This is a genomic window from uncultured Caulobacter sp. (assembly GCF_947036865.1).
Lineage (GTDB): Bacteria > Pseudomonadota > Alphaproteobacteria > Caulobacterales > Caulobacteraceae > Caulobacter.
On sequence record NZ_CAMQSF010000019.1, the window covers coordinates 1 to 54730 of the forward strand.

Genomic DNA, 54730 nt, shown 5'->3' on the forward strand with positions numbered 1-54730 from the left:
CCGGCGCGGCCGGAGCGGCGGCCACTCGGACCGGCGGCGGCGCGGCCTTGGCGGCCACGAACACGACGCGCGAGCCCTGGCAGGTCCCGGCGTTATAGAGGCCCTTCAGATAGCCGCGCCGCACGAAGCCAGCCTTGATCGCCTCGCGGACGTCCTGGTCGTGACGCTCGGCCCCGGTCAGGCGGCGCACCCAGCCGCGCATCGGGATCACGTCGGTGATCGTGCTGGCCACCACGCCGAGGACGGGCTTGGACATGCCCTCCCCGGCCTTCTTGTCGGCCTTTGGCTCGTCGTAGTCGTCGCCAAGCACCGCGTCGAGCCGCTCGATCTCGGCCTTCAAGGGCGCGCATCCGGCGGACGGCGGGGCGTAGGGATCGGCGACGGCCGCCTTCAGCAGGTCGGGGATGTCCGAACGGACCACATTGATGTCGCGCAGCGGCGCGGCCATGGCCGAGCCGAGACTGTCGGTATTGGCCTCCGCCGAGGTCTGGGGCGTCTTCTGCTGACGCTCGGCCATCGCGACGCCGGCGACGCCCAGACCCAGGCACAGGGCCAGGGTCGCCACCGCGCGATGAGAGGTCCTGGGGGCAAACGACGACATGGTCCGAGCTCGCGGGGTTTATCGATCTCCATTCAATTCGGGAATCGCGTCGGCCGTTCCCGGCGGGCGCGCGATCGTGATCGGCGGCGGAAGCGGAACCTCGCCCTTCGACAGGCTCAGGGTGAGGCTCCGGAGAAACGCGGCGGCGAAATTCGTCCTCACCCTGAGCTTGTCGAAGGGCGAGGACGCCCCCCTCAGATCCGCTCCAGCCCGTCCATGATCGCCGTCAGCGCCAGCACCGTCTGGCCTTCCATGGCGCTGTGGCCCGCGTCGGTGCGCACATAGGTCGCCGGCGGCAGGCCGGCGGCTTCCAGCGCCTCGACCAGGCGCGAGCCTTGGGTCAGCGGACAGACCTGATCGAACCGGCCATGGACGATGTGGACCGGCACGCCCTTCAGCGCCGCGACGCCATCGGTGATCTCGTCCGGCTTCAGGAACAGGTCGTGGGCGAAGAAGTGCGCCTCGATCTGGGCGAAGCTCAGGGCGAACTCGGCCTCGCCGAACTTGCCCGGGTCGCTAGCGGCCGGGATCATGTTCGAGATCGTCCCCTCCCACACCGACCAGGCCAGGGCCGCCCGCAGCTGCAGGGCGCGCTCGGCGTCGGTCGTCGGCGTCATGTCGAAGATCGCCTTGTAGGCGCCCATCATGTCGCCCCGCCGCTCGGGCGGAATGACCTCGACGAACGCCCTCCACTCGTCGGGATAGGCGATATAGGCCCCCGGCGCGGTCAGGGCGTAGGGCTGGGTCTCGAACGTCGCGGCGTTGCCCTGGTACATGTAGAGCAGGTCCTCGGTCCGCCCCAGGAAGATGCCGCGCAGGATCAGCGAGGCCACCTTCTCAGGATTTCGGATCGCGTAGACCAGGGCCAGCGTGCTGCCCCAGCTGCCGCCGAACACGTGCATCCTGCCGGTGATCCCGAGCGCGTCCCGCAGGGCGTTGATGTCGGCGACGAGGTAGTCGGTCGTGTTATGCGCCAGGGCCTTCTTAGGCCCATCGGCGGCCACGGTCGGCCGGCTCTTGCCGCAGCCGCGCTGGTCGAACAGGATCACCCGGTAGCGATCGGGATCGAAGAAGCGCGACATCACCGGCGCGCAGGCCCCGCCCGGCCCCCCGTGCAGGAACATCACCGGCTCGCCGTCGGCGCGGCCGTATTCCTCCCAATAGAGCTCGTGATCCGGCGCGGTGTCGACCCGCAGCCAGCCCGTGCGCAGCGGCTCGCCTTGCGGATATTTCCACTCGTCGGTGACCTTGCTGGTCGTGCGCAGGCGGGAGAAGTCCATGGTCGAATCCTGTCGAAAGCGGCGGCGCACTCTCGCGCTGAAAGATGGGAATCTCTAGGCTCGAAACTCACGCTTTTCCGTGTCATCCCGGCCGGAGGCCCGCTTGCGGGCCGCGGAGCCGGGACCCAGGGGCCGGCGCACCGCGGTTCCCCCTGGGTCCCGGCTCTCCGCTACGCTGCGGCCGGGATGACACGAGATTTGGAACGACCCATGACCATCGAGATCGAAGACCGCCACGCCGCCGCCGCCTTCCGCCGCCTGGTCGAGCACCTGCAGATGCGCGCCGACGCCCAGAACATCGACCTGATGGGCCTGGCCGGCTTCTGCCGCAACTGCCTGGGCGACTGGGTCAGCGAGGCCTCGGACGGGGCGATCAGCAAGGAAGCCGCTCGCGAGGCGGTCCACGGCATGCCCGCCGCCGAATGGAAGGCCAAGCATCAGACGCCCGCCACGCCGGAACAGCTCGCGCGGATGGAGGCGAGCCTGGCGCTGAACGAGAAACTCAGAGCCGAACGCGCTTAAAGGGACGGGATAAAAACCCTTCTCCCCTTGCGGGAGAAGGTGGCCGCCATAGGCGGTCGGATGAGGGGTCGCGCGAGCTAACCGCCTGTAGCGCGGGGACAACCAGTCGCCTTCATCAACCCCTCATCCGGCCCTCCGGGCCACCTTCTCCCGCAAGGGGAGAAGGGAAAATCACGAGCGTTACCGCCTCTTCATCCCCCCTCTCCCAACCGCCCCTATCCTCTCCCCACCTCGAAGCACTGGGGAGGGCGCGCGGCCAGCGACCTTCGCGGCTTCGGGGGGCGGTCGAGCGGGCGCGCTCGTCGGCGCGGGGAAAACCCGCAACCGCATCTCTCCTACGGCGGTCGGCCCTGGAACACAGAAGCGACGGGAGATGTGGGCTGGCGAGGCGACAGGAGCGCTGAAAGGCGCTTGTCCGGGACCAGACTTCGCGGTCTGGCCCGCCCGTCGGAGGCTTCAACGGCGTTCGGGCGCTAACAGCGTCAGGGAGCCACGCTTCCGGAAAACGATCGCGCGGGGCGCTGCGCTTCGTCGAAACGGTAGTTCTCACTCTGCTCCGGGCGAGGTCCCGGCGCCCCGCTCCCTCCCCGCACCTCCGTCGCGCCGCGTCGGAGCGCATCGCCCTGCCTGGAAGGAGGTCTCATGGCGCGACATCCCTGCCCTCACCCGCCCGATCCCGCTTGGCCGCCGGCCCGCAAGGCGCAACTTCGCCGGACGGTCTGGAAGAAGATGCGAAAATTCCGCGCCTCGGCCGAGTTCGCGCGACTGGAGACCCTCGCCAACGAAAAAGCCCCCGACCTTTCGGCCGAGGGCTTCTCGTCATTCTTGGCGGATGAGGCGGACTAGCGGATGACCCGCGCGCCCTTGCCCTTCATCACGGCCTCGACCTCTTCCTTGCGCACCATCGAGGTGTCGCCGGGGGTGGTCATGGCCAGGGCGCCGTGCGCCGCGCCGTACTCGACGGCGGCCTGCGGGCCCTTGCCTTCCATGAAGCCGAAGGCGAGGCCCGAGGCGAAGCCGTCGCCGCCGCCGACGCGGTCGTAGATCTCGAGGTTCTCGCGCATCATCGAGGCGTAGAATTCTCCGCCGGCGTACAGGATCGCCGACCAGTCGTTAACCGAGGCGGTCTTGGCGTTGCGCAGCGTCGTGGCGGCGACCTTGAAGTTCGGGAACGCCTTCACGGCCGTCTGGATCATCTTCTTGAAGTTGGCCGGGTCGATCGCGCTGATGTGCTCGTCGAGGCCTTCCACTTCGAAGCCCAGGCAGGCGGTGAAGTCTTCCTCGTTGCCGATCATCACGTCGACGTACTGGGCGATGTGGCGGTTGACCTTCTGGGCGCCTTCCTTGCCGCCCTGCGACTTCCACAGGCTGGCGCGGTAGTTCAGGTCGTAGGAGACGACGGTGCCGTACTTGCGGGCCACTTCCACCGCTTCGATCACGGCTTCGGCGGTGTTGCTGGCCAGGGCCGCGAAGATGCCGCCGGTGTGGAACCAGCGCACGCCTTCCTCGCCGAACAGCTTCTCCCAGTTCACTTCGCCCGGGCGGATCTGCGAGGCGGCCGAGTGACCCCGGTCCGAGCACCCCAGGGCCGGACGCACGCCGAAGCCCTTTTCGGTGAAGTTCAGGCCGACGCGGGTGTTGCGGCCCAGGCCGTCGAACTCGCGCCAGATGATGTGCGAGGTGTCGACCCCGCCCTGCATCATCAGGTCCTCGACCAGCCAGCCCAGGTCGTTGACCGGCAGGGCCGTCACGGCCGTCGAGCGCTTGCCCCAGCACTTCTTGAAGGCGCGGGCAACATTGTACTCGCCGCCGCCTTCCCAGACCTGGAACTGGCGGGCGTTACGCACCCGGCCAAAGCCCGGGTCGAAGCGCAGCATCACTTCGCCGAAGCTGGCGCAGTCCCACTTCGTTTCCGAAGCCGGGCGGATGTTCAGGATATTGTCGGTCATTTGGTCTTAGGCCTTCCCACGAACCTTCTTGATCAGATCGACGGTCTCGCGGACCTTCTTGGAGATGCCCGCGTAGTCCTTGGCGTCCAGCAGCTCCTGCGTGATCAGCTTGGAGCCGATGCCGGCGGCGACGATGCCCGCGCCGAACCACTTCTTGACCGAGGCCTCGTCCGGATCGACGCCGCCCGTCGGCATGATGCGGGTCCAGGGCATCGGGCCCAGCACCGCCTTGACGAAATCGGGACCGCCGACCGACGAGCCCGGGAACACCTTGACGATCTCGCAGCCCAGTTCCTCGGCGTACGAGATTTCCGAGGCCGAGCCGCAGCCCGGCGAGTACGGGATCTTGCGGCGGTTGCAGACCTTGGCGACGTCGGCGTTGAGGATCGGGCCGACCACGAACTTGGCGCCGTTGGCGATGTAGATGCCGGCGGTGGGCGCATCGACGATCGAGCCCACGCCCATGATCACGCGCGGGTCGGCCTTATCGAAGTGGCGGGTCACTTCGTAGAAGACGTGGCTGGCGAAGTCGCCGCGGTTGGTGAACTCGATGCAGGGCGCGCCGCCGTCGGCGCAGGCCTGGATCACGTTCTTACAGACCTCGACGTCGGGGTGGTAGAACACCGGGATCACGCCCTGGTCCATCAGGGCGGTCAGCACCGCCATACGGTCTTTCACCATCTCAAACTCCTTCCCGAAGGATCGATCTTGCGCGAATGGCCCAGCTGGCCGCCGCGCGGGCAAGATTTCGCCGGTATTGGCTCAGGGCGATCCCTTAGACCGCGTCGCGGCTCGGCGCCACACCGGGCTTGCCGCTACGTCAAACTAAGGAAGCCGAACGCGCCGGTCGGGGCCCGTCCTGGGCGCCTTGGCGCGAGATCGCTGGTCGTCGTTTCCTTCCCCGAACCTCTTGTCGATCGCCTCTCCGCGCGACGCCCGAAGCGCAAAATTGAGGGCGTCGGATTGCACCGACGCCCCAAAAAGTTTGCGCAGGAGCGAGCTCAAAGAGCCGCAAACGAGACGGACCGACCACGACGCCGAACCGAAACGTTTGACACCGGTTACCTAGAAAGGAAGAGAACTGGCCAGGCCACTTCGCCACCGGTCTCATCGGGAGATAATCAGAAACCGGCGGTTCGCGCAAGCGCTGCGAGGAACGGATTTAAGGCCGGGCAAGGGGTTGAAAACGATAACGTTTGTGTGGCTGGGAAACCGGCGATTTACACAACCCGCCTCCCCGGCGAATGCCGGGGCCCAGATTCAGTCTCAGCGGGTTGGGGGCTCGCGCCAAAGACCGGTGCTCATCCCGCTACCGCCCCGTGTTCGATCTGGACCCCGGCATTCGCCTGGGAGATCGGGAGACGGGTGGAGCGACCTCACCCCGTATTGCGCAGCCCCGCGGCGATGCCGGCCACGGTCAGCTGGATCGCCAGCCGCAACGACTCGTCCTGGTCCCCCGCTCGCCGCCGCGACAGCAGCTCCAGCTGCAGGTGGTTCAGCGGATCGACCGACCGGCTGGCCAGGGCCACCGACTCGGCGAGGTCCGGCTGGTTGTCGAGCAGGCTGGTCCCGCCCCGGATCGCCAGGGCCAGGCCGCTCGCCGCGTCGTGCTCGCGCCGGATGGTCTCGAAGATCCGCTCGGCGTTGGACTTGTCCGGCGAGAGGGCGACGTAGCGGCTGGCGATGCCCATGTGGCTCTGGGCCAGGGCCAGCTCCATGTTCGACAGCAGGGAGGCGAAGAAGTCGAAGTTTCCGGCCAGGTCGCGCAGCTGCTCGACCGAGAGACCCGCCCGCTCGACCCCGGCCGCGAAACCGTACCAGCCCGGCAGCATGAACCGCGCCTGCGACCAGCTGAACACCCACGGGATGGCCCGCAGGTCCTCGATCTTGCGGCTGGCGGTGCGGCTGGCCGGGCGGCTGCCGATGTTCAGGCCGACGATCTCGCTGATCGGCGTCACCGACCAGAAGAAGTCCTCGAAGGCCGGATCGTCGTACACCAGCGCCCGGAAGCCGTGGAACGAGGCCTCGGCCAGGGCGGTCATGGCCGCCTCGACCTTGGGATCGGGCGCATGAACCGGTCGCTCGCTGGCCATCAGCACGGCGGCGGCCAGGCCGTCGAGATTGCGGCGGGCGGTGGGCTGGTCGCCGAAGCGGCGGGCGATCATCTCGCCCTGCTCGGTCATGCGGATGCGGCCCTGGACCGTGCCGGCGGGCTGGGCCAGCACGGCCTCGGCGGCCGGTCCCCCGCCCCGCCCGACGCTGCCGCCGCGACCGTGGAAAAGCTGCAGGCCCACGCCCATCCGGTCGGCCTCATAGGCCAGGGCCGAAGCGCCCTTGGCCACCCCGCGCCGGGAGGCGACATAGCCGCCGTCCTTGTTGCTGTCCGAATAGCCGAGCATGATCTCCTGCACCGGCCGGTCGCCCAGGATGCTCCGCGACAGCGGCAGCTCCAGCCACTGGCGCAGCACGGCGGGACCGTTCTCCAGGTCGCCGATGGTCTCGAACAGCGGCGCGACCTTGACCGAGGCGCGCGGCGCGGCCCCGCCCCAGACCAGTCCGACCTGCTTCAGCAGCACCAAGGGCTCGAGGATGTCCGACAGGGTGGCCGACTTCGAGATGATGTAGGCCCCCAGGCACCCATGGCCGTAGTCGCGCACCGCCTGGGCGGCCGCCTCTATCGTGGCCAGCTCCTTGGCGGTCTCCTCGCCATAGGCGGTGAACGGCGAGACCAGCGGCCGCTGGTGCGACAGCTCGTCGATCAGCACCTTGCAGCGCGCGGCCTCGTCGAGCTTCAGATACTCGATCCCCGTCCCCGCCCGCTGGAAGAGCTCGTCCAGCGTCCGCTCGTGGACGTCGGCGTTCTGGCGCAGGTCCAGGCTCATCAGGTGGAAGCCGCAGGCCTTGGCGACCTCGACCAGCGTCCGCAGGGCCGAGCCGACCAGGCGCTCGCCGCCATGACGCTCCAGGCTGTCGATGATCACCGACAGGTCCGCCACGAAGGCGTCGGGGTGACCGTACGGCTCGACCTCGGTGGTCCCGGTCGCGAAGGCCACCGGCGCGCCGGTCAGCTTCTGGGACACCGCCGTCAGCCGGTCGAACACCAGCTCCAGCGCCAGGCGGTAGGGCTCGTCCAGGCGGTGCACCGACGGATCCCGCGTCTGGGCCGCCAGCGCCAGCAGCTCCTCGGAAACCGGGGCGTAGGCCGTCGAGACGGCGAGATTGGACCACAGCTTGCGCACCTCGCCGGCGTACCAGTCGAGGATCACCCGGGACTGCGAGGCGAAGGCCAGTTTCAGGGTCGCTCCGTTGACGCCGGGGTGGCCATCCCGGTCGCCGCCCAGCCACGAGCCCAGTTTCAGCAGCGGCGCGAGGTGGCCGTGCGTCCCGATCTTGGCGGTCCAGTCGCCATAGAGTTCGATCATCGCCGGCAGGATCGAGGTCCGCACGATCGACATCGCGTTGCGGATCTCGTCCTTCACGGTGATCCGCTCCGGCCGGTAAAGCCGCGTCCGCCACATCAGGGCGATCTCGCGGAACAGGCCCTCGCGGATCTCGGCGTCGAGATCGGCCGGCAGGTGATGGCGGCGCAGGGCCATCAGCCGCGAGATCTCCGTCTCGCGGTCCACCATGCTGCGCCGGCGCACCTCGGTGGGGTGGGCGGTCAGCACCGGCATGACGTTCATGCCGCCGAAGATCCGGGCGAGCTCCTCGTCCGACTTGCCCCGCTCACGCAGGATCTTCACGGCGTCGACCAGGGTTCGGGGGCGGTCGTCGCCCGGCTGGGCCTCGGCCTCGGCGTGACGACGGCGGCCGGCCACGTCCTCGCCGATATTGGCCAGCAGCGAATGGCAGGCCAGGGCCCGCGCCAGGAACACCGCCTGCTCGGCCGAGAGGTCGGCGAACAGGTGGTCCAGAACCGGCGCCGCGCCGGTCTCCTCGTCCTCGCGGGACGCCGCCCGGCGCGCCTGGGCGACCAGCCCCGCGGCCTCCTCGCCCTCCAGATAGGCGATGGCCTCCGACAGCAGTTCGCTCAGCAGATTGGCGTTGCGCCGCACGTGACGGCTGGTCGGACGGTCGACCTCGATCGACAGGGCCGGTGGGCGCATGCGGGGGCTCCAGAAGCGACGGCCGCGGCCATCGCTCCACACTTGAAGGGGTCAAGACAGGGCGCCGGCGACCCGGGATCGTTCCGGGCCGCTGACGTAACGGCGCCCTCTAGCGCGGTTCCCCGGGCGGGGAAAGCGGATCAGCACGATGGTTCCGCTACCATCGCCAGTCTGCGCGAATTTGTTTCGCTAGCGCGCCAGCCAGCCGCCATCCACGGGCAGAGTAATCCCCTGGACATAGTCCGAGGCCGACGAAGCCAGGAACACGGCGGCGCCGCCGATGTCCTCCGGACGGCCCCAGCGGCCGGCCGGAATGCGCGCCAGGATGGCGGCGTTGCGGTCGGCGTCGTTGCGCAGGGCCTCGGTATTGTTGGTGTCGAAATAGCCGGGCGCGATGGCGTTGACGTTGATCCCCTTGGTCGCCCACTCGTTGGCGAGGATCTTGGTCAGGCCGGCGAGGCCCGACTTGGCGGCGGTATAGGACGGCACGCGGATGCCGCCCTGGAACGAGAGCAGGGAGGCGATGTTGATCACCTTGGCCTGGCCACCCTCGACACCCTGCTTCAGCGCCTGCTTGGCGAAGGCCTGGGTCAGGAAGAAGACGACCTTCAAGTTGGTGTCCATCACCGCGTCCCAGTCGGCCTCGCTGAACTCGATCGAGTCCGCGCGGCGGATGATGCCGGCGTTGTTGACCAGGATGTCGACCTTGCCGAAGGCGGCGACGGTCTCGTCGATGACCCGCTGGACGGGCTCGGTCGAGCCGAAGTCGGCCTTGATCGACAGGAACTTGCGGCCCAGGCCCTCGACGGCGGCTTGGGTTTCGGTCGGTTCGCTGCGGCCCGCGGCGGCGATGTCCGCGCCGGCGGCGGCCAGGGCGATGGCGATCCCCTGCCCGATCCCGGTATTGGCGCCGGTGACGAGCGCGACCTTGCCTTCGAGGCTGAACGGATTGGCCATGACGAGTTCCTGTCCCAAATTCGTGTCATCCCGGAAGCCTCGAAGAGGCTGTCCGGGACCCAGGGGCCGGCGCGCTGCGCGTGCCCCCTGGGTCCCGGCTCTACGCTACGCTTCGGCCGGGATGACACGGAAGCGTATGGCCCAAGGCCCCTACTTCAGCTGGCAGATGTCCAGCACGTTCATGTCGGTATAGTCGAGGTTTTCGCCGCCCATCGCCCAGATGAAGGTGTAGTTGGCGGTGCCCGAGCCCATGTGGATCGACCACGGCGGACTCATCACGGCTTCCTCGTTGGCGATCACGATGTGACGCATCTCGTCCGGCTCGCCCATGTAGTGGAAGACCCGGTCGTTCTCGCCGAGGCCGAAGTAGAAATAGGCTTCCGAGCGGCGGTCGTGCAGATGGGGCGGCATCGTGTTCCAGACGCTGCCCGGCTTCAGCACGGTCATGCCCAGCAGCAGCTGAGCCGACTTGCAGGTGGTCGGCACGATGTACTGGTAGATCGTGCGCTCGTTGGAGGTTTCCAGCGCGCCGCGCTCCAGCGGGATCGCGTCGGCGAAGGCCAGCTTCTTGGTCTCGAAGGCCGCGTGGGCCGGCAGGCTGACCAGGTAGAAGCGCGCGGCGCCGTCGACGCCCTCGAAGGTGACCTCCTTGGCGCCCATGGTGACATACAGGCCGTCACGCGGCACGATCTCGTAGACCACGCCGTCGACGGTGACCTTGCCGGTGGTCTCGCCGACATTGATCAGGCCCAGTTCACGGCGCTCCAGGAACGGGTGGCCGGCGGCCGAGGCGGGCTCGGTCTGGTCGGGCAACTTGATCGGGCTGGTCGCCACGACGCCGCCGACCACGAAGCGTTCGGCGTGATTGTAGGTCAGGACGATCTGGCCGTCCTGAAACAGGCCCTGCATCAGGTAGCGGTCGCGCAGGTCGTCGTTGCTGACCGCGAACATCATGTCCGGATGGGTGGCGTGATAGGTCTTGGCGAACATCGGGAAGTCTCCGGAAAGGGTGTTCTATTCAGCGGCCGCGCGCAGCGTGGTGGGGCGAGCCCAGTCCGGACGCTGATCGAGCTTGTAGGCCTTCTTAGGCAGGTTGTACGTCAGATCGACGATCAGCTCCTCTGCCTCGACGAGATCCATGCGGTGCTCGGCGACCATGCGGGCGAGGAAGGCGCTGTCGACGCGGCGGGCCACGTCGTGGCGGGCCGGGATCGACAGGAAGGCGCGGGTATCGTCGTTGAAGCCGACGGTGTTGTAGAAGCCGGCGGTCTCGGTGACCTGCTCGCGGAAGCGCATCATGCCTTCAGGGCTGTCGTGGAACCACCAGGACGGGCCCAGCTTCAGCACCGGATAGTGGCCGGCCAGCGGGGCCAGCTCGCGGCTGTAGGTCGTCTCGTCCAGCGTGAACAGGATGATCGACAGGCGCGGATCGTTGCCCAGACGGGTCAGCAGCGGCTTCAGCGCATCGACGTACTCGGTGCGCATCGGAATGTCGGCGCCCTTGTCGCGACCGTGCGAATTCAGGAGGCCGACATTGTGGTTGCGGTGCGAGCCAGGGTGGATCTGCATGACCAGCCCGTCGTCCAGGCTCATCTTGGCCATCTCGGTCAGCATCTGGGCGCGGAAGAGCTCGGCCTTTTGCGGCGTCACATTGCCCTTCACGAGATCGGCGAACAAGGCCTCGGCCTCGGCGTCGCTCAGGTCGGCGGTGGCGGCCGTCGGGTGACCATGGTCGGACGAGGTCGCGCCGGCCTCTATGAAGGCTTGGCGGCGCAGGCGGTGCGCTTCGAGATAGGACTTCCAGCTGTAGACGTCCTGGCCGGACACCTCGGCGAAGCGTTCGAAGGCGCGCGGCGAACGCTCGTCCTCGAAGTCGATGACGGCGTCGGGACGATAGGCGGTGATCACGTGACCGCCCCACCCGCTCTCGCGGATCGCCTTATGGTGATCGAGGCTCTCGTGCGGCCCCTCGGTGGTCGCCAAGGTTTCGATATTGAAGCGGTCGAACAGCGCGCGCGGACGATAGGCCTCGGTCGCCAGGGCCTCGGTGATCCGGTCGTAATAGGCGTCGGCCGTGGAGGCGTCGAGGAACTGCGTGAATCCGAAGACCTGGCTGAACACGTGGTTCAGCCACACCCACGACGGCGTCCCCCGGAACAGGTGGAACTGGCTGGCGAACACCCGCCAGGCCTCGCGCGGGTCGGTGTCGGGCACGCCGGCCTTGGACCGCACCTTCAGGGCGTCGAGGCTGACGCCCTGGCTGTAGAGCATCCGGAACAGATAGTGGTCCGGGGCCAGCAGCAGATCGGTGGCGTCCTGGAACGGCGCGTTGGTGGCGAACCAGCTCGGATCGGTATGGCCGTGCGGGCTGATGATCGGCAGGTCCTTGACCAGGGCGTAGAGGCCGCGGGCATAGGACCGGGTGGCCGGATCCGCTGGAAACAGCCGATCCTCGTGGAAATTCAGAGGCCTGGGCATGGCTTAGCGTCCGCTCCCTATCTGGTCGGCGACTTCGCGACGGGTCGCCCGCGCCCGCTTGGTAACCGGTGTCATGTCTCTATGCAACCCGCTGGAACCGGCAAATTCTCAACCCGGAACCGGGCCCGAGGATTCCCGGACCACCAGGCTCGGTTCGGTCTTGGTCATGTCTCGAGGCTCGTCCCGCTCGACCCCGATCAGCTTCTCGGCGGCCATGCGGCCGATCTCCCGGGTCGGGGTGCGGACCGTGGTCAGGGGCGGCCACACCGCCTGGGCGATCTGGAAGTCATCGAAGCCCACGATCGTCAGATCCCGAGGCACCACGAGGCCCGCCTTGCGCGCGGACTGCAGAACCCCCGCGGCCATCTCGTCATTGCCGCAGAAGATCGCCGTGGGCCGCGGCGTCCGCGCCAGAAGCGCGTCCCCGCACGCCACACCGGACTCGAAGGTGTAGGCGCCCTGGACGATGTCGCCCTCGGCCAGTTTCAGCCCCGCCTCGGCCAGGCCGTCCTCGAACCCCCCTCGCCGCTCGTGCGACGAGCGGAAGCTGCCCGGACCCGAAATGAACGCGATCCGCCTGTGACCGAGCTCCACGATGTGACGCGCGGCCTGCGCCGCGCCCATCCGGTCGTGGCCGACGATCATGTGCTCGGGCATGTCCAGCTCGACCGAGGCGATGCGGATATATTCGCAGCCGATTTCATTCAGCAGCTTGGCGACCCGCTCGTCCTCCGAGACCGAGGGCGGCAGCACCACGCCATAGAGCTTCTGGCGCTCGACGAAGCCGCGGATGTCCGCCAGGAAGGTGGGGCTGGCGCGGTCGCAGGGGTGCACCACCAGCTCGAAGCCCGAGCCGCGCAGGCCGTCCAGCAGTCCCAGCTGCATGTTGACCACGTATTGCGGGTTCGGATTGTCGTAGATCATGCCGATCAGGAACGAGCGACGGAACGCCAAGCCTCGCGCTTGCGGGTCCGGCGCGTAGCCCCATTCGGCGATCACCGCCTCGATCCGCTCGCGGGTCTCGTCGCGGACGAAAGGCGACTGGTTGATCACGCGGGAGACGGTCTTCTTGGACACGCCGGCCAGACGGGCGATATCGTTGATGGTGGCTCGCTTACGGCCGCCTTCGACGCCATTCTCTAGATCTTCGGGAGTCGAGGGCGGCGTATTCGAAGAGCTCACGGCGTTTCCAAGCGGCTGTAGGACGTCTTGTTTTGTCATACTCTAGCCGCGCGAACGTCGCCAACCTAGGACGAAACGCCCCCTTGCGGCGGACCTGACACCGGTTACCTTTAGGGGTGGCGCCGCGTTTGGCGTTACGAAACACAATGGCTGCCGCCTCCATGACGGAAAACACCTCGCCGCTCGCCGAATCGATTCATCCCGTCGATCCACGAGACCATGTCGCCACGGCGCTGCGCGACCTGGCGGCGGGCGAGACCCTCGAACTTCACGGCCGCTCGATCGTTGCCCAGGCGGCCGTTCCCAAGGGCCACAAGATCGCGATCCGCGCGGTCGCGGCGGGCGAGGATGTTCTGAAGTACGGCTGGCCCATCGGCCGCGCCACCGCCGACATCGCCGTCGGCGACCACGTGCACGTCCACAATGTCGAGACGCGCCTGGACGGGGTCGAGGGCTATGTCTTCGCGCCCGCGCCGCCGGAAGCGCCCGGTCCCGGCGCGACCCGCACGTTCGAGGGCTATCGCCGCCGCAACGGCCGGGTCGGCACGCGCAACGAGATCTGGGTCCTGTGCACCGTCGGCTGCGTGGCCAACACCGCGCGCCGGATCGCCGAGAAAGCCCATGCCCGCTTCGCCGGCCGCGTCGACGGCGTCTATGCCTTCCCCCACCCGTTCGGCTGCTCGCAGCTAGGCGACGACCTGACCCACACCCGCGCCCTGATCGCGGGCCTCGCCGCGCATCCCAACGCCGGCGGCGTCCTGATCCTGGGCCTGGGCTGCGAGAACAACCAGCTGAAGGCCCTGCTGGACAGCGCGCCGGACATCGACCGCGAGCGGCTTCGAAGCTTCACCACCCAGATGGTCGAGGACGAACTGGAAGACGGTCTGGCCGCCGTCGAGGCGCTGGTCGAGATCGCCGAGCGGGACCGCCGCGAGCCCGTCCCGGTGTCGGAACTGGTGGTGGGCCTCAAGTGCGGCGGCTCGGACGGCTTCTCCGGCGTCACGGCCAATCCTCTCGTCGGCCGCATCGCCGACAAGGTCGCCGACGCCGGCGGCACCCCGGTCCTGACCGAGATCCCGGAAGTGTTTGGGGCCGAGAACGTCCTGCTGCGGCGCGCCGCCAGTCGCGAGATCTTCGACGCCGCCGTCGGCGTGATCGACGACTTCAAGCGCTACTTCATCGACAATCACCAGCCGATCTACGAGAACCCCTCGCCCGGCAACATCGCCGGCGGCATCACCACGCTCGAGGAAAAATCGCTGGGCGCGGTGCAGAAGGGCGGCCGCGCGCCGCTGGTCGAGGTGCTGCGCTATGGCCAGCGCGTCGGCCCGCACGGCCTGACCCTGCTGGAGGCGCCGGGCAACGACGCGGTCTCGTCGACCGCCCTGACCGCCGCCGGCGCGACCGTGATCCTGTTCACCACCGGCCGCGGCACGCCGCTCGGCTTTCCCGCGCCGACCCTGAAGATCGCCTCCAATTCGGGCCTGGCCCAGCGCAAGCCGGGTTGGATCGACTTCGACGCCGGTCAGGTGCTGGACGGCGTCTCGATGGACGACGCGGCCGAGCGCCTGATGGACCTCGTGATCGACACGGCCTCCGGCAAGGCGACCAAGGCCGAACTGAACGGCGAGCGCGAGATCGCCATCTGGAAGTCGGGGGTGACCCTCTAGGACATGAGGGTCGGGTCGAAGCGGCGCCGGACGCCATTGCCACCGGTGTCGACCTGGCTCATGAAAGGCCCCGCAAGGGAGTCTCTTAACGTGGAGAACGCCCTGCTCCAGACGACATCGAACCCCTGCGTGCTCCCTTGACGGCTTCCTCCGCCTCCTCCCCCGCCCTGCGCCTCAGCGCGACCAGCTATCCGGGAGCGATCCCGGGCGTCGTCTTGCCCGCCTATGACCGGGACAAGGTCCAAGTCGGCGTCGTCCACCTCGGCCCCGGCGCCTTTCACCGCGCGCACCAGGCGTTCTATTTCGACCAGTTGCTGGCCAAGGATCCGCGTTGGGGGATCTGCGCCGTCTCGCTGAAGAGCCCGGGCGTCCGCGACGCCCTAGAGCCGCAGGACGGGCTCTACACCCTGGCTCAGCTCGACGCCGAGACCACCTTCCGCGTCGTCGGATCCATCGTCGAGGTGCTGGTCGCCCCGGAGGACCCTCCGTCGGTCTTCGCCCGCCTGGCCGCCCCGACCACCCGTCTCGTCACCCTGACCGTCACCGAAAAGGGCTACACCCTGTCGGCCGAGGGCGGGCTGGACGAAACCCATCCAGACGTCGTTCACGACCTGGCCAATCCGCGCGAACCGCGAAGCGCCGTCGGCTACGTCGTAGAGGGCCTGCGCCGCCGCTTCCTGGCCGGCCTTTCGCCCTATGCCGTCGTGGCTTGCGACAACCTCGCCGATAATGGCTGGCGGCTGAAGGCCGCCGTCGTGGCCTTCGCCGGCAAGCTCGACGCCGACCTCGCCGCCTGGATCGAGCGCGAGGGGTGCTTTCCCCGGACCATGGTCGACAGCATCACCCCGGCCACCGACGACGCGCTGCGCGCTCGCGTGCTGGCCGCTACCGGTCTCGAGGACGCCTGGCCGATCCAGCGCGAGGCGTTCACCCAGTGGGTCGTCGAGGACGTGCTGCCGGCCGACGCTCCGGATCTCGCCAGCGTCGGCGTGACCCTGACCGATGACGTCCGCGGTTTCGAACGCGCCAAGCTGCGTCTGCTGAACGGAGTCCACTCCACCCTCGCCTATGCCGGCATCCTGCGCGGTCACGAGACGGTGTTCGAAGCGATCAGCGATCCGGCCCTCGCGGCCCTGGCCCGCGACCTGATGGTCCAGGACATCATCCCCACCCTGACCGCGCCGCGCGGCCTGGACCTGGCCGCCTATGCCGAGGCGATCCTCGCGCGTTTTCGCAATCCCGAGATCCGCCACTATCTGGCGCAGATCGCCTGGGACGGCTCGCAGAAGCTGCCGTTCCGCATTCTGGGCACTCTGACCGAAGCGCTGGAGGCCGGCCGCTCGATCGAGCGCCTGGTGATCCCGCTGGCGGCGTGGATGCGCTTCGTGGCGCTGCGAGCCAAGTCCGGGGAGGCGATCACCGACCCGCTCGGCGACAAGCTCGCCGAGCTCGGCGTCGCCGTTACGGGTGACGCGAGGACCGACGTGTCTGCGTTCCTGGCCCTCGAAGGCGTGTTCCCGCACGCTCTGGCCCAAAACCCTCTCTTCGTCGCGGCCGTCGAGAAGGCGTACGCGGAGCTGGCTTAACGCGTCACGCCGCGCGCCGTCAGCACCGGCACGACGGTGCTGACGAGGATGCGCAGATCGAACAGGAACGAGCGGCGGCGCAGATATTCCGCGTCCAGCGCCACCTTGTCGGGAATGGCCAGTTCGTCCCGGCCGTTGATCTGCGCCCAACCGGTGACGCCGGGGCGCAGGGCGTCGACGCCGGCGGCCTTGCGCGCGGCGATCAGGTCGTCCTGATTGAACAGCGCGGGTCGCGGACCGACCAGGCTCATATCTCCGACCAGCACGCTCCAGAGCTGCGGCAGCTCGTCCAGGCTGAGCTTGCGCATGATCGGCCCCGGCGGGGTCAGCCAGCGGTCGGGGTCCTCCAGCAGATGCGTGGCGACCTCGGGCGTGTCGATGCGCATGGTGCGGAACTTGGGCATCGAAAACAGCGCCGAGCCCCGACCGACCCTTTGCGACCAGTAGAGACCGGGTCCGGGCGAGGTCAGCCGCACCAGCAGCCATAGCCCCGCCAGCGGAACGGCCAGCACGATCAGGCCCGCCCCGGCGGCCAGGACGTCGAAGGCGCGCTTCACGAGACCCTAGCCGAGATCGCCGCTGGCCGCGTCGAGCAGCAGATAGGCGCGCCCGGCGTCCGAGGACAGCAACGCCGCCAGCAGGAAGCCTTCGCGATCCTGCCCGGCCGCTTCCTCGACCATGCCGGCGTAGCGCTTCAGGAACCGCTCGGTATTGCCCTTCAGCATGGCGTCCGAGAACAGGCGGCGGACAAGGCGGCGGATGGCGGCGGGCGCCAGGCGCTTGACGACCTCGCGGGCGCCGCGCGCGTCGCGGGTCTGCAGGGCCGCGGCGATCTCGTCGATCCGGCCGCGCGGCAGCAGGGCGTGCGGGTCGATGCCCATGGCGGTGATTTCGGCGGCGAGGCGCTCGCCCAGCGCAGCGTCCCCCGGCGAGCTGTTCTCGATGCCCGCCAGGAGGTTGCGCCAGCTCCAGCCGCCCTCGCCTTCGGGGTCGCCCGGCGGCGCGCCAGCGGGCTTGCGCGATGAAGCCTGCTCGAACACCGAGCGGAATTCCTGATCGGTGGCGGTCGGCGTCAAGCGCAGCCGGCGGCGGTCGGACGGCGGCTCGTCCTCGTCGTCGAACTCGGCGGGGGGCAGGGGCGCTGCCGGCGGCGGCGGCGCGGCGCGGGTCCGGCTCGGCGCGGGAGCGGCCGTGGAGGCGGCGCGGGCGGCGATGGTCGAGACGCTGGAGGCGGTCACCGCGCCGGCGGCCTCGCTGAGCATCTCATAGTTGCGGCGCACCCGCTCCTGGAAGGCCTGATCGATCGCGGCCGTCTCCTCGGCCGTGCGGCGCACCGCGTTCATCAGTTGCTCGACGCCCTGTTCGATCGAGACCCGCACCTCGGCGGCCTTCTGGAGGGCCTCGGCGGGCAGATCGGCGGTGCGGCGGCCGATCTCCGCCAGCATCGCCTCGAGTTCGTCGAGCGTGCCGCGCGCGGCCTGCACGGAGTCCTGCAGCTTCTGAGCCGTGCGCGCGCCGGCCTGCTCGACCATCTGCGCCGAGTGCTCGATGATGTCGCGCGCCTCTTCCATGCGCGACTCGAACACCGCGTCGGCCTTTTGCCCGGCGGCGAAGGCGATCTCGTTCAGCTGGTCGACCCGGCTGCGGGCCGCCTCGACCCGGGCCTCGACGCCCTCGCTGGCCTTGAGCGCCGCCTCGGCCATGGCTTCCATGGCCGCCTTGAGCTCTTCCTCGAGCAAGGTGCGCTGGTTCTCGGCGACGTCGCCGATCGTCTCCAGCGTCTTGCGGGCGTTCTCGGCCAGGGCGTCGCGCTGGGCGTTCGCGCCGTCGGCCAGCTCGCGGAACTGGTCGGCGGCGGCGCTGATCAGGCCGCGCAGGATCTCCGCGCCCATCGCGGCGGTGTCGGAAAGCTCGGTCGCGCCGACGCGGGTATAGGCCACGAACTCGGTGAGTTGGGCGGTGCGGGTCTCGGCCTCGGCGGCGAAGTCTTCCTGCTCGGACCGCAGGGCCTGGCTGACCTCGACAAGGGCGGCGCGCTGGGCGGCCAAGCTCTTCTCGACCGCCGCGACCTGATCGCCGACGCCGGTTCCGGCGGTCTCCAGGCGGGCGATCTGACGCGACAGGTCCTCGGCCCCCACGCGCGCGGCGTCGGAGGCTTCGGCGGCGGCGGTGGCCAGGTCCGCGGCGCGGGCGGCCAAGGCGGCCTCGGCCTCGCGCAGCTGGGTCTCGGCCAGGTCGGAAGCCTCGGCCACCATGCGGGCCTGGCTGCCGATCGCGTCGACCACCGCGGTGGAGCGGGCGTCCAGCGACTGGGACAAGGCTTCCATCGCCGTGCGCTCGTGGCCCAGGCCCTGGGCCAGTTGCTTGGCCATCCTGGCGGACTCGGCGGCGGCCTCGGCCAAGCGCGCCGTCTCCTCGGCCAAGGCCTGGCGCAGCGAGACGATGTGATCCCGGGCCCGCTGAGCGGCGGCCGCGGCGTCGTCGACGCCGGCCCGCAGAGCATCGACGGCGTTGGACGCGCCGACGGCGGCCAGAGCGGCCGGCGTGACCAGGCGGTCGGTCAGGGTCCGGTTGCGGTTCAGCTCGTCGGCGATGCCCGTCGCCTGGCGCAGCAGATAGGCGCCGAGCAGGGTCAGCAAGGCGGGGCCGATGGCGAGGCCCGCGAACACCATCAGCGCGAAGCCCTCGACCTTGAAGGCCGGAACGCCGCGGGCGTAGCCCAGCGCGAAGGCGATCGGCGCCAGGGCCCACAGCGCGGCGATGGCGCTGGCCAGGGTCCAGAACAACAGGCCGGGCATGCGGCGCGGCGCGGTCTCGGCCTTCAGCGGGATCGGCGTCTCGGGGATAGGCCCGCGCAGATCGAGCGTCGGCTCGCGCGGCTCGGTCGCGGCCGGCGTTGGCGCCTGCTCGGGCTCGGCGATCGGCGCGGGCGGTTGAACCCTGGTGGCCAAGGGGCTGGCCAGGGTGAGTTCGGGCTCGTCCGCGCTTTCGGTCGGTGGGACATCTCGCCGGCGACGAGAGCGCATGGTCATCGGCGGCGGGACGGCCAGCTCGTCGTTGAGCGTATCGCTGGGGCCGTTCGGCTCGGCGCCGGAGGTCTCGGCCTCCGGAACCTCCGGAGGAAGTTCAGGCGTGGTCTTAGGGTCCTCGGGCGGGGTGTCCGTCGGCGTCGCCGAGAAATCGAGCGGTTGGCGCTTCTTAGGCTTCATACACAGCCAGGGTCCCAAGACGGGGCATTGAGGGGCGTCGGTGGGGGTGCGAAGACGGCTTCCCGCGCCGAACCCCGCCTTCGCGTATCACCTGAACCTAACGGCGAAAAGCCTTGGCGAAAAGCGGCTTTGCTCACCTTGGCGGGGGATGCGACGATCAGGCGCCGCGTCGGACGCCTCGGGGCCGCGAGCGCGAGATCGCCGCGCGCGGCGCCAAGTCCGCTGACAGCGCCTCCAGAATTCCGACGGTTGTCCGCGAGCCTGCCCGGGCCTAGGTCGCATCGTGCGCTCGGCTCGCCGCCTCCACGGCCCGGGTCCGGACAATTTTTCCTTTGCGGACGCTCGCCTTGGCCCTTACCCAATTCGCACCCGCCGCGCCTTCGCCGGACCCGATGACGCCCGACCTTTCCCAGGCCTCGATCTCGCCGGCCCGCCTGACGCACCTCCAGCGCCTGGAGGCCGAAAGCATTCACATTCTTCGCGAGGTGGCGGCCGAGTGCGAACGGCCGGTCATGCTGTACTCGATCGGCAAGGACAGCGCGGTGATGCTGCACCTGGCCGCCAAGGCCTTCCACCCGGGCAAGCCGCCGTTCCCGCTGCTGCACGTCGACACGACCTGGAAGTTCCGGGACATGTACGCCCTGCGCGACAGGATCTCGTCCGACTTCGGCTTCGACCTGATCGTCCACAAGAATCCGGACGCGGAGGCGCGAGGGATCAACCCCTTCGATCACGGCAGCGCCCTCCACACCGATCTCTGGAAGACCGAGGGCCTGAAACAGGCCCTGGCGCTGCACGGCTTCGACGCGGCCTTCGGCGGCGCGCGGCGCGACGAGGAAAAGAGCCGGTCCAAGGAGCGGGTCTTCTCGTTCCGCACCGCCGAGCACCGCTGGGATCCCAAGAACCAGCGGCCCGAGCTCTGGAACCTCTACAACACCCGCAAGCATCCGGGCGAAAGCCTGCGCGTCTTCCCGATCTCCAATTGGACCGAGCTGGACGTCTGGCAGTACATCCACCTGGAGAACATCCCGATCGTGCCGCTGTATTTCGCGGCGCAGCGGCCGGTGGTCGAGCGCGACGGCGCGCTGATCATGGTCGACGACGACCGCTTCCGCCTGCGCGAGGGCGAGGTTCCCCAGTTGAAGAGCGTCCGCTTCCGCACCCTGGGCTGCTACCCGCTGACCGGGGCGGTCGAGAGCACGGCGTCCACCCTGCCCCAGGTCATCCAGGAAATGCTGCTGACCACCACCAGCGAGCGCCAGGGTCGGGTCATTGACCGCGACCAGTCCGCCTCGATGGAGAAAAAGAAGCAGGAAGGGTACTTCTAGATGGCCCACCAGTCCGCCCTGATCGCCCGGGACATCGACGCCTATCTGCATCAGCACCAGCACAAGTCGCTGCTGCGCTTCATCACCTGCGGCAGCGTGGACGACGGGAAATCCACCCTGATCGGCCGCCTGCTGTACGACAGCAAGATGATCTTCGAGGACCAGCTGGCGGCTCTCGAAGCCGACAGCCGGAAGGTCGGCACGCAAGGCGGCGCGATCGACTTCGCCCTGCTGGTCGACGGCCTGGCGGCCGAGCGCGAGCAGGGCATCACCATCGACGTCGCCTACCGCTTCTTCTCGACGGACAGGCGCAAGTTCATCGTCGCCGACACGCCCGGCCACGAGCAGTACACCCGCAACATGGTCACCGGCGCCTCGACCGCCGACGCCGCCGTGATCCTGATCGACGCGCGCAAGGGCGTGCTGACCCAGACGCGCCGACACAGCTATCTCGTGTCCCTGCTTGGCATCCGCCACGTGGCGCTGGCGGTGAACAAGATGGACCTGGTGAACTGGAACCCGGCGGTGTTCGACAAGATCGTCGCCGACTACCGCGCCTTCGCCGAGCAGATCGGCCTGTCGAGCTTCACGCCGATCCCGATCTCGGGCCTGGGCGGCGACAATATCGCGGCGACCAGCGACGCGACGCCCTGGTTCCGCGGGCCGATCCTGATGGACTGGCTGGAGAGCATCGAGATCGAGGACGACCTTCAGGCCAAGCCGTTCCGGATGCCGGTGCAGTGGGTCAACCGCCCGAACCTCGACTTCCGAGGCTTTTCGGGCCTGATCGCCTCGGGCGCGGTCAAGCCGGGCGACCGGGTCCGAGCCCTGCCCTCCGGCCGCGAGAGCCGCGTGGCGCGGATCGTCACCCTGCCCGGCGATCTCCCCGAGGCCGTCGCCGGCCAATCCGTGACCCTGACGCTGGAGGACGAGATCGACATCTCGCGCGGCGACGTGATCGCCGCCGCCGACGCCCCCGCCGCCGTCGCCAATCAGTTCGAAGCCACCCTGGTCTGGATGGACGACGAGCCGCTGCCGCCGGGCCGCGCCTACCTGCTGAAGCTGGGCGCGCGCACGGTCGGCGCCAGCGTCACCGACATCAAGCACCGCGTGAACGTCAACACGCTGGAAAAGGCCGCCGCCAAGCGCCTGGAGCTGAACGAGATCGGCGTCTGCAATCTGTCGCTCGACCAGCCGATCCCGTTCGAGCCCTATGCCGACAACCGCCAGCTGGGCGGCTTCATCCTGATCGACCGGCTCTCCAACCGGACGGTCGGCGCGGGCATGATCAACTTCGCCCTGCGCCGCGCCGACAACATCCACTGGCAAGACACGGACGTCACGAAGCAATCGCGCGCGGCGTTGAAGCGTCAGCGCGGGCAGGTCGTCTGGCTCACGGGGCTCTCGGGCGCGGGCAAGTCGACCATCGCCAACCTGGTGGAAAAGCGGCTGCACGCTCTGGGGCGGCACACCTATCTGCTGGACGGCGACAATGTCCGGCACGGGCTGAACAAGGATCTCGGCTTCACCGCCGAGGATCGCGTCGAGAACATCCGGCGGATCGCCGAGGTGGCCAAGCTGATGGTCGACGCCGGGCTGATCGTGCTGACGGCCTTCATCTCGCCGTTCCGCGCCGAGCGCCAACTGGCCCGCGATCTGCTCGAACCGGGCGAGTTCATCGAGGTGTTCGTCGACACGCCCCTGGCCGTCGCCGAGGCCCGCGACGTCAAGGGCCTCTACCGGAAGGCCCGCTCGGGGCAGCTCAAGAACTTCACCGGCGTCGACAGCCCCTACGAGGCGCCGGAGACGCCCGAGCTGCGGATCGATACCACGGCGATCGATCCCGTCGAGGCGGCCGAGCGGATCGTGGCGTGGCTGGAGGGCCAGGAGATCGACTACACGATCTGATGGGGCCCTCCTCATCCGATTTCCCCGGCGAATGCCAGGGCCCAGACTCATCCGGAGCGGTTTGGGTTCTTGCGTCTTAAGGCTCGGCCAAGCTCGCATCGTTCATGGGTTCGACCTGGACCCCGGCATTCGCCGGGGAGATCGGAGGGTTGGCATTGGACTTGGCCCTCCTCGTCAGCAGCACCGCGCCGCCCAGGCCCAGCAGCGCCATGAACGCCGTCGAGACATAGCCGTACCGCCCGAAGGCGTCGAACAGCGGCCCCGAGGCCAGCGTCGCCACGCCCAGCGTCAGGCCGGACGACAGCGCCGAGTTGATCGCCTGGGCCGCCGAGGCGTTGGCGGGCGGGGCCAGCTTCTCGATCAGCCGAAGCGAGGCCAGGAACGAGGCCGCGAAGGTCAGGGCGTGCAGCATCTGCAGCGGGAACAGCGCCCAGAGCGGCGGGGCGAAGGCGTAGGCGGTCCAGCGGATCACGGCGGCCGCCGCGCCCAGCACCAGGAACCGCTCGGGTCCCCAGCGGCGACGCAGCGGCTCCAGGAACCACATGAAGCCGACCTCGGTCGCCACGCCGACGCCCCACAGCACCCCGATCATCGGCTCCGATATCCCCTGCTTGCGCCAGAGGATGGCCGAGAAGCCGTAGTAGAAGGCATGGGAGCCCTGGACCAGGCCCGCCGTGACCACCGCCAACACGAAGGTTCGATCGCGGACGAGCTCGCCCAGACCCTTCCAACGCTCGGCGCGGGCGGGCTTGGCGCCGTCGGCATGGACCCGCTCCGGGGGAACGGCCAAGGCCGCCGCCACGGCGCCGATGAAGCACGCCGCGGCGATCCAGATGGCGATGATCGTCGGCGCCGCGAAGGTCAGTATCACGCCCATGGCCAGGTTGGCGGCGATGAAGGCGGTGGAGCCGGTCCCGCGCGGGATCCCGTAATTGAAGTTCTCGGTCCGCGCCCGGCGCAGGGCGATGACGTCGATCAGCGGCGAGACGGTCGACAGCAGGGTCTGACCGACGAACCAGACCAGCATGAACCACCAGAGGTTCGCGCCCAGCAGCAAGCCGGCATAGCCCAGCCCCGCGCCGATCAGCAGCAGCACCATCGGCGTGCGCCGCAGCGTGAAGCCGTCGGCCCAGACCGCCAGCGCCGGGCCGGTGAAGGGCCGCAGCAGCAGCGGCGCGGCCAGGATCAACCCGATCTCGCCGCCGCTCATGCCCCGCGAGCGCAGGAACGTGCCGATATACGGCAGGCTGACGCCGGAGCTCAGATAGATCGACGAATAGAACAGGCAGAGGCGGACGAGCGTCGAAAGCCCCGCCTTCTCGGCCCGCGCCGTCACCTTATTCCGCGCCGCCGAAGCGGGCCGTCCACTCGGCGATCTGGTCGTCCTCGATCTTCTTGAACAGGACGTCCGGCACGGTCACGGGCGAACCGACGACCAGGGTGTCGAGCTCGGCGCGCGCGTCGTTCGACGGCCAGGCGGCGGGGAAGTCCTGACCGAACGCCAGGCCGATCTTCTCGGCCGCGAACGGGATGAACGGCGCCGAAATGCGGGCGTACAGCGCCGCCAGGTTCAGGGCCGTGCGGACGATGACGGCGGCGCGGTCGCGGTCGGTCTTGATGGCGGTCCAGGGCGCGGCCTCCTGCAGGTACTCGTTGCCGACCACCCACAGCGCCCGCAGCGCCTGGGCGCTCTTGCGGATCTCGATGGCGTCCATCTGCTCGGCGAGGTCGGCGAGGCGCGCGGAGACGTCGGCGAACAGCTTTTCCTCCAGCGGGCCGGGCTCGCCGCCCGCCGGGACCACGCCCTCGAACTTGCTCTCGTTGAACTTCAGGATGCGGTTGACGAAGTTGCCCAGCACGTCGGCCAGGTCGCGGTTCACGGCGCTGGCGAACTGCTCCCAGGTGAAGGCCGTGTCGCTGCCTTCCGGCGAGTTGGCGGTCAGGTACCAGCGCCATAGGTCGGGCGGCAGGATCTCCAGCGCCGCGTCCATGAAGACGCCACGCTTGTTCGAGGTCGAGAACTTGCCGCCGTACCAGTTCAGCCAGTTGAAGGCTTTCAGCATGTCGACGCTCTTCCACGGCTCCTCGGGGCCGAGGATGGTCGCCGGGAAGCTGACCGTGTGGAACGCGACGTTGTCCTTGCCCATGAACTGGACGTAGCGGACGTCATCGGCGCCCGCGTCGGTGCGCCACCAGCGCTTCCAGTCGCGGCCGGCGTCGGCTTCGGCCCATTCCTGGGTCGCGGCGATGTATTCGATCGGAGCGTCGAACCAGACGTAGAACACCTTGTCCTCGAAGCCCGGACGGGGGACCCCGTCCTTGGCCACCGGGATGCCCCAAGCGAGATCCCGGGTGATGCCGCGATCGATCAGACCCTCGTCCAGGTGCTTGTAGGCGATCGAGCGGGCCAGCGGCGGCCAGTCGGCGTGGCTGTCGACCCAGGCGCGGATCTTGTCCTGCATCTTGGTCTGCAGCAGGTAGAGGTGCTTGGTGTCGCGCACCTCGATGTTCCGCGAGCCCGAGATCACCGAGTACGGATTGATCAGGTCGGTCGGGTCCAGCAGGTTGCCGCAATTGTCGCACTGGTCGCCGCGCGCTTTCTCGAAGCCGCAGTGCGGGCACGTGCCTTCGACATAGCGATCCGGCAGGAAGCGCTTGTCGTCGACCGAATAGACCATCTGGTCGACCCGCTCCTCGATCAGGCCGTGATCCTCCAGGGCCTGGCAGAAGTGCTGGGTCAGGCGATGGTTCTGCGGCGACGAGGAGCGGCCGAACCAGTCCCACGACAGGCCGAAGGCGCGACCGACATCGTGCTGCAGCACGTGCTGCTCGGCGCAGTAGGTGGCGACGTCCTGGTCGGCGGCGGCGGCCGCGAGTTCGGCCGGCGTGCCGTGCTCGTCGGTGGCGCAGATGTAGAGCGTCTCATGCCCCCGAGCCCGCTGAAAGCGCGCATAGACGTCCGCCGGCAGCATCGACCCCGCCAGATTACCCAGGTGCTTGATGCCGTTGATGTACGGCAGAGCCGAGGTGATCAGGATGCGAGCCATGCGGGCGCGGCCTTTCGAGGAGTCGGGGGTAAGCTTAGAAGCGTCCGCATATAGAAGGGTCGGGCGGGAAGGGAAAGGTTTGGGTGTTTGCCCCCTCCCCCTGGATGGGGGAAGGGTCGGGGATGGGGGTGACCTGCTGGGCCGGCCACGCGGCGCGACGTTGACCACCGGGTTCACCCGTCCTCGCTCCCGCCGGAAACCCCTTCACGCGCCGAAGAACATCGTTCAGCATCCGGCTCGACGCGGAGAGCAAGCATGACGACGATCGATATTCAGCAGCGCTTCGGGCCAGGCTCCGACCGGCGCTTCTTCCTGGCGATGGCCCTGCTGATCGCCCTCGTCGTGGCGGCGGGCTTTGGTCCCAGCTACGCGGCGAGCCTGCCGCCGCCCGGCCTGCCCTTCTGGGTCCATCTGCACGGCGCGGCGATGAGCGGATGGATCGTGCTGTTCGGCGTCCAGGCCTGGCTGATCGGCCAGCGCAACATCCGCCTGCACAGAACCCTGGGATGGCTGTCGATCGGTCTGGTGGTCGTGATCATCCCGCTGGGCGTGGCCACCAATTTTCTGGCCATCAAGCGCGGCGCGGTGCCGCCGTTCTTCCGGCCGGTCGACATGATGGCCGCCGACCTGCTGGACGTCGCGCTGTTCGCGGGGCTGTTCGCCGCGGCCGTTCTGATGCGTCGCCAGGGCGACTGGCACAAGCGGCTGATGCTTTGCGCCACCGTGCTGCTGACCTGGCCCGCCGTAGCCCGCCTCATCCCGCTGCGGGCGCTGGGTATCCCCCATATCATCCCGGCGTCGATCCTGATCGTGATCGCCCTGGCCCTGATCGGGCCGCTCTACGATCTGGTCACGCGCCGCCGAATCCATCCGGCCTATCTTTGGGGCGTGGGAGTCATCGTGCTCTCCCACCCGATCCACGCCCTGATCGCCAGCCAGCCGGCGATCGAGGCCTGGGCCAACAGCCTCGCCGGCTGACGCGCCATCCCGCCTACAGCGGGATGTTGTCGTGCTTCTTCCAGGGGTTGGAGAGCTCCTTGCCCTTCAGGCTCTTGAGCCCCCGGACGATCCGGCGACGGGTGCCGTGCGGCATGATGACGTCGTCGATATAGCCGCGCTGGGCGGCGACGAACGGGTTGGCGAAGCGGTCCTTGTACTCGGCCTCGCGGGCGGCGAGGGCTTCGGGATCCTTGGCCTCCTGGCGGAAGATGATCTCGACCGCGCCCTTGGCGCCCATCACCGCGATCTCGGCGGTGGGCCAGGCGTAGTTGAGGTCGCCGCGCAGGTGCTTGGAGCTCATCACGTCGTAGGCGCCGCCATAGGCCTTGCGCGTGATGACGGTGATCTTCGGCACGGTGGCCTCGGCATAGGCGAACAAGAGCTTGGCGCCGTGCTTGATCAGGCCGCCGTACTCCTGCTTGGTCCCCGGCATGAAGCCCGGCACGTCGACGAAGGTGATGATCGGGATGTTGAAGGCGTCGCAGAAGCGCACGAAGCGCGCGGCCTTGCGCGAGCTGTCGATGTCGAGCACGCCGGCCAGCACCTGCGGCTGATTGGCCACCACGCCCACGGTCTCGCCATCCATCCGGGCGAACCCGCAGATGATGTTCTTGGCCCACTCGCTGGAGATCTCGAAGAAGTCGCCCTCGTCGACGACCTTCAGGATCAGCTCCTTCATGTCGTAGGGCTTGGTCGGGTCGGCCGGGATCAGGGTGTCGAGGCTGAGTTCCTCGCGCAGCGGCTCATCGAAGCTCTCGCGCTCCGGGGCCGGCTCGCGGTTGGAGGACGGCAGGAAGTCGATCAGGCGGCGGACCTGGGTCATGGCCTCGAGATCGTTCTCGAACGCGCCCTCGGCGACGCCGGACTTGGCGGCATGGACGCGCGCCCCACCCAGCTCCTCGGCGGTGACGACCTCGTTGGTGACGGTCTTCACGACGTCGGGGCCGGTGACGAACATGTAGCTGGTGTCCTTCACCATGAAGATGAAGTCGGTCATGGCCGGGCTGTAGACGTCGCCGCCGGCGCAGGGGCCCATGATCACGCTAATCTGCGGGATCACGCCCGAGGCCATGACGTTCTCGACGAAGATGTCGGCATAGCCGGCCAGGCTGTCGACGCCCTCCTGGATTCGCGCGCCGCCGGCGTCGAACAGGCCGATCACCGGCGCGCCGACCTTCATGGCCTGCCGCTGGACCTTGACGATCTTCTGGGCGTGGGCGTTCGACAGCGAGCCGCCGAACACCGTGAAGTCCTTGGAGAAGACGTAGACGACCTTGCCGTTGATCGTGCCCCAGCCGGTGACGACGCCGTCGCCGGGGATCTTCTGGTCCGGCATGCCGAAGTCGGCGCAGCGGTGCTCGACGAACATGTCGAACTCCTCGAACGAGCCCTCGTCCAGCAAGAGGTCGATCCGCTCGCGGGCCGTCAGCTTGCCCTTGGCGTGCTGGGCCTGGACCCGCTTCTCGCCGCCGCCGGCCTTGGCCTGCTCGCGACGGCGCTCGAGTTCGTTGAGAATGTGCTGCACGCGCGTACTCCCCTGCCCGGATCTTTGGTCTGGCGGCTGTCCCACCTTATGAAGCAGGCGTAGCCGCGCCAGCAGCCTCAGGCAAGGCGGACCTTGCGGCAGCGCAGCATAAGCCGCCGCCGGAAGATCACCGCAGGGCGGCGAACCAGCGGTCGATCATAGCCGCCTCGACGCCCAGGGCCTCGGCGCGGGCCTTGGCCTCGGCGTCCTCGCCCCACTGTTCGGCCTGGAAGATCTCGTCCAGGCGCGACAGGTCCAGAGCCCGCTGGCCCGTCAGCCGCCCGGCGCGGACCGCCAGGGCCAGGACGGTCGAGCCGAACAAGCCGGCGGCGAAGGCGACGCCCGCCAGCGCGAAATCATCGAGGGTGAGCGCCAGGGCCTCGACCGAGGCCAGGGTGGCCGGCGGCTGCGGCGCGTGGATGATCCCGGCGACCGGCGTGAAGACCAGCCCGTGCTCGGCCTCGGCCCAATCGAGGATCGCGCCCCACTCGCGGTCCTGGCGCTCGACCAGGGTCCGAGGCGCCTCCGCGCGATAGCAGAGATGGTCCGAGGCGGCGTAGGCCGTGATCTCGCGCGCGACCTCAGCCCGGGTCTCGCCGATACGGTCGAGGGCGGTGAAGGCCAGGCGCGTGGCCGGCATCAGGCTGTTGTCGATGACCTCGACCTGCGCGTCCCATTCGGCGGCGACGGCGTCGGCCAACGCCGCCTTGGGCAGGACCAGAGGCTCCCTGGCCGGGGACTTGGGCGTTCGGCCGTCCAGGCGAACGGCGAAACCGCCCTCGGCCGGCGCGACGTCGACGGTCTTGTAGAAGCGCTTGGGCTTCAGCAGCAGTTCGGACTTGTCGGACACGGCGAAACTCTTTTTCCGGCGATCCGCGACGGAACGGCGGAAGGCTGGCGTTGAATGGGCAATGTCGCGACGTCGCGCAAGGGAGAGCGCCGCTTGAGCTTACCGTCCAAGGACATGATGGCCGCCATCGCCGTCACCCGTTTCGGCCTCGGGGCCCGCCCCGGCGAGATCGAGACCGCCAAGGCCGATCCGCAGGGCTTCCTAATCGCCCAGATCCGCCGCGAAGGCGCCGACCTGCCGCAGGACAGCGGCGACACGGCCCTTCAGCGCTTCGCGATGATGCGCGACTACCAGCAGCAGCGTCGCATGGAGCGCGACAAGAAAGACGGCGAAGGCGACAAGACGGCCGCCAACACCCAGGCCTTCCTCGACGGTCAGCGCATGATCCGCGAAAAGGTCGAGGGCGACATCCTGGCTCGGGCGAAGCTGGCGGCCAACACCCCGGCCGGCTTCCGCGAACGCTGGGCGCTGTTCTGGGCCAACCACTTCACGGTGTCGTCCACCAAGCAGATCACCTCGGTGCTGATCGGCCCGTTCGAACGCGAGGCCATTCGCCCCTACGTGTTCAGCAGCTTCGAGAACCTGCTGGTGGCCTCGTCCACCCACCCGGCCATGCTGACCTATTTGGACCAGGCCCAGTCGATCGGGCCGAACAGCCCGGCGGCGATCGCGCTCGCGCGGCGGCAGAACACCAAGGCCGGCCTGAACGAGAATCTCGCGCGCGAGATCATGGAGTTGCACACCGTCGGCGTCGACGCGGGCTACACCCAGGCCGACGTGACCGAGTTCGCGCGGGCGCTGACCGGCTTCTCGATCGGGCGCGACAACGAGGATCGCGCCGGGCAGTTCGTGTTCCGCCAGGGCGCGCACGAGCCGGGCGCCCGGACGATCATGGGCCGCCACTACGGCGAGGACGGGATTCGGCAGGGCATGGCCGTGCTGAAGGACCTGGCCGCCGATCCGCGCACCGCCCGCCATGTCTGCGGCCAGATCGCCCGCCACTTCGTCTCCGACACCCCGCCGCCGTCGCTGGCGGCGCGGCTGGAAAGGCGGTGGATGGAAACCGGCGGCGACCTCGCCCAGGTCGCCAAGGCGTTGGTCGAGAGCCCGGAGGCCTGGGACCCGACGCCCGCCAAGTTCAAGACGCCCTATGAATTCACCCTGTCGACCTGGCGGCTGATCGGGGCCGAGCCGTCGGCGATCGAACGCCTGGCGCCGATCCTGACGGGCCTTGGCCAGAAGCCTTTCTCGGCCCCCTCCCCCAAGGGCTGGCCCGAGGACGCCCAGACCTGGGCCGCGCCGGACGCCCTGATCAAGCGCATGCAGTGGGCGCAGGGCTTCGCGGCCGCGGTCGCCGACCGCACCGATCCCAACGCCCTGGCCGTCTCGGCCCTGGGGCCGCGTCTGACGCCCGCCGTCGCCAAGGCCGTGTCGCGGGCCGAGACCCGCAAGGAAGCCTTCGCCCTTCTCGTGATGAGCCCGGAGTTCCAACGCCGATGACCGCTCAAATCAACCGCCGCTCGCTGCTGAGCCTGGGCGCCAGCCTCGGCATCTCCGTCAACTTCCTGGGCTCGCAGGCCTTCGCCGCCTCGGAAGGCGCCCTGGCCCGCAAGAAGTTGGTCGTCGTCATCTGCCGCGGCGGCATGGACGGCCTGTCGGTCTCGCCGCCGGTAGGCGATCCGGACTATTCGGGCCTGCGCGGCTCGATCGCCATGCAGCGCGATCAGGTCCGCATGCTGGACGACACCTTCGGCCTGCACCCCGAACTTTCGGCCGTCTACGCCCTGGCCCAAAAGGGCGAGGCGCGCATCGCCCCGGCGATCGCCAGCCCCGACCGCGCCCGCTCGCACTTCGAGGCCCAGGACGTGCTGGAGACCGGCTCGGCCAAGGTCTATGGCGCCGAGACCGGCTGGCTGAACCGCACGCTGGAAGCCCTGGCGCCGGTCCGCAAGGTCGAGGGGCTATCAGTGGGCGCCACCGCGCCGCTGATCCTGCGCGGCAAGGTGCAGGCGGCCAGCTGGTCGCCGGGCAAGCTGGTCGACGAGACCGCGCGCCTGCCGACCCTGCTGCAGGATCTCTACAAGACCGATCCGCTGCTGGGGCCGGCCTTCGCGCGCGGCCTGGAAACCGAGACCATGGCCCAGACGGCCATGACCGCCATGGCCGCGACGCCGGCGATGAACACGATGGCGGCCTCGACGCCGTCGATGGGCGCGCCCGCCATGGCGCCGGCCGCCGGCGCCGCTCCCGCGGCGGGCGACCGCAACAACCGCAATGGAACCGACTCGGCGCGCAAGCTGGGCTCGACCCTGGGCGGCTTCATGATCCAGGCCGGCGGCCCGCAGATCGCGGCGGTGTCGCTGGACGGCTTCGACACCCACGCCGGCCAGCCCGGCCAGATCGCCACCCGCCTGTCCTACATGGACGCGGTGCTGGACGGCCTGCACCAGGGCCTGGGACCGGAGTGGAAGAACACCGTCGTGATCGCCGTGACGGAGTTTGGCCGCACCGCGCGGGTCAACGGCACCGGCGGCACCGACCACGGCACGGCCTCGACGGGCCTGATCCTGGGCGGCGCGCTGAAGAAGGGCGGCATTGTCGGCGACTGGCCGGGGCTGTCGCAGAAGGCGCTGTTCGAGAACCGCGACACCGCCCCGACCATCGACATGCGCGGTCTCTTCAAGGGCGTGCTGGCCGACCATATGGGCGTCGATCGGGCGATCCTGGAGCGCAAGGTGTTCCCCGACAGCGCCAGCGCCAAGCCGGTGACGGGTCTGGTCTGATCGTCGGCCCGTCCTCGCCCTTCGACGAGCTCGGGTGAGGACGACTGCAAACGCCGCCCGGTCGAAAACCTCATCCCGAGCTTGTCGAAGGACGAGGTTTTTCGCCCTCTATCCAGGGACGATGTCGAACGCGATCGTCAGGCGTCGGCCGTCGCCTTCGAACGGCTCCGTGCCGTGCCACATCCAGGACGGAAACAGCGCCAGGCGTCCCGGCGCGGGACACAGCCAGTGCTCGGGCGCGAGCGCCGGCCTCGTCGGCAGGCCCGGCTTGCCGAACCGCAGCCAGCCGTCCCTCTCGTCGCCGTCCATGACCGGCGGCAGCGCGACATAGAAGGCCGAGGACAACCAACCCTCGGGGTGGACGTGGTCGGTGTGGAAGCCGCCGCTCTTCAGGTTGACCGACCAGGCGCCGGCGATCCGATAGTCGCCGCGATTGCGCCGGCGGGTCGGATGCGCGCCCTGCCCGAGCTTGGCCAGGTGCGCGCGGATGGGCGCGTCGATCGCTTGGAAGAAGGCCCGGATCGTCGGGTCGTCGGACCGCAGCAGGCTCTGCTTGGTCTGGGTGCCATGCCGCACCGACTGTCCCAGCGGCGGCGCGCGGCCGGCGTGCAGGCGATTGAGCGACAAGGCCAGGTCGGCCAGATAGGCGCCAAGATCCGGCCAGCCGTCCGGGGGCGCGATATCGTAAGCGCCGACCATCGTCCCATAATCCGAAAGCTCGGCGCAGCGCGGATCGCCGGTCAGCCGCCAGGCCGTCGCCAGCAGCGCCAGAACGCCCTGATCGTCCGGAACCTTGGCCGACACGGCCTCCGCCAGCCTCGCAGCGCGTGCCGCCTCGCCCGCCGCCAGCAGGGTCTCGGCGAGCACGCAGGCGATCGACAGGTCGTGCGGCGCGAGGGCGAAGGCGCGCTCGGCATGGGCCACCGCCTTGACCGGATCCACCGGCGTGGCGAGGCGAGCGGCTTCCACCTGGGCGGCCGGTTCGCGCGGCATCGCCTGCGCCAGCGGCGCGACAGCGGCATAGGCCTCGTCCAGGCGGCTCGCGCCGGTCAGCAGCTTGGCGCGGATCATCGCGATCGGCGGGCTGAGTTCCGAGGGGAGCACGCTCAGGGCGGCGTCGACATCGGCGGAGGCCACCCAGGTCAGATGCGCCAGCCCCGACAGAGCCTCGACATAGGCTGGTCGCTGACGCAGGGCGGCGCGATAGTCCGCTTCCGCCGCCGCCAGGTCGCCGACGCCCTCGTACGCCCGCGCCCGCACCAGTCGCGTTTCCGGCGCGTCGTGCCCCTTGGCGATGGCGCGACTGGCCGCCTGGGCGGCCTCGGCATAGAGCTCGGCGTTGCCCAGGTTGGCGGCGAGATTGTGCTCGGCCGCGCCGCTGGCGGGGGCGGCCTGGACGGCGCGGCGATAAAGGTCCAGCGCCTCGTCGAGCCGGCCCGCCGCCTTCAGCGTCCGGGCCTGGGCGGTCAAGGACGCCTCCAGGCTCATCGCCGGCCCTTGGCGCTCCGCCGCGCGAACGGATCCTGCTCGGCCTCGTCCTCGGAGAAGCCGAACTTGGCGAAGCCGGCCTTCATCTCCGTGCTGAGGGGTGCCTCGATATGCAGCATGCCGACCGAGGGGTGCGGCAGCAGGATCGAACGGGCGTGCAGCTGCAGCTTCAGCCCCTCGGACAGCGGCTCGGACTTTTCGTCGCCGTACTTGGGATCGCCGAGGATCGGGTGGCCCATGGCCTTCATGTGGGCGCGAAGCTGGTGGGTGCGCCCCGTGTGAGGCCTCAGAGCCATCCAGGTGACGCGCGGACCGGCGCGGCTGATCGTCACGAACTCGGTCTCGGCCGGCTGGGCGTCGGGGTCCTTGGGCTGAGCCGGCACGACCAGCTCACGATCGCCGACGCCCCGCTTGGCCAGGTGCAGCTCCATCACGCCCTCGGTCGGGTGCGGGTTGCCGGCGACGATGGCCCAATAGGTCTTCTGCGCCTTCCGCTTGGCGAAGGCGCCCGACAGGCGCGCCGCGGCGCTGGGCGTCTTGCCCAGCAGCAGCACGCCCGAGGTGTCGCGGTCGAGGCGGTGGACCAGGCGCGGGCGGTCGACGCCCTCGCCCCAGGCCGACAGCAACTTGTCGATATGCTTGGTGGTCTTCGTGCCGCCCTGCACGGCGAGGCCGGCGGGCTTGTTCAGCGCCAGGACCTCTTCGTCCTCATAGAGCACCAGCGACTTGGCGTAGGCGACGTCGCGCGCCGACAGCTTGCCCTTGTCGGCGGGATCGGGCGCGTCGGGCAGCGGCGGCACGCGCACCTGGCTGCCGGCCGCCAGGCGCGTGTCGGCCTTGGCGCGCGAGCCGTCGACCCGCACCTGGCCCGAGCGGAACAGCTTGTTCAGCTGGACGTGGTTCAGGTGCGGCCAGCGGCGCTTGAACCAGCGGTCCAGGCGCACCCCGTCCTCGCCGGCGTCGACATAGAGGGTGCGGACTTCCTTGGTGCTCATGCGAAAACCTTGCGGGCGACCAGAAGGCCCGCGAATAGGGCGGCGACCGACAGCAGGACGCTGGCCGTCGCATAGGAAAACGCCGGAAGGTAGTCACGCTTCTGGATCATCAGCGCGGTCTCCAGCGAGAACGACGAAAAGGTGGTGAAGCCGCCCAGCACGCCGACGCCCAGCATCACGCGCCATTGCTCCTGATGGGCCGCGCCCCGGTGAGCCAGCCACGAGGCCAGGCACCCCATCAGGAAGCCGCCGACGACATTGACGGTGAACGTGCCGTACGGCCAGCCGGGTCCCATCATCCGCAGGGCGCCGACGCCCACCAGGTAACGGGCGACCGAGCCGACCGCGCCGCCCGCGGCCACGAGAAGCAGCTTGTTCATGAAGGGCCTTATGCGCCGAGCGGGCCTGAACGCCAAGCGTCCCGCGAAGTTCCCTTGAGTTTCCGTGATTTGTTTCAGGGTAAACCCCGGCGGAAACCTTGTTTTAACACCCGCGATTAAGCGCGCGCTCGGCATTCTGGGGCTCTCTCGAAACAGCGTCCCGCCCCATGCCCTTCGACACCTCGACCGACGACGCGACCGAACGCGTGGCCCTGCCGGCTCCCGTGGCTCAGCGGCTGTCGGGGTCGGAGCTGGTGGCGCGCGGCTCGGTCAATGTCATCAGCATCAAGGCCATTCGCGCCTGGGCCGGCGAGTGGTGGAGCCAAAAGCGCGCCGACGTCTGGACCTATGTCGAGCTGAAGCTGAACGAGCACCTGGATCGCCAGGACATGCGCGCGCGCATCTCCGACAGCGAGTTCCTGGTGGCCATGAACAACGATCACGGCCTCGCCGCCCAGGCGACCAGCGTGAAGATCCTCGAGGACGTCCTGACCCATCTGCTGGGCGTCGCCTCGCCGGGCGATCTCGGCATCCGCTCGGTGATCGGCGTCGAGGGCGGCCAGGCCGTCTGTCGTCGCGTCGATCCGTTCGTGGTCCTGGCCGCCCGCGCCCGCCGCGACTCGGCCCGCTCGCCCGTCCGCGTGACGGTCGAGCCCAGCGACGAGGCTCGTCGCACGCCGGTGGCCTTCACCACCGCCGGCGGCGCGGCCCTGCGGGTCGATTTCACGCTGGAGCACGTGGTCAGCCTGCGCCGCGACATCACCACCGCGGTCCGGCTCGAGCCGATGGTCACGCACCTGGCCAGCGGTCGCCAGGCCTCGGCCCGCGCCCTGACCAAGCTCTCGGACCGGGACGTCGCCTTCATCGACGAGGCCACCCTGAAATACGCGGCGGTGTTCGCGCGGTCGGTCCAGGGGCCCGACACGCCCGAACTGATCCTGCCGGCCTCGTTCCGCACCCTCGGCACCCAGCGGGGCCGCGACCTGCTGACCGGCACGGCGGGGCTCTCGCTGTCGCTGCTGAGGGGCGGCGTGATGATCGAGCTGGTGGACGTCACGCGCGGCACGCCCGCCGGGCGACTGCTGGAGGTCGTGGGCCTGCTGCGCGCCCTGACCCGCGGCGTCATCGCCCGCGTGCCGCCGGACAAGGAAGCCCTGCGCGTCCTGAAGGACGCTCGCCTGGCCGGCCTGGCCCTGGACGCCTCGGACCTGACCGGGGAAGCGGCCAGGATCGCCGGCGACATCATGGCCTTCGGGCGCGACGCCCGCGGCCTGGCGCCGATGACCATCCTTCAGGGTCTGCCGCAGGATGGCTATTTCGCGGCCGCCGAGACGGCGGGTCTCACGCACGCGTCGCTGCGCGCGACCTATCCGCTGGCCAAGCGCGCGGCGGCCTGAGGCCTCAGGCGCGCTGGCGCCCGTAGCCGATCGTCTTGACGATCTCGCGCGCGTCATAGGCGTCGCGGTCGCGCGGCGTCGGACCCCGCCCGAACACCACCTCGATCGAGCGCGCGAAAGACGGCCCGGGGCCGAGGTTGAAGCTGGTCCCCAGGCCCACGCCCACGCTGCTGTGCCGGCCGAAGCTGGCCGAGCCGCCGCCGAGCGAGAACCGGGGTCCCGAGGCCTCGCCCGCGACCGTGGTGGCGCGGTCCGCGACCCGGAACCAGTCATAGCCGTCGCGCAGGGCCAGCTCGGCGGCGCGCAGCAGCGCGTAGTCGGCGATCTGGGCCTCGGACGCGCCGGCCCCGCCCTGAAAGGTCACGCGATAGCGGCCGGCCTCCAGGCGGTACTCGGAATAGCCGACGGCGTTGGGCGCCCCCTCGGCGGCGCGATAAAGGGTGGGCGCGGTGGCGCAGGCGGCGAGCAGGAGCCCGGCCAGGGTCGCGGCGATCAGCGGGTGAGCGGTCTTCATGACTTTGCCTCTTCGTCCTGATCAACGGTCTCCGGACGCCGCTGTTCCGGAAGGGAGAGATCCAGCGACGCGAGCATGGCGGTGAAATCGGACGGAAGCGGGGCCGTGATCGTCCGCTCGCCGCCCAGGGGATGCGGGAAGGTCAACCGCGCGGCGTGCAGCATCAGGCGCGGCGCGGCGACGCCGCCCAGCATCAGCGCCCCGCCATAGCGGCTGTCCCCGGCGAGCGGCCGGCCGATCGAGCCCATGTGGACGCGGAGCTGGTGCATGCGGCCGGTGTCGGGCGACAGCTCGACCAGCGCCGCCGTGGCGTTGTGGGCCAGGGTGCGATAGCGGCTGCGGGCGGTCTCGGCGTCGGGATGGTCGGGGGCGCAGACCCGCATATAGGCCTCGCGGCCGATCGACTCGCGGCGCAGCGGGCTGTCGATCATGCCGCCCTTCGGCTCGGGCGCCCCCGGCGCGACGATGGCGAGATAGCTCTTGCGAAAGCGCTTGGCCTCCAAGGCCTTGCCCAGGAACGCCGCGGCCGGCTTGGTCTTGGCCGTCAAGATGACGCCCGAGGTGTCGCGGTCCAGCCGGTGGATCAGGCGCGGCCGGGGCCGATTGGGCCGCGCGAAGGCCCAGAGCAGGTCGTCGAGCGTATGGGCCTTGATCCGCCCGCCCTGGCTGGAGAGGCCGGCCGGCTTGTTCAGGACGATGATCGTCTCGTCCTCGTAGAGCACCCACGACCGCGCGGCCTCGATCTCGTCGGACGTCAGGGCGATGGGCGTCTCCACGGCCTTCGGTTTGGGCGGGGCTGGCGGGCGGCGCGGTGGCTTGTTCATCACCGCCTCCTAGCACGCCCCCAAACCGATTTCCCCGGCGAATGCCGGGGCCCAGATCGCGCTCAAAGGACTCGGCGGACCTAGCGAGGTCCCAGGCGCGAAACTTCGAACGCTCCGGATGGATCTGGGCCCCGGCATTCGCCGGGGAGACGGAGAATTCAGCCGCCTACTTCCCCTCCCTCCGCACCTGGCTCCAAGCCTCCAGCCGCTCGCGGACCTTGGCCTCGGCGCCGATGGGCTTGGGCTCGTAGAACCGCCGCCGCTCCATGCCGTCCGGGAAGTAGTTCTGGCCCGAGACCCCGCCCTCGACGTCGTGGTCGTAGGCATAGCCGTCGCCGTAGCCGAGCGACTTCATCAGCTTGGTCGGGGCGTTGAGGATGTGGGCCGGCGGCATCAGGCTGCCAGTCTCCTTGGCGGCGCGGCGCGCGGCCTTGTAGGCCGTGTAGACCGCGTTCGACTTGGGGGCGCTGGCCATGTGGACCACAGCCTGGGCCAGGGCCAGCTCGCCTTCGGGGCTGCCCAGGAAGTCGTAGGCGTCCTTGGCGGCGGTGGTCAGCAGCAGGCTCAGCGGATCGGCCGCGCCGATGTCCTCGGACGCCATGCGCACCAGGCGGCGGGCGATGAACAGCGGATCCTCGCCGCCCTCCAGCATCCGCGCCAGCCAATAGAGGGCCGCGTCCGGATCGCTGCCGCGCACCGACTTATGCAGGGCCGAGATCAGGTTGTAGTGCTCCTCGCGGTCCTTGTCGTAGGCCGGGCGGCGCTTCTGCAGGAACTGGCCCAGCTGGGTCGGGTTCAGCGGGCTGTCGGTCCCGATCGAGAACAGGGTCTCGGCCAGGGTCAAGAGGTAGCGGCCGTCGCCGTCGGCCATGGCCACCAGGCTCGCGCGCGCCTCGGCGTCGATCGGCAAGGGCCGGTTCTCGGCTGTCTCGGCGCGCTGGAGCAGCAGGTCCAGCGAGTCCTCGGTCAGCCTCTTGAGCACGAACACCTGGCAGCGCGACAACAGGGCGCCGTTCAGCTCGAACGACGGGTTCTCGGTGGTCGCGCCGACCAGGGTGACGATCCCCTCCTCGACGAACGGCAGGAAGCCGTCCTGCTGGGCGCGGTTGAAGCGGTGGATCTCGTCGACGAACAGGAGGGTGCTCTGGCCGGCCTGGCGACGCACGCGCGCCTGCTCGAAGGCCTTCTTCAGGTCGGCGACGCCGGAGAACACCGCCGAGATCTGCTGGAACTCGTAGCCCCCGGCCTTGGCCAGCAGGCGCGCTATGGTGGTCTTGCCCGTGCCCGGCGGCCCCCACAGGATCATCGAGGCTAGGCGATGGGCCGCAGCCATGCGGCCGATGGGGCCTTCGGGCCCGAGAAGGTGCTGCTGGCCCACCACCTCGTCGAGGCTCTGGGGCCGCAGGCGGTCGGCAAGCGGCGCCGGCGCGTGGGGAGTCAGGCCGGCGGCCTGGAAGAGATCGGACATGCCGGTCTTCTAGCAGGCCGCCGACGCCAAGTCGTCAGCCCGAGAAGCGGGCGGTGATCCGCTGACCGTTGCGCTCGATCGTCACCACCCAGTTGCGGCCCTGGCCGGTGCTGGCCGCGACCAGATCGGCGACGGTGTTGACCGTCCGGCCATTGACCTCGCGGATGAAATCGCCGGCCTGCAGGCCGACATTGGCCGCGTAGCCGGGGCCGATCGCGGTGACCAGCACGCCGCGTCCGGCGAACGGATCGACGCCGAGGTCCTGCGCCGCCGCCGGCGACAGGTTGATCACCGTGGCGCCGTTGAACGGCGTCGCGCCCTTCAGCGTCCGTTCGTCGCGAGCCGGGGTCTCGGGCGGCGCCTCGGCGCGGACCGTGATCGTCTGCTCACGCTCGCCGCGCCGGATCTGCATCGGCACGCGGTCGCCGACCTTGTGGGTGCCTATGGCGAAGGCGCCGGCGCCCTCGTCGTTCACGGCCTGGCCGTCGATCGCCAGAATGACGTCGCCTTCCTTCAGCCCCGCGCGGTCGGCCGAGGAGCTCGGATAGACCTGGGCCACCAGCACGCCGCGCGGCGTGGCCATGCCGAGGCTGCGGGCGATCTCGCCGGTGACGGGCTGCCCCTTCACGCCCAGCCAGGGCCGCACGACGCTGTGGCCGCCGCCCAGGGCCGCGCCGACCACCTGGCGCACCACCCGGGCCGGGATGGCGAAGCCGACGCCCGACGACGAGCCCGAGCGCGAGATGATGAAGGTGTTGATGCCGACCAGGTCGCCGTCCATGTCGACCAGCGGCCCGCCCGAATTGCCCGGATTGATGGCCGCGTCGGTCTGGATGTAGCTGCCGAAGTCGGCGGCGCCGACATCGGTCCGCGCCAAGGCCGAGACGATCCCGTTGGTCACCGTCTGGCCGACGCCGAACGGGTTGCCCATGGCCAGGACCAAGTCGCCGACCTCCAGCTGCTCCTGGTCGTCGATGGCCATGACCGGCAGCTTCTCGCCCTTGGTGTCGATCTTCAGCACGGCCAGGTCGGCGCGCGGATCGTCCAGCAGCACCGTGGCCGGGAATTCGCGACGGTCGGCGAGCTGGACGGTGATGTCGCCCTTGCCCTCGACGATGCCCTCGATGTTGTGGTGGTTGGTGATGATCACCCCGTCGGCGCGGACGATCGCGCCCGAGCCCAGCGAGCCCTGCACCTGGGCGCCGCCGCCGCCTCCGCCCATGAAGAAGTCCCAGAACGGATCGACGCGCTGGCGCACGATCCGCCGGCTGGCGACATTGACGACGGCCGGCGCGGCCTTCTTCACCACCGGCGCGAAGGACATCTTCATCGTCGCCGCGTCGGAGGGAACGCGGCGCGTCGGCTGCGGCATGTCGGGGATCGACTGCGCCTGCGATTGCCCGGTCGGGTTGGAGCAGGCGGTCAGCAGGACGAGGACGGGCAACAGGGCGCGAAGGTGGCGCATGATCTTCCGGATTAGCTCCTATCTGTTGGTCGCAAGTCAGCCGAGCTTTCGGGCGAGTTCAAGGCGTCGGAAGGTCCGGTCCAAGGCGAAAGCCCTCATGCCGCCTGCGGTTCCGGCGTCGGCAGCGGCCGGGCGACGGCCCAGGCCAGCGACGTCGAGGCCAGCATCAGGGCCGCCGCGATCAGGATCGGCAGGCCCGGCATGTGCAGGGTCGCGTCGTGCCGGACGGCGAAGGCGAACGGCACGAGGTACAGCGCCGGCCCCAGGATCGACGAGATGCCCATCATCGCCGAATTGGCGCCCTGCAGCTGGCCCTGCTCGTTCGGCGCCACGCGGCGGCTCATCAGGCCCATCAGGCCCGGCTGGATCAGCCCCGACAGCGCGAAGATCGGCAGGCCGCACAGATAGATCAGGCCGGTGGGCGCCAGAGCGTAGATCATGAAGCCGGCGAAGCCCGAGAACAGGCCGATCAACAGCGTGCCGCGCTCGCCCACCGCCTTGACCACGCGGCCGACGACCAGGGCCTGGACGAGGATACTGGCGACGCCGCTGCCCATCAGGGTCGCGCCGACCGTGTTGGGGCCCCAACCGTAGCGGTAGCCCATATAGAGCACGAACACGCTGGGCAGCACGTTGTGGGCCAGCTGGAACAGGAAGCCGACGCCGGCCAGACCCAACAGGCCCGGATGGTCGCGCAGCAGCCGCAGGGAGCCGAGCGGATTGGCCTTCTTCCAGTCGAAGCGCGTTTGTCGACGCTCCGGCGGCAGCGACTCCGGCAGCACGAAGAAGCCGTACAGCCAATTACACAGAGCGAGGCCCGCGCAGGCCAGGAACGGCAAGCGATGGTCGAACTGCCAGAGGAAGCCGCCCAACATCGGGCCGAAGGTGAAGCCGACGCCGAACGCCGCGCCCATCAGGCCAAAGCCCTTGGCCCGGTTCTCCGGCGTGGTCACGTCGGCGACATAGGCGCTGGCGGTCGAGAAGCTGGCGGCCGTCATGCCGTTGAAGATCCGGCCCACGAACAGCCACCAGAGGCTGGGCGCGAAGGCCATGAACAGAAAGTCGACCCCCAGGCCGAAGATCGAGGTCAGGATCACCGGCCGGCGACCGAAACGGTCCGACATCAGCCCCAGGATCGGCGAGCAGAAGAACTGCATCACGCCCCAGGTCGTGGCGAACAGCACCACCCAGTCGGCCGCCGCGGCGGTGTCGCCGCCGCCGAACGACTTCACCAGGTTCGGCAGAACTGGGATCATGACGCCCAGGGACGTCACGTCGAGGATCGCGGTGACGAAGATGAAGCCCAGCGCGGCCTGGCGCTTGGTTCCCGTGATCCGCGAGTCCGTCGTCTGTTCGGTCATGCGTCGCCCTCCCCGGCGCGCTCTAGGTGGACGCTGTTCGCCCGGGCCGCAAGGGCCGCCAGCGAGGCTCGCCACCATTCGCCGTGACGTTGAAGAAAGATCGCGCTCGGAAAGCCGTGCCGCGCGACATGCGAGGCCGGCACGCTGTCCCAGCCGCGATGCTCGACCGTCACGCGGGTCTGTCCGCCCTCCACGGCCTCGAACCGCACCTCGACCTCGGTGTCCATGCCGGGCGCGAAGGTCGCCTGTCGCCAGCCGAAGACCAGCCGCGCGCCGCGCTCCCAGACCCTGACCCTGCCGATCTCGAAGACCTGGCCGGTCGACTGGCGCTCCAGCAGGCGTCCATCCTCGAACGCCAGGACCCCCGGCGCGCGCGGGGTGAAGGCGAACAGCGGGTTGGGCCGCCACCACAGGCCGATGTCGTCGGTGAAGGCGTCGAACACCGCCTCGGGCGGCGCGGCGATGCGCAAGGCGACGACGATCCTGGAGCTCACCGGACCTTGGCCTCCACATGCGCCTTCAGCGCCGAGAGCTGATCGGCCCAGTGATCCGCGGCGGCGTCCAGCCAGGCCTTCAGCTCGGCCATCGGCTCGGCGCGCAGGCGATAGACCCGGACGCGGGCGTCGAAGTCGGGGTGGCTCTCCTCCACCAGACCCGACTGGCGCAAGGCGCGGAGATGACGGCTCATCGCCGGCGGCGTCAGGCCGAGGCTGTCGGCCAATTCACCGGCGCGACGCGGCCGCTCGCGGAGCAAGTCGATCGTCCGCCGGCGATGCGGATCCGCCAGGGCGGCGAGCGTGCGGTCCAGCGCCTCGCTCAAGGCAGCGCGCCCGCGAGCTTTTTGGGCGCGACATTGCGCCAGGCGTCGAGCAGCGCGCCGCGCGCCGTGGCCTCGTCGCAGGCGGCCAGGCGGACGCGGGTCGCCCCGCCCTTCCCCCAGCCGCCGGGCACGGGTGCGAACACCTCGGGCTCGGCCGCGACGCGCATCTCTTGCTGGTCCGGCGTCAGCTTGACCATCGCCCAGGCGGCGTCCGGATTGCCCAGCGTCGCGAAGATCCGGCCGCAGCGGAAGTCGACCGTCCCCATGTGCGATCCTTCGACCGCCTGGGGCAGAGCCAGGGCCAGCCGGCGGAAGTCGTCCGGCGTGATCACGCGGCGCCGACCGTGATCTTAAGGCCGCTGCGGCGCTCCATCTCGGCCGTCGACACCGCCTCGACCTCGGCCGAGACTGTCCAGATGTGCTGCTCGGGATCCCGGCAGCGATAGGTGCGCGCGCCGTAGAACTGGGTCTCGGGCGGCGCCAGGATCTCGGCCCCGGCCGCCCTCGCCCGCTCGCAATGCGCGTCGACGTCTCCGTCGATGTAGATGTGCACGGTCTGGGTGGTCTTGCCGCCCAGCGCGGCGGGGCTGGCGTGATTTTCGCTCCATTCGCCGCCGATCATCACGGTGGCGTCGCCATGGCTCATCTGGGCGTGCGCCACGCCGCCGTCCTCGCCCTCGATCAGGAAGGTCAGCTCGAAGCCGAACGCCGCCTCCAGGAAGGCCAGGGCCGCCTTCGGGTCGCGATAGGTGACGGCGGACACCAGGCCTTTACGCGGTTCGGGCATCGCGGCGGTCCTTTCACTATTTCCGGAATATTTAACGCATATCGCAATTACCTTGGCAAGCGGCCGTTCGGATCGCCGCCGGCATGACCGGCTCTTAACTTGGCGGTGGCCCGCCGCCTCGCCATAGTCGCCGCGTCGGGCCGAGTCGCCCGGCGTCGGGACCCGTCGCATGTCGATCGCCCTCGAGGCCGACCGCCTCACCAAGACCTACGGGGCGGTGCGCGCCCTCGACGATTTCTCCATCGCCATTCCCGCCGGCGGCGTGTTCGGGGTGCTCGGCCCCAACGGCGCGGGCAAGAGCACCCTCTTCCGCATCGCCCTGGGCCTGGTGCGGCCCACCGAGGGCTCGGCGCGCCTGTTCGGCGCCGCCCCCGGCGACATCACCGCCCTGCGCAAGGTCGGGGCGATGATCGAGACCCCGCGCTATCCGCCCTATCTGACCGCCCGCGACACCCTGACGATGCTGGCCCTGGAAAGCGGCAAGAAGGACGCCGACATCGGCGGCTGGCTGGAGCGGGTCAGCCTGACCCACGCCGCCGACCGCGCCACCAGCGGCTTCTCGGTCGGCATGAAACAGCGCCTGGGCCTGGCGGCCGCCTTCCTGACCAAGCCCGAGCTCGTGATCCTGGACGAGCCGACCAGCGGCATGGACCCGGCCGGCATCCAGGAGATCCGCGCCCTGATCGTCGACCTGGCCAAGCGCGAGGGCGTCACCGTCATCCTGGCCAGCCACCAGCTGGACGAGGTCAAGCGGGTCTGCGACCGCGTCGCCATCCTGTCGCGCGGCAAGGTCGTGGCCGAGGGCGGCGTGGCCGAACTGACCGCCGGCGAGGCGCGCCTGCGCCTGACCCTGGCCTCTCCCCTGGCTCCGGCCCTGGCCGTGCTGGACGACCGCGGCGAGGCCGACGGCGCCGACGCCGTGCTGGCCGACATCCCGCGCGCCGAGGCCCCCGCCGTCATCCGCGCCCTGGTCGAGGCCGGCGCCGAGATCGTCGAGGCGCGGTGGCGCGAGGTCGACCTCGAGGGGGTCTATCTGAAAACGCTGGGCCAGACCCCCTCGGCCGCCGCCCCGGAAGGAGCCGCCTGATGCTGGCCGACGCCATCGCCGCCGAACGCTTCCGCCTGCTGCGCGACCGCTCGGCCCTGTTCTGGGGCTTCGTCTTCGCCCCGCTGGTCAACTTCCTGCTCAATATCAGCGGCGACCTCTTCGTGCGCTACGTCCTGAAGAAGGCGACGCCGGAGCTGACGGTCGCGGTCGTCGACCAAGTAATCAAGGCGCTGGCGGACGGCGCCTCGACCTTCGCGGCGCTGTTCCTGATGATCGGCGCGGCCGCGGTGCTGGCCGGCGACTATCGATGGGAGACCTGGCGGCTGATGACGCCGCGCAACACGCGCCTCAACCTCTTGCTGGCCAAGCTGCTCGTCGTCGGTGAAGCGGTGTTCTGGAGCCTGCTGCTGAGCGCGGCGCTGTCGGCGGCGGCGGCGGTGATCGGCGCGGGGATCGGCGGCAAGACCCTGACCCTGTCGATGTTCGACCGCAACCTGTTCGACGTGATCGGCGTGCTGGCCATCACCTGGCTGGAGGCCATGACCCTGGCGGCGCTGGCGGCCGGCGTCGGCGTGCTGTCGCGCTCGACCCTGGGCGTGGTGATCGCGTGCCTGGGCTTCCGGTTCGTGCAGACGATCCTGGCCGGCGCACTGCGGATGATGGAGCAGAACCAGCCGCCGAGCTGGAAGCTGCTGGCCATCCCCGCCTACGACGCCGACCTGCTGCGCGCGGCGCTGCTGAACCCGGCGGCTCTGGGGCCGGCGAGCGGCTCGGCCGGCGTGGCGCTGGCGGCGCTGGCGGCGTGGATCGCGGCGCTAGCGGCCGGGGCCCTTTGGCTGTTCCGGCGGCAGGATCTGACGAAGGAGTGAGGGCTCGAATCCTAGTCGATCGCGAGATCGCCGCTACGCCTGGCGTCAATAGACCGCGAAACGTAAACTTGGCCTGGTGACACCAGGATGCCGAGGTACGGAGAGGGTCGTATGAAACGTTTGGTCGCCGCGCTCACGGCATGTTCGGCGCTGTGCTTGGGACAAGCCTGGGCTCAGACCGCGAGCCTTCCCTCACCTAGCGGAGCGCCAGCTTCCTCTAACCCAGAGATGCAGCGCCTGTTCGATGAAGATCAGGCTGACCGTAGGGGCGATGCGACAGCCCTGGATTGGGGGCAAATCACGTTGCATGACGGGCCGCGTCGAACTGCTGTGGCCAAACTGCTGGAGGCGGGCGCCCTCCGAACGGGCCAGGACTTCCTCCAGGCCGCTTTCGTCTTTCAGCACGGCCGCGCGCCAAATGACTTTCTCCTAGCCCATACCCTGGCGATGGTCGCCGTAGCCAAGGGTGAGCGGAGCGCCCTCTGGATAGCGAGCGCGAGTCTGGATCGCTATCTGCAGGCTATCGAGCGACCGCAAATCTTCGGGACGCAGTACGACATTCCTGGCCAGGGCGAACCATCTCAGGGGCTGTATGATCGTGACTTGGTCGCCGACGCCCTGCGTCTGGAACTCGGCGTACCATCGCAAGCTGAACAGGCTTCGCGGCTAGCGGCGTATCGGCGCGAAGCCGCCAGCCAGCGCCGGCGGTGACCCCGAAACAAGAAAGGCCCCGGATCGCTCCGGGGCCCCTCGTCTCAGCCGAGGCTGAAATCTCTTAGTCTTCGGCGTCGGCCGTGAAGACCGGGCCCGAGTCCTTGCCCTTTTCCGAGACGTCGCGGTCGACGAACTCGATCACGGCCATCGGGGCGTTGTCGCCGTAGCGGAAGCCGGCCTTCAGGACGCGGATGTAGCCGCCCTGACGGTCCTTGTAGCGCGGGCCGAGCACGGCGAAGAGCTTGCCGACTTGCTCGACGTCGCGAACCGAGCTGATGGCCTGACGGCGCGCGTGCAGGTCGCCGCGCTTGGCCAGGGTGACCAGCTTTTCGACGATCGGACGCAGTTCCTTGGCCTTCGGCAGGGTGGTGACGATCTGCTCGTGCTTGATCAGCGAGGCCGACATGTTGGCGAACATGGCGGCGCGGTGAGCCGAGGTGCGGCCCAGTTTGCGGTGGGCGTAGCCGTGACGCATTTTCTTCTCTCCTGGGCGCTTGGCCCGAGCGGCGTCCTGACGAGGAGCGCCTGATTGTCACCAATCCTGGTCCGTCCCGACCCGGTTCAGAGCGAAGCGCCGGGGCCCTCCACCGCGTAGCGGCTTCAAAAGGCCCAGGCCGCTCCCCCTTTCCGAAGAGAGGAAGAGCGGCCCGGATTTAGCGCGATAGGCTTCGAAGGTTCTTAGATTTGGTCTTCGAACTTCTTGGCCAGGTCTTCGATGTTCTCCGGCGGCCAGTTCGGCACGTCCATGCCGAGGTGCAGACCCATGCCGGCGAGCACTTCCTTGATCTCGTTCAGCGACTTGCGGCCGAAGTTCGGGGTGCGCAGCATCTCGGCTTCGGTCTTCTGGATCAGGTCGCCGATATAGACGATGTTGTCGTTCTTCAGGCAGTTGGCCGAACGGACCGACAGTTCCAGCTCGTCGACCTTCTTCAGCAGGGCCGGGTTGAACGGCAGTTCCGGCTTGGACTCGTCGGCCGACTTGGCCTTCGGTTCCTCGAAGGTGATGAAGATCTGCAGTTGGTCCTGCAGGATCCGGGCGGCGTAGGCCACGGCGTCCACCGGGGTGACGGCGCCGTTGGTTTCCACTTCCAGGATCAGCTTGTCATAGTCCAGCGACTGGCCCTGACGGGTCGGCTCGACGCGGTAGGCGACGCGCTTGACCGGCGAGTACAGGGCGTCGACGGCGATCAGGCCGATCGGCGCGTCTTCCGGACGGTTGCGGTCGGCCGGGACATAGCCCTTGCCCGTGTTGACCGTGAACTCCATCCGCACCGAGGCGCCGTCGTCCAGCGTGCAGAGCACGTGGTCGGGGTTCAGGATCTCGATATCGGCAGGGGTCTCGATCTGACCGGCGGTGACCGGACCGGGGCCCGTGGCGCGCAGGGTCATGCGCTTGGGGCCTTCGGCGTGCATGCGCACGGCCAGCTGCTTGATGTTCAGAACGATGTCGACGACGTCCTCGCGGACGCCTTCGAGCGAGGAGAATTCGTGCACGACGCCATCGATCTGGATGGCGGTGACGGCGGCGCCTTGCAGCGACGAGAGGAGAACGCGACGCAGGGCGTTGCCGAGCGTCACACCGAAACCGCGCTCGAGCGGTTCGGCGACGATGCGAGCCTTGCGGGTCGCGTCGGCGCCGGTTTCGATCTGCGGCTTCTCAGGACGGATCAGCTCGTTCCAGTTTCTTTCGATCACGTGGTCGGTCCCTTGAACGCGGCTCGCCGGCCGCGTTTTGCGCAGCCGGCGAAGGAGAATTGTGGTCTAAAAAATACTAGACGCGACGACGCTTGGGCGGACGGCAGCCGTTGTGCGGGATCGGCGTGACGTCGCGGATCGTCGTAATCGTCATGCCGGCGGCTTGCAGAGCGCGCAGGGCCGACTCGCGACCGGAGCCCGGACCCGAGACGTTGACTTCCAGCGTCTTGACGCCGTGCTCGGCGGCTTTCTTGCCCGCGTCCTCGGCGGCCATCTGGGCGGCGTACGGGGTCGACTTGCGCGAGCCCTTGAAGCCCATCATGCCGGCCGAGGACCACGAGATCGTGTTGCCCTGGGCGTCGGTGATGGTGATCATGGTGTTGTTGAACGAGGCGTTCACGTGCGCCACGCCCGAGGTGATGTTCTTGCGTTCGCGACGTTTAACGCGAGCCGGTTCCTTGGCCATCGGTCAGGCTACCTTACTTCTTCTTGCCGGCGATCGGCTTGGCCGGACCCTTGCGGGTGCGGGCGTTCGTGTGGGTGCGCTGACCGCGGACCGGCAGGCCCTTGCGGTGACGCAGGCCGCGGTAGCAGGCCAGGTCCATCAGACGCTTGATGTTCATCGAGTTCTCGCGACGCAGGTCGCCCTCGACGGTGTAGTCACGGTCGATCGTTTCGCGGATGGCGAGGACTTCGGCGTCGGTCAGCTGGTTGACGCGACGCGCATCCTCGATGCCCACCTTCGTGATGATGTCACGAGCCGACTTTTGGCCGATGCCGTGAATGTACTGAAGCGCGATCAGGACGCGCTTGTTCGTCGGGATGTTGACGCCTGCGATACGGGCCACGTCTAATGTTCTCCTAGTCACGCACTAAAGACGCGAACGGCGCGCCCGGCCGGACCAGAAGATCCAAACCGGCGCGCACGGATCGCGCCCTTTCGCGGAAGCGCCCCGTTATAGGGATCGTTTCACTTCCGTCAACAACTGAATCCACGGAAAAGCCCGCAAATTCGGGGTTCAATCAGGCGACGACGCCCAGGGCGCCATCGATCGCGGCGGCGACCGCTTCGACGGTCCCCATGCCATCCAATTCCGTCAGCTTCCCCTGCCCTTCATAGTAAGGCAGCAGCGGCGCGGTCTGGGCGTTGTACTGGGCCAGGCGAGTCACGAAGACCTCGGGATTGTCGTCCGGCCGCCCCTGCTCCTCGAACCGCTTCTTGATCCGTTCGATCAGGGCCGGTTCGTCTACCTTGAGTCGGAGAACGACGTCGATCTTCTGTCCGCGGGCGGAAAGCATTTTATCGAGCGCCTCGGCCTGGGCGACCGTGCGCGGGAAGCCGTCGAAGATCGCGCCGCCGGCGGCCTCGGCCTCCGGCAAGCGGTCCTCGATCAGGGCGATGACGATCTCGTCGGTGACCAGTTCCCCGCGATCCAGCACGCCCTTGACCTTCTGACCCAGCTCGGAGCCCGAAGCGATCGCCGCGCGCAGCATGTCGCCGGTCGAGAGCTGGACCATGCCGCGCTCGGCGACCAGGCGCTTGGCCTGGGTGCCCTTCCCCGCCGCCGGCGGACCGAACAGGATCAAGTTCATGAAAGCCCCTTCGCGCGTCGCCGAGTCTCTCGCCCGGCTCTCATCTCCCGGAGCAGACCTAGAGCCCCGGGAAAGAAAACGGAAGCCGGTTTTGTGACAAACCGGCTTCAACGCTTCTGACAATGTGGAACGATGAAGCCTAGCGGTTGCGGCCGCCGCGCAGCTTCGACTTCTTGATCAGGCCCTCGTACTGGTGGGCCAGGAGGTGCGACTGGATCTGCGCCACCGTGTCCATGGTCACCGTCACGACGATCAGGATCGAGGTGCCGCCCAGGGCGAACTGGTTGGACTTGATGGCCATCATCACCAGCTCGGGCGCGACGCAGACGGCGGTGATATAGGCCGCGCCGATCACCGTCAGGCGGGTCAGCACATAGTCCAGATACTCGGCGGTGCGCTTGCCCGGCCGGATGCCCGGCAGGAAGCCGCCGTACTTGCGCAGGTTCTCGGCCGTCTCCTCGGGATTGAACACCACCGAGGTGTAGAAGAACGAGAAGAAGATGATCAGCAGGGCGTAGAACACCAGGAAGGCCGGGTGGCCGTGCTGCAGCGCGCCCACCACGCCCGGCAGCCACGACATCCACTCCGGCAGGTTGGCCGTCTGGATGAAGCTCATGGCGGTCGTCGGCAGCAGCAGCAGGCTGGAGGCGAAGATCGGCGGGATGACGCCGGCGGTGTTGATCTTCAGCGGCATGAACGAGTTCTCGCCGCCGATCATGCGATTGCCCTGCTGGCGCTTGGGATAGTGGACCAGCAGGCGGCGCTGCGAGCGTTCCATGAACACGATGGCCAGGATGGCGGCCACGGCGCCGATCACCACCAGGAACACCGGCGTATAGCTGCCCGAGGTCTGGGCCTGGACCAGCATCTGGCCGAGCACGATCGGCAGGCGCGCCACGATGCCGGCGAAGATGATCAGGCTAACGCCGTTGCCGACGCCGCGGCTGGTGATCTGCTCGCCCAGCCACATCAGGAACAGCGTGCCGCCGGTCAGGGTGACGACCGTCGAGACGACGAAGAAGGCCGGGCCGATGCCGCCGACCACGACGCCTTGCTGGGCCTGCAGGCCGAACGCGATCGAGGCCGACTGGACGACGGCCAGCACGACGGCGAAGTAGCGGGTGTACTGGTTGAGGGTCTTGCGGCCCGCCTCCCCGCCTTCCTTCTTCAGCTTCTCCCACGGCGGATACACCGTGCCCATCAGCTGCACGATGATCGAGGCGCTGATGTAGGGCGTCACGTTCAGCGAGAAGATCGCCATGTGCTGCACGGCGCCGCCCGAGAACAGGTTGAACATGCCGAGCAGGCCGCCCGAATTACCGTTGAACAGGCGCTCGAAGGCGACCGCGTCGATGCCGGGGATCGGGATGTAGGTGCCAAGGCGATAGACGATCAGGGCGATGATCGTGAACCAGATGCGCTTGTGAAGTTCGGTCGCCTTCTGGAACGACGCGAAGTTCATGTTGGCTGCGAGTTGTTCGGCGGCCGAGGCCATTCAGATCCCCACGACTCAGGAGCGCGATAGCCGAAAGCGATACCGCTTCGGCGGCCGACGCGCTCTGAAATTAGGTTTCCCGGACCAGACTGATCCGAGGAGAGCGCCACAAATAGGTGAGGCCCGCCGCGTTGTCACGGCGAGCCTCGAAAACAACTGTCGTCCCGGCTGGGCCGGAGCGCCGTTCAGGACGACAGCTTATCGGCTTAGGCTTCGGCTTTGCGCCTTGGCCTTCTTGGTCACGGTGACCGAACCGCCGGCGGCCTCGACGGCCTTGATGGCGGCTTCGGTGGCCGAATAGACGGTCAGCTTCAGGGCCGACTTGATCTCGCCCTTGCCCAGCAGCTTCACGCCGTCCAGTTCGCGACGGATGACGCCGGCGGCGACCAGGTCGGCGGCCGAGACCTCGGCGCCGGCCTTCAGCTTGCCGGCGGCGACGGCCTGTTCCAGGCGCCACAGGTTCACTTCGGCGTAGTCCAGACGGAACGGGTTGTTGAAGCCGCGCTTGGGCATGCGCATGTGCAGCGGCATTTGGCCGCCTTCGAAGCCGGCGATGGCGACGCCGGTCCGCGACTTCTGGCCCTTCACGCCGCGGCCGCTGGTCTTGCCCTTGCCCGAACCCGGGCCGCGGCCGACGCGCATGCGGCCCTTGGTGGAGCCTTCGCGCGGCGCCAGTTCGTTCAGCTTGGTCATGTGTGCCTCTCCTTGGAGATCTGCGCCCGGCGCATGGCCGGACTCGGCTTTTGAAAATCAGAGCGCGCTTAAAACCCTAAATCGCCAGAAAACTCAACGGAGAAATGAGATTTCAAACGAAAACCACCCCGGCTTTCACCGGGGTGGCGTATTTCGGCGTCGCGTAGAGGACTACTCGACGATTTCCAGCAGGTGCTGGACCTTGCGGATCATGCCGCGGGTCGAGGGGTTGTCCTGCAGGGTCGAGGTGCGACCCACGCGGTTCAGGCCCAGACCGACGAGCGTGGCCCGTTGGTCCTTTTCACGACGGATCGGGCTGCCGGTCTGGCGCACCGTGATGGTCTTAGCTTCAGCCATGACTTAGCCCTCGATGGCTTCCGGCGACGACGCGCCGTCGGCGCGACGGCCGAGGATGTCGCCAACCTTCTTGCCGCGCTTGGCGGCGATCTGGCGGGGCGACGATTGCACCTTCAGGGCTTCGAACGTGGCGCGCACCATGTTGTACGGGTTCGAGGAACCCGTCGACTTGGCCACGACGTCCTGGACGCCCAGGGTTTCGAGAACCGCGCGCATCGGACCGCCGGCGATGACGCCGGTGCCGGGAGGCGCCGAGCGCATCATCACCTTGCCGGCGCCCCAACGGCCAGCGCCGTCGTGGTGCAGGGTGCGGGATTCGCGCAGCGGAACGCGGATCATCGTCTTCTTGGCTTCCTCGGTCGCCTTGCGGATGGCTTCCGGCACTTCACGCGCCTTGCCATGACCGAAGCCGACGCGGCCCTTCTGGTCGCCGACGACCATCAGAGCGGCGAAGCTGAAGCGACGACCGCCCTTCACGGTGGCGGCGACGCGGTTGATGTGGACGAGCTTTTCGACGATGTCGCTGTCGACCCGCTCTTCGGGGGCGTTGCGGTCGCGACGGTCACGGCGTTGACCGCCCTCACCGCGCTGTTGTTCACCACGAGCCATTTTCGTTCCCTTAGAAGTTCAGGCCGGCTTCGCGCGCGGCGTCGGCCAGGGCTTTCACCCGGCCGTGGAAGATGTAACCGCCACGATCGAACACGACGTCCTTGACGCCCTTTTCGATGGCGCGCTCGGCGACGAGCTTGCCGACAGCGGCGGCGGCATCCTTGTCCGCGCCCTTGCCTTCGGACTCCAGGGTGGAGGCCGACGCCAGGGTCACGCCGCGTTCATCATCGATGATCTGGGCGTAGATGTTCTTCGACGAACGGAAGACCGACAGGCGCGGACGACCGTTGGCGAGGCTCTTGAGGCGGGTGCGAACGCGCTGAGCGCGCTTGGCCGCCGATTCACGAGGAGAGAGCGCCATGGCTTACTTCTTCTTGCCTTCCTTGCGGCGGACGGTCTCGCCGGCATAGCGCACGCCCTTGCCCTTGTAGGGCTCCGGCGGACGAATGCGGCGGATCTTCGCGGCAATCTCACCAACCGCCTGCTTGTCGATGCCGGCGATCTTGATTTCGGTTTGCTTCGGCGTGGCGAACGTGATGCCGGCCGGGGCCGGAACGTCCACGTCGTGGCTGAAACCGAGTTGGAGGCTGAGGGCCGTGCCCTTCATAGCCGCGCGGTAACCGACGCCGACCAGCTCGAGGCTTTCCTCGAAGCCGGTGGTCACACCGTGCACCATGTTGGCCACCAGCGTGCGGGACAGACCCCACATGCCCTTGGCGCGCTTCGTATCGACGCGCGGGGTCAGCAGCAGCTCGGAGCCTTCCTGCTTGACCTCGACTTCGTCGGCGATCGTCCACGACAGCTGACCCTTGGGGCCCTTCACCGTGACCGTCTGACCCGAGAGCGTCAGGGTGACGCCCGAGGGGATTGCGACGGCTTTCTTACCGATACGTGACATGCTCTTTCCCTCCCGCGCCTAGTAGACGCGGCAGAGGACTTCGCCGCCGACATTAGCGTCGCGCGCGGCGGTGTCCGACATGACGCCCTTCGGCGTCGACAGGATCGAGATGCCCAGGCCGTTCTTGATCGGCTTCAGGTCCTTGATCGACGAGTAGACGCGACGGCCAGGCTTGGACACGCGGCTGATCTCGGCGATCACGGGCTGGCCGTCGAAGTACTTCAGCTCGATCTCGAATTCGGGGAACGCACCGGGCTTCTCGATCAGCGAGTAGCCGCGGATGTAGCCTTCGTCGGCCAGCACGTCGAGGACGCGGGCGCGCAGCTTGGAAGCCGGCGTCGACACCTTCGAGCGCTTGCGCGTGGCGGCGTTCTTGATGCGAGCGATCATGTCGCTCAGGGGATCGTTCATCGACATCTGATGGTCCTCACCAGCTCGACTTGACGAGGCCGGGGATCTGGCCTTGCGAACCGAGTTCGCGGAGGGCCACACGGCTCATCTTAAGCTTGCGGTAGTAGGCGCGCGGACGGCCCGTGACTTCGCAGCGGTTGCGGATGCGGATCGGCGAGCTGCTGCGGGGCAGCTTGGCCAGCTTGAGGCGAGCCTCGAAGCGTTCCTCGAGCGGCAGGCTTTCGTCGTTGGCGATCGCCTTCAGCGCGGCGCGCTTCTCGGCGAACTTCTTGACGAGGGCCTTGACGGCTTCGTTGCGGTTGACGGCGCTTTTCTTGGCCATGGTTTCTTTCCCTTCCCGCTCTCTTAGTTGACGAACGGGAACTGGAATTCCTTCAGGAGAGCCTTGGCTTCCTGGTCGGACTTCGCAGTGGTGCAGACGATGATGTCCATGCCCCAGATCTGCTCGATCTGGTCATAGTTGATTTCCGGGAACACCAGGTGCTCCTTCAGGCCCATGGCGTAGTTGCCACGGCCGTCGAAGCTCTTGCCGTTCAGGCCGCGGAAGTCCTTCACGCGCGGCAGCGCGATCGTGACCAGGCGGTCGAGGAATTCGTACATCCGGTCCTTGCGCAGGGTGACCTTGGCGCCGACCACCATGCCTTCGCGCAGCTTGAAGCCGGCGATCGACTTGCGGGCGCGGGTCGCGACGGGCTTTTGGCCGGCGATCGCCTGCAGATCCTTCAGGGCGGTCTGAGCCTTCTTGGAGTCGGCCACCGCCTCGCCGATGCCCATGTTCAGGACGATCTTGTCCAGCTTGGGAATCTGCATTTCGTTGGTGTAGCCGAACTGCTCCTTCATCGCGGCGCGGATGCGCTCGCGATAAACGG

55 protein-coding genes (1 of these 55 cut by a window edge) are annotated in these 54730 nt (G+C 68.8%); 13 read left to right on the forward strand and 42 right to left on the reverse strand.

Features of this window, described 5'->3' with window-relative positions:
• From Q0V34_RS11880 to Q0V34_RS11890, 3 genes are all read right to left on the reverse strand, one after another.
• Window positions 1–601: hypothetical protein (locus Q0V34_RS11880; protein WP_297511983.1), on the reverse strand; the 601-nt coding region annotated here is incomplete at its 3' end.
• 194 nt (window positions 602–795) lie between these two features.
• A complete protein-coding gene (gene pip / locus Q0V34_RS11885; protein WP_297511985.1) occupies window positions 796–1881 on the reverse strand; it encodes a prolyl aminopeptidase in 1086 nt (361 codons plus the stop codon).
• A gap of 54 nt (window positions 1882–1935) precedes the next feature.
• A complete protein-coding gene (locus Q0V34_RS11890; RefSeq protein WP_197426899.1) occupies window positions 1936–2118 on the reverse strand; it encodes a hypothetical protein in 183 nt (60 codons plus the stop codon).
• Between Q0V34_RS11890 and Q0V34_RS11895 the strand changes: the two genes are divergently transcribed.
• Both Q0V34_RS11895 and Q0V34_RS11900 read left to right on the forward strand, forming a co-directional pair.
• Window positions 2092–2403 carry a DUF1244 domain-containing protein gene (locus tag Q0V34_RS11895; protein WP_297511986.1) on the forward strand — a complete coding sequence of 104 codons (312 nt, stop codon included), beginning with the start codon at window positions 2092–2094 and terminating at the stop codon, window positions 2401–2403. The two genes, Q0V34_RS11890 and Q0V34_RS11895, sit on opposite strands and share 27 nt — an antisense overlap.
• A 642-nt stretch (window positions 2404–3045) precedes the next feature.
• Entirely contained in the window at window positions 3046–3249 is a 204-nt protein-coding gene (locus tag Q0V34_RS11900; protein ID WP_297511988.1) for a hypothetical protein, read from the forward strand.
• Here Q0V34_RS11900 and Q0V34_RS11905 read toward each other — a convergent pair.
• The 7 genes from Q0V34_RS11905 to Q0V34_RS11935 form a co-directional block, all read right to left on the reverse strand.
• Window positions 3246–4352 (reverse strand): sugar kinase, encoded by a 1107-nt coding sequence (locus tag Q0V34_RS11905; RefSeq protein WP_297511990.1) that lies wholly within the window; start codon window positions 4350–4352, stop codon window positions 3246–3248. The two genes, Q0V34_RS11900 and Q0V34_RS11905, sit on opposite strands and share 4 nt — an antisense overlap.
• A 6-nt stretch (window positions 4353–4358) precedes the next feature.
• Window positions 4359–5033, reverse strand: a complete 675-nt coding sequence (locus Q0V34_RS11910; RefSeq protein WP_297511992.1) for a bifunctional 4-hydroxy-2-oxoglutarate aldolase/2-dehydro-3-deoxy-phosphogluconate aldolase — start codon at window positions 5031–5033, stop codon at window positions 4359–4361.
• Window positions 5034–5728: 695 nt separating this feature from the next.
• On the reverse strand, window positions 5729–8458 hold the full coding sequence (ppc, locus tag Q0V34_RS11915; RefSeq protein ID WP_297511994.1) for a phosphoenolpyruvate carboxylase: 2730 nt from the start codon (window positions 8456–8458) through the stop codon (window positions 5729–5731).
• A gap of 189 nt (window positions 8459–8647) precedes the next feature.
• Window positions 8648–9415, reverse strand: a complete 768-nt coding sequence (gene kduD, locus Q0V34_RS11920; protein WP_297511996.1) for a 2-dehydro-3-deoxy-D-gluconate 5-dehydrogenase KduD — start codon at window positions 9413–9415, stop codon at window positions 8648–8650.
• Between the two features lie 150 nt (window positions 9416–9565).
• On the reverse strand, window positions 9566–10405 hold the full coding sequence (kduI, locus tag Q0V34_RS11925; protein ID WP_297511998.1) for a 5-dehydro-4-deoxy-D-glucuronate isomerase: 840 nt from the start codon (window positions 10403–10405) through the stop codon (window positions 9566–9568).
• Between the two features lie 24 nt (window positions 10406–10429).
• Window positions 10430–11893, reverse strand: coding sequence for a glucuronate isomerase (gene uxaC, locus Q0V34_RS11930; RefSeq protein WP_297512000.1), 1464 nt, complete (start codon window positions 11891–11893; stop codon window positions 10430–10432).
• A gap of 108 nt (window positions 11894–12001) precedes the next feature.
• Window positions 12002–13075 carry a LacI family DNA-binding transcriptional regulator gene (locus Q0V34_RS11935; protein ID WP_297512002.1) on the reverse strand — a complete coding sequence of 358 codons (1074 nt, stop codon included), beginning with the start codon at window positions 13073–13075 and terminating at the stop codon, window positions 12002–12004.
• Between the two features lie 161 nt (window positions 13076–13236).
• Here Q0V34_RS11935 and Q0V34_RS11940 point away from each other — a divergent pair, with 161 nt between their 5' ends.
• On the forward strand, window positions 13237–14745 hold the full coding sequence (locus Q0V34_RS11940; protein ID WP_297512152.1) for a UxaA family hydrolase: 1509 nt from the start codon (window positions 13237–13239) through the stop codon (window positions 14743–14745).
• A 137-nt stretch (window positions 14746–14882) separates the two neighbouring features.
• Window positions 14883–16331: a mannitol dehydrogenase family protein gene (locus Q0V34_RS11945; protein WP_297512004.1), complete on the forward strand. Its 1449-nt coding sequence runs from the start codon at window positions 14883–14885 to the stop codon at window positions 16329–16331.
• On the opposite strand, the gene Q0V34_RS11950 is transcribed toward Q0V34_RS11945, so the two are convergent.
• Together Q0V34_RS11950 and Q0V34_RS11955 are read right to left on the reverse strand one after the other, a co-directional pair.
• A complete protein-coding gene (locus Q0V34_RS11950; RefSeq protein ID WP_297512006.1) occupies window positions 16328–16888 on the reverse strand; it encodes a sugar transferase in 561 nt (186 codons plus the stop codon). The two genes, Q0V34_RS11945 and Q0V34_RS11950, sit on opposite strands and share 4 nt — an antisense overlap.
• 6 nt (window positions 16889–16894) lie before the next feature.
• The gene (locus Q0V34_RS11955) at window positions 16895–19540 is read right to left on the reverse strand and encodes a polar localization protein TipN (protein ID WP_297512008.1); all 2646 of its coding nucleotides are present in this window, start codon (window positions 19538–19540) and stop codon (window positions 16895–16897) included.
• A 347-nt stretch (window positions 19541–19887) separates the two neighbouring features.
• Between Q0V34_RS11955 and cysD the strand changes: the two genes are divergently transcribed.
• Both cysD and cysN read left to right on the forward strand, forming a co-directional pair.
• Window positions 19888–20868: a sulfate adenylyltransferase subunit CysD gene (cysD, locus tag Q0V34_RS11960; protein WP_297512010.1), complete on the forward strand. Its 981-nt coding sequence runs from the start codon at window positions 19888–19890 to the stop codon at window positions 20866–20868.
• Window positions 20869–22776, forward strand: coding sequence for a sulfate adenylyltransferase subunit CysN (gene cysN / locus Q0V34_RS11965; protein ID WP_297512012.1), 1908 nt, complete (start codon window positions 20869–20871; stop codon window positions 22774–22776).
• A gap of 76 nt (window positions 22777–22852) precedes the next feature.
• On the opposite strand, the gene Q0V34_RS11970 is transcribed toward cysN, so the two are convergent.
• Both Q0V34_RS11970 and metG read right to left on the reverse strand, forming a co-directional pair.
• A complete protein-coding gene (locus Q0V34_RS11970; RefSeq protein WP_297512014.1) occupies window positions 22853–24112 on the reverse strand; it encodes an MFS transporter in 1260 nt (419 codons plus the stop codon).
• A 1-nt stretch (window position 24113) separates the two neighbouring features.
• A complete protein-coding gene (gene metG / locus Q0V34_RS11975) occupies window positions 24114–25823 on the reverse strand; it encodes a methionine--tRNA ligase (protein WP_297512016.1) in 1710 nt (569 codons plus the stop codon).
• A gap of 255 nt (window positions 25824–26078) precedes the next feature.
• Between metG and Q0V34_RS11980 the strand changes: the two genes are divergently transcribed.
• The gene (locus tag Q0V34_RS11980; RefSeq protein WP_297512018.1) at window positions 26079–26801 is read left to right on the forward strand and encodes a hypothetical protein; all 723 of its coding nucleotides are present in this window, start codon (window positions 26079–26081) and stop codon (window positions 26799–26801) included.
• A gap of 13 nt (window positions 26802–26814) precedes the next feature.
• On the opposite strand, the gene Q0V34_RS11985 is transcribed toward Q0V34_RS11980, so the two are convergent.
• The gene (locus Q0V34_RS11985) at window positions 26815–28347 is read right to left on the reverse strand and encodes an acyl-CoA carboxylase subunit beta (protein ID WP_297512021.1); all 1533 of its coding nucleotides are present in this window, start codon (window positions 28345–28347) and stop codon (window positions 26815–26817) included.
• A 127-nt stretch (window positions 28348–28474) separates the two neighbouring features.
• Window positions 28475–29197, reverse strand: a complete 723-nt coding sequence (locus Q0V34_RS11990) for an ATP12 family chaperone protein (protein ID WP_297512025.1) — start codon at window positions 29195–29197, stop codon at window positions 28475–28477.
• 54 nt (window positions 29198–29251) lie between these two features.
• On the opposite strand from Q0V34_RS11990, the gene Q0V34_RS11995 reads away from it, so the two are divergent.
• Together Q0V34_RS11995 and Q0V34_RS12000 are read left to right on the forward strand one after the other, a co-directional pair.
• Window positions 29252–30697, forward strand: a complete 1446-nt coding sequence (locus Q0V34_RS11995; protein ID WP_297512028.1) for a DUF1800 family protein — start codon at window positions 29252–29254, stop codon at window positions 30695–30697.
• Complete coding sequence (locus tag Q0V34_RS12000) at window positions 30694–31980, forward strand: DUF1501 domain-containing protein (protein ID WP_297512031.1); 1287 nt, start codon at window positions 30694–30696, stop codon at window positions 31978–31980. The genes Q0V34_RS11995 and Q0V34_RS12000 overlap by 4 nt, the downstream gene beginning before the upstream one ends.
• 108 nt (window positions 31981–32088) lie before the next feature.
• Here Q0V34_RS12000 and Q0V34_RS12005 read toward each other — a convergent pair whose 3' ends face one another.
• From Q0V34_RS12005 to crcB, 3 genes are read right to left on the reverse strand one after another with little or no spacing between them, the layout of a single operon-like run.
• Window positions 32089–33450, reverse strand: a complete 1362-nt coding sequence (locus Q0V34_RS12005; RefSeq protein ID WP_297512034.1) for a 2OG-Fe(II) oxygenase family protein — start codon at window positions 33448–33450, stop codon at window positions 32089–32091.
• 14 nt (window positions 33451–33464) lie between these two features.
• Complete coding sequence (locus Q0V34_RS12010) at window positions 33465–34463, reverse strand: RluA family pseudouridine synthase (RefSeq protein ID WP_297512038.1); 999 nt, start codon at window positions 34461–34463, stop codon at window positions 33465–33467.
• Window positions 34460–34843, reverse strand: coding sequence for a fluoride efflux transporter CrcB (gene crcB / locus Q0V34_RS12015; RefSeq protein ID WP_297512040.1), 384 nt, complete (start codon window positions 34841–34843; stop codon window positions 34460–34462). The genes Q0V34_RS12010 and crcB overlap by 4 nt, the downstream gene beginning before the upstream one ends.
• Window positions 34844–35010: 167 nt before the next feature.
• On the opposite strand from crcB, the gene Q0V34_RS12020 reads away from it, so the two are divergent.
• A complete protein-coding gene (locus Q0V34_RS12020) occupies window positions 35011–36240 on the forward strand; it encodes a hypothetical protein (protein ID WP_297512043.1) in 1230 nt (409 codons plus the stop codon).
• A 4-nt stretch (window positions 36241–36244) separates the two neighbouring features.
• Here Q0V34_RS12020 and Q0V34_RS12025 read toward each other — a convergent pair whose 3' ends face one another.
• From Q0V34_RS12025 to Q0V34_RS12065, 9 genes are all read right to left on the reverse strand, one after another.
• Entirely contained in the window at window positions 36245–36754 is a 510-nt protein-coding gene (locus tag Q0V34_RS12025; protein WP_297512045.1) for a hypothetical protein, read from the reverse strand.
• Complete coding sequence (locus tag Q0V34_RS12030; RefSeq protein WP_297512049.1) at window positions 36751–37578, reverse strand: RluA family pseudouridine synthase; 828 nt, start codon at window positions 37576–37578, stop codon at window positions 36751–36753. The genes Q0V34_RS12025 and Q0V34_RS12030 overlap by 4 nt, the downstream gene beginning before the upstream one ends.
• A 166-nt stretch (window positions 37579–37744) precedes the next feature.
• Complete coding sequence (locus tag Q0V34_RS12035; protein WP_297512052.1) at window positions 37745–39046, reverse strand: replication-associated recombination protein A; 1302 nt, start codon at window positions 39044–39046, stop codon at window positions 37745–37747.
• 34 nt (window positions 39047–39080) lie between these two features.
• Complete coding sequence (locus tag Q0V34_RS12040) at window positions 39081–40511, reverse strand: Do family serine endopeptidase (RefSeq protein WP_297512055.1); 1431 nt, start codon at window positions 40509–40511, stop codon at window positions 39081–39083.
• A 95-nt stretch (window positions 40512–40606) separates the two neighbouring features.
• A complete protein-coding gene (locus Q0V34_RS12045) occupies window positions 40607–41872 on the reverse strand; it encodes a TCR/Tet family MFS transporter (RefSeq protein ID WP_297512058.1) in 1266 nt (421 codons plus the stop codon).
• Window positions 41869–42366, reverse strand: a complete 498-nt coding sequence (locus tag Q0V34_RS12050) for an SRPBCC domain-containing protein (protein ID WP_297512060.1) — start codon at window positions 42364–42366, stop codon at window positions 41869–41871. The genes Q0V34_RS12045 and Q0V34_RS12050 overlap by 4 nt, the downstream gene beginning before the upstream one ends.
• Complete coding sequence (locus Q0V34_RS12055) at window positions 42363–42692, reverse strand: helix-turn-helix transcriptional regulator (RefSeq protein ID WP_297512064.1); 330 nt, start codon at window positions 42690–42692, stop codon at window positions 42363–42365. The genes Q0V34_RS12050 and Q0V34_RS12055 overlap by 4 nt, the downstream gene beginning before the upstream one ends.
• Window positions 42689–43024, reverse strand: a complete 336-nt coding sequence (locus Q0V34_RS12060) for an MmcQ/YjbR family DNA-binding protein (RefSeq protein ID WP_297512067.1) — start codon at window positions 43022–43024, stop codon at window positions 42689–42691. The genes Q0V34_RS12055 and Q0V34_RS12060 overlap by 4 nt, the downstream gene beginning before the upstream one ends.
• Window positions 43021–43479 (reverse strand): VOC family protein, encoded by a 459-nt coding sequence (locus Q0V34_RS12065; protein WP_297512069.1) that lies wholly within the window; start codon window positions 43477–43479, stop codon window positions 43021–43023. The genes Q0V34_RS12060 and Q0V34_RS12065 overlap by 4 nt, the downstream gene beginning before the upstream one ends.
• A gap of 169 nt (window positions 43480–43648) precedes the next feature.
• On the opposite strand from Q0V34_RS12065, the gene Q0V34_RS12070 reads away from it, so the two are divergent.
• The 3 genes from Q0V34_RS12070 to Q0V34_RS12080 all read left to right on the forward strand — a co-directional run bounded on the left by Q0V34_RS12070 (window position 43649) and on the right by Q0V34_RS12080 (window position 46107).
• Complete coding sequence (locus tag Q0V34_RS12070) at window positions 43649–44566, forward strand: ABC transporter ATP-binding protein (protein ID WP_297512072.1); 918 nt, start codon at window positions 43649–43651, stop codon at window positions 44564–44566.
• Window positions 44566–45396: an ABC transporter permease gene (locus tag Q0V34_RS12075; RefSeq protein ID WP_297512074.1), complete on the forward strand. Its 831-nt coding sequence runs from the start codon at window positions 44566–44568 to the stop codon at window positions 45394–45396. Before Q0V34_RS12070 ends, Q0V34_RS12075 begins: the two co-directional genes overlap by 1 nt.
• 228 nt (window positions 45397–45624) lie before the next feature.
• A complete protein-coding gene (locus tag Q0V34_RS12080) occupies window positions 45625–46107 on the forward strand; it encodes a hypothetical protein (protein WP_297512077.1) in 483 nt (160 codons plus the stop codon).
• Window positions 46108–46171: 64 nt separating this feature from the next.
• Here Q0V34_RS12080 and rplQ read toward each other — a convergent pair whose 3' ends face one another.
• From rplQ to rplE, 14 genes are all read right to left on the reverse strand, one after another.
• Window positions 46172–46585, reverse strand: a complete 414-nt coding sequence (gene rplQ, locus Q0V34_RS12085) for a 50S ribosomal protein L17 (protein ID WP_297512080.1) — start codon at window positions 46583–46585, stop codon at window positions 46172–46174.
• Window positions 46586–46788: 203 nt separating this feature from the next.
• On the reverse strand, window positions 46789–47805 hold the full coding sequence (locus Q0V34_RS12090) for a DNA-directed RNA polymerase subunit alpha (RefSeq protein WP_184720769.1): 1017 nt from the start codon (window positions 47803–47805) through the stop codon (window positions 46789–46791).
• Window positions 47806–47881: 76 nt separating this feature from the next.
• Complete coding sequence (gene rpsK, locus Q0V34_RS12095; protein WP_010919150.1) at window positions 47882–48271, reverse strand: 30S ribosomal protein S11; 390 nt, start codon at window positions 48269–48271, stop codon at window positions 47882–47884.
• A gap of 13 nt (window positions 48272–48284) precedes the next feature.
• Window positions 48285–48653, reverse strand: a complete 369-nt coding sequence (gene rpsM / locus Q0V34_RS12100) for a 30S ribosomal protein S13 (RefSeq protein ID WP_066684382.1) — start codon at window positions 48651–48653, stop codon at window positions 48285–48287.
• A 175-nt stretch (window positions 48654–48828) separates the two neighbouring features.
• A complete protein-coding gene (locus tag Q0V34_RS12105; RefSeq protein WP_297512088.1) occupies window positions 48829–49398 on the reverse strand; it encodes an adenylate kinase in 570 nt (189 codons plus the stop codon).
• 139 nt (window positions 49399–49537) lie between these two features.
• Window positions 49538–50893 (reverse strand): preprotein translocase subunit SecY, encoded by a 1356-nt coding sequence (gene secY, locus Q0V34_RS12110; protein WP_297512091.1) that lies wholly within the window; start codon window positions 50891–50893, stop codon window positions 49538–49540.
• Between the two features lie 198 nt (window positions 50894–51091).
• Window positions 51092–51586: a 50S ribosomal protein L15 gene (rplO, locus tag Q0V34_RS12115; RefSeq protein ID WP_297512094.1), complete on the reverse strand. Its 495-nt coding sequence runs from the start codon at window positions 51584–51586 to the stop codon at window positions 51092–51094.
• Window positions 51587–51757: 171 nt separating this feature from the next.
• Window positions 51758–51943: a 50S ribosomal protein L30 gene (rpmD, locus tag Q0V34_RS12120; protein ID WP_004616903.1), complete on the reverse strand. Its 186-nt coding sequence runs from the start codon at window positions 51941–51943 to the stop codon at window positions 51758–51760.
• A gap of 3 nt (window positions 51944–51946) precedes the next feature.
• Window positions 51947–52552, reverse strand: a complete 606-nt coding sequence (gene rpsE, locus Q0V34_RS12125) for a 30S ribosomal protein S5 (protein WP_004616905.1) — start codon at window positions 52550–52552, stop codon at window positions 51947–51949.
• 10 nt (window positions 52553–52562) lie between these two features.
• Complete coding sequence (rplR, locus tag Q0V34_RS12130; protein WP_004616908.1) at window positions 52563–52913, reverse strand: 50S ribosomal protein L18; 351 nt, start codon at window positions 52911–52913, stop codon at window positions 52563–52565.
• A 3-nt stretch (window positions 52914–52916) separates the two neighbouring features.
• Entirely contained in the window at window positions 52917–53450 is a 534-nt protein-coding gene (gene rplF, locus Q0V34_RS12135) for a 50S ribosomal protein L6 (protein WP_297512099.1), read from the reverse strand.
• A gap of 18 nt (window positions 53451–53468) precedes the next feature.
• Window positions 53469–53867 (reverse strand): 30S ribosomal protein S8, encoded by a 399-nt coding sequence (gene rpsH / locus Q0V34_RS12140; protein WP_297512102.1) that lies wholly within the window; start codon window positions 53865–53867, stop codon window positions 53469–53471.
• A 10-nt stretch (window positions 53868–53877) separates the two neighbouring features.
• Window positions 53878–54183 carry a 30S ribosomal protein S14 gene (gene rpsN, locus Q0V34_RS12145; protein WP_004616913.1) on the reverse strand — a complete coding sequence of 102 codons (306 nt, stop codon included), beginning with the start codon at window positions 54181–54183 and terminating at the stop codon, window positions 53878–53880.
• A gap of 23 nt (window positions 54184–54206) precedes the next feature.
• A protein-coding gene (gene rplE, locus Q0V34_RS12150) for a 50S ribosomal protein L5 (RefSeq protein WP_099503308.1) crosses the window boundary here: on the reverse strand, window positions 54207–54730 show its 3' portion. The gene runs 34 nt beyond the window's last position; 524 of the gene's 558 nt are visible here — the last part of the coding sequence; its start codon lies off the right edge, out of view; the stop codon is at window positions 54207–54209.

Bases quoted from the DNA above. Each gene is read 5' to 3' on its own strand.
- pip (WP_297511985.1), bottom strand. From the start codon at position 1,881: ATGGACTTCTCCCGCCTGCGCACGACCAGCAAGGTCACCGACGAGTGG.
- Q0V34_RS11895 (WP_297511986.1), top strand. From the start codon at position 2,092: ATGACCATCGAGATCGAAGACCGCCACGCCGCCGCCGCCTTCCGCCGC.
- Q0V34_RS11900 (WP_297511988.1), top strand. From the start codon at position 3,046: ATGGCGCGACATCCCTGCCCTCACCCGCCCGATCCCGCTTGGCCGCCG.
- Q0V34_RS11905 (WP_297511990.1), bottom strand. From the start codon at position 4,352: ATGACCGACAATATCCTGAACATCCGCCCGGCTTCGGAAACGAAGTGG.
- Q0V34_RS11910 (WP_297511992.1), bottom strand. From the start codon at position 5,033: ATGGTGAAAGACCGTATGGCGGTGCTGACCGCCCTGATGGACCAGGGC.
- ppc (WP_297511994.1), bottom strand. From the start codon at position 8,458: ATGCGCCCACCGGCCCTGTCGATCGAGGTCGACCGTCCGACCAGCCGT.
- kduD (WP_297511996.1), bottom strand. From the start codon at position 9,415: ATGGCCAATCCGTTCAGCCTCGAAGGCAAGGTCGCGCTCGTCACCGGC.
- kduI (WP_297511998.1), bottom strand. From the start codon at position 10,405: ATGTTCGCCAAGACCTATCACGCCACCCATCCGGACATGATGTTCGCG.
- uxaC (WP_297512000.1), bottom strand. From the start codon at position 11,893: ATGCCCAGGCCTCTGAATTTCCACGAGGATCGGCTGTTTCCAGCGGAT.
- Q0V34_RS11940 (WP_297512152.1), top strand. From the start codon at position 13,237: ATGACGGAAAACACCTCGCCGCTCGCCGAATCGATTCATCCCGTCGAT.
- Q0V34_RS11955 (WP_297512008.1), bottom strand. From the start codon at position 19,540: ATGAAGCCTAAGAAGCGCCAACCGCTCGATTTCTCGGCGACGCCGACG.
- cysN (WP_297512012.1), top strand. From the start codon at position 20,869: ATGGCCCACCAGTCCGCCCTGATCGCCCGGGACATCGACGCCTATCTG.
- metG (WP_297512016.1), bottom strand. From the start codon at position 25,823: ATGGCTCGCATCCTGATCACCTCGGCTCTGCCGTACATCAACGGCATC.
- Q0V34_RS11980 (WP_297512018.1), top strand. From the start codon at position 26,079: ATGACGACGATCGATATTCAGCAGCGCTTCGGGCCAGGCTCCGACCGG.
- Q0V34_RS11995 (WP_297512028.1), top strand. From the start codon at position 29,252: ATGGGCAATGTCGCGACGTCGCGCAAGGGAGAGCGCCGCTTGAGCTTA.
- Q0V34_RS12000 (WP_297512031.1), top strand. From the start codon at position 30,694: ATGACCGCTCAAATCAACCGCCGCTCGCTGCTGAGCCTGGGCGCCAGC.
- Q0V34_RS12010 (WP_297512038.1), bottom strand. From the start codon at position 34,463: ATGAGCACCAAGGAAGTCCGCACCCTCTATGTCGACGCCGGCGAGGAC.
- crcB (WP_297512040.1), bottom strand. From the start codon at position 34,843: ATGAACAAGCTGCTTCTCGTGGCCGCGGGCGGCGCGGTCGGCTCGGTC.
- Q0V34_RS12020 (WP_297512043.1), top strand. From the start codon at position 35,011: ATGCCCTTCGACACCTCGACCGACGACGCGACCGAACGCGTGGCCCTG.
- Q0V34_RS12025 (WP_297512045.1), bottom strand. From the start codon at position 36,754: ATGAAGACCGCTCACCCGCTGATCGCCGCGACCCTGGCCGGGCTCCTG.
- Q0V34_RS12030 (WP_297512049.1), bottom strand. From the start codon at position 37,578: ATGAACAAGCCACCGCGCCGCCCGCCAGCCCCGCCCAAACCGAAGGCC.
- Q0V34_RS12035 (WP_297512052.1), bottom strand. From the start codon at position 39,046: ATGTCCGATCTCTTCCAGGCCGCCGGCCTGACTCCCCACGCGCCGGCG.
- Q0V34_RS12040 (WP_297512055.1), bottom strand. From the start codon at position 40,511: ATGCGCCACCTTCGCGCCCTGTTGCCCGTCCTCGTCCTGCTGACCGCC.
- Q0V34_RS12045 (WP_297512058.1), bottom strand. From the start codon at position 41,872: ATGACCGAACAGACGACGGACTCGCGGATCACGGGAACCAAGCGCCAG.
- Q0V34_RS12065 (WP_297512069.1), bottom strand. From the start codon at position 43,479: ATGCCCGAACCGCGTAAAGGCCTGGTGTCCGCCGTCACCTATCGCGAC.
- Q0V34_RS12070 (WP_297512072.1), top strand. From the start codon at position 43,649: ATGTCGATCGCCCTCGAGGCCGACCGCCTCACCAAGACCTACGGGGCG.
- Q0V34_RS12075 (WP_297512074.1), top strand. From the start codon at position 44,566: ATGCTGGCCGACGCCATCGCCGCCGAACGCTTCCGCCTGCTGCGCGAC.
- Q0V34_RS12080 (WP_297512077.1), top strand. From the start codon at position 45,625: ATGCAGCGCCTGTTCGATGAAGATCAGGCTGACCGTAGGGGCGATGCG.
- rplQ (WP_297512080.1), bottom strand. From the start codon at position 46,585: ATGCGTCACGGCTACGCCCACCGCAAACTGGGCCGCACCTCGGCTCAC.
- rpsK (WP_010919150.1), bottom strand. From the start codon at position 48,271: ATGGCCAAGGAACCGGCTCGCGTTAAACGTCGCGAACGCAAGAACATC.
- Q0V34_RS12105 (WP_297512088.1), bottom strand. From the start codon at position 49,398: ATGAACTTGATCCTGTTCGGTCCGCCGGCGGCGGGGAAGGGCACCCAG.
- secY (WP_297512091.1), bottom strand. From the start codon at position 50,893: ATGGCCTCGGCCGCCGAACAACTCGCAGCCAACATGAACTTCGCGTCG.
- rplO (WP_297512094.1), bottom strand. From the start codon at position 51,586: ATGACCAAGCTGAACGAACTGGCGCCGCGCGAAGGCTCCACCAAGGGC.
- rpmD (WP_004616903.1), bottom strand. From the start codon at position 51,943: ATGGCTGAAGCTAAGACCATCACGGTGCGCCAGACCGGCAGCCCGATC.
- rpsE (WP_004616905.1), bottom strand. From the start codon at position 52,552: ATGGCTCGTGGTGAACAACAGCGCGGTGAGGGCGGTCAACGCCGTGAC.
- rplR (WP_004616908.1), bottom strand. From the start codon at position 52,913: ATGGCGCTCTCTCCTCGTGAATCGGCGGCCAAGCGCGCTCAGCGCGTT.
- rplF (WP_297512099.1), bottom strand. From the start codon at position 53,450: ATGTCACGTATCGGTAAGAAAGCCGTCGCAATCCCCTCGGGCGTCACC.
- rpsH (WP_297512102.1), bottom strand. From the start codon at position 53,867: ATGTCGATGAACGATCCCCTGAGCGACATGATCGCTCGCATCAAGAAC.
- rpsN (WP_004616913.1), bottom strand. From the start codon at position 54,183: ATGGCCAAGAAAAGCGCCGTCAACCGCAACGAAGCCGTCAAGGCCCTC.